We start from the raw sequence: 50,066 nt of genomic DNA on the forward strand, positions 1-50,066 counted from the left end.
GCCGCTCGCCCTGCTGGACCAGACGGTCAGCCTGCTCGATCGCGGGGCGACGCTGGTGGAGAACATGCGCCGCCGCAACCCGGACCTCACCGAAAACGCCGCCCGCGCCGCGCTCGCCCGCTTCGCCTTCCGCAACGTGGAGGGCGACCGGCCGGTGCGCGATCTCAGCGGCGGCGAATGCCTGCGCGCCGGCCTCGCCTGCGTGCTATCCGGCGCGCAAGTGCCGCAATTGCTGTTGCTCGACGAGCCGACCAACCATCTCGACATCGAATCCATCGAAGTGATCGAACAGGCCCTGCGCGGCTACGACGGCGCGCTGCTGCTGGTGAGCCATGATGCGGCGTTTCGGGACGCGGTTGGGGTTACGCGGGGGATTGGGTTGTGAGGGGTGTTGAGGCCGAAGCCGTTCGGGCTAGTCGAGGGATCGAGGTGTCGAGCGGAGGAGTTGGGTTAGTGGAGCTTCCGGGCGTATGCAGCCGGCGTAGCTGGCCTATATTTAAGAGCGTGCACATCCCAATCTTTCAATTACCGACCGGACTCCCGTCATGTGATCCACGGATCTAACCTATACGGATTGTCCCAAAAAATCGATCCCTGGCTGTCACGGACAACCGGGTGAAAGGGAGATCCGCCCAGTCGGTTGTCGACGAACGTTGTCTGCGCTTCGTCGTAGCTGATGACGAACTCCTCGGCTTGGAGACAGACGGCGTGATTAACGCCTGCAATGACAGCGTCCGGCTTCGAGAGCCGGAAAGCCTCAATCGTCTCCCTGCGTCTGGCTGCGATGAAGTATGACGCCGGTGAGATCGGCAGCACGAGAAAACTTTCGCGGTGGCCGAGGCCGTTGCTCGTCATCAATGGACGATCGCTCGTCAGGAATCGGAATCTGGTTCCCCGGGCGGCGCCCACGCCCCAGGTCATTTCGAGAAGCGCGTTGCCGACTTTTTGTGAGTCGACGATGCGGGGCAAGAGTAGCGCCAGTACATTCTCCTGAAGTCGCCCGCGCGAAGCCGAGATGTACTCATCGAAACTCTCCGGGTCGTTCTCTCCTTTGAGGGACGGATATTGTTGGCGGGCTCTTTCTAAGGTTTCCTCCATGTTGAGTTCGACGGCCCGGCGGAGTAGTGCCATCCTAGCCGGATGGCGGTGCAGCAGCGACATAAGGAACCTCGCCCATGCGTTCGCCCTTAGCTGGTCAATGGGAGGCGCTGCTGTGCTCAGCATCTCCGCGAGTGCCTCATAGGCGAGGCCATCGACCTGCTTGAAAAAGCCGCTTTCTACTCGTTGACGTAGTTCGGGGTCTGCTTCGCTGAGATCGGAGTAGAGTTCCCTCTCCCAACCAACTGACTTCCGGGCTTTGCGCTGGATGTCGAGCTTCCCTGCGTGGCGTCGCCGGTAGACAGTGACCTTGTTGTCATTACCCATCCAAGCCTTTTGGTAGAATTCGGGCAAGTAGTGATGACGTTTCGGGTCAGACATTCTCGGATGATAGTGACGGGCTTGTCCGAGGCCAAGACTATCAGGATGTCTGCGCCCTCGCGCTAAACCCTTTTCTAAATCGTTTGCTAACGTGCCCTTTGGATCGATTCGATTCGCTGCGAATGGCGGCGTTTCGGGCAAGATTGTCGCACGCAGAAATGCACCAAAACGGATATAGCGCGAGAATTCCTGTATTGTCAGGCGCGCGTCATCGCCAATAGGCATCCCGAGCCGTCGGCTCGCATCAATCCCCGCCCGCAACGGCAAGTTCCGGTTTTCGTTCGACGCTGACAGTTAATATCCGGTTGCCGGCTCTCTCCTGTCCGTCGGCGCCAGCCAACAGGCCCGGCCACCCGGCCCTAAACACGCCATCGCACCAAAACCGGCTGTTTTCCGGGCCGATTTGTGGTATGCTCCTAATTGGTGTTGTCCGGTCGACCTGTTCGGCACGGGGCATGTTCCGGGGCTGGCGGCGCGTCCGCCTTTCGCGGGCATGAGCCGGTCAGGAGCAACCGCAGGACTGAAAAGCTCCGGCCAGATGCCTTGGCGTCTGGCCGGGCGGTCCTTCCGCACCGCCCTTCCTTGCTGGCAGTTGTCCGGTTTTCCTGCTTCGTCATTGCGAGCGCAGCGAAGCAATCCAGAGCGTCACGCGGAACCCTGGATTGCTTCGCTGCGCTCGCAATGTCGCGGGTATGGGCTCAGTCCTCGGGCGCTTCGCTGTTGAGCTGGATGTAGTTTGGCAGGCCCATGCGCGCGATCATGTCGAACTGCTTTTCCAGCGTATCGACATGCTCCTCCTCGCTTTCGAGGATGTGCTGGAACAGATCGCGGCTGACATAATCGCGCACGCTTTCGCAATGGGCGATCGCGTCCTTGAGCAGCGGGATCGCCTCCATTTCCAGCGCGAGATCGGCCTTGAGGATTTCCTCCACGGATTCGCCCACGCGCAGCCGGCCCAGCGCCTGGAAATTGGGCAGGCCATCGAGGAACAGGATGCGGTCGGCCAGCTGGTCGGCGTGCTTCATCTCGTCGATGGATTCGTGCCGTTCGAACTGGGCGAGCTTCTTGATGCCCCAGTTGTCGAGCAGGCGGAAATGCAGCCAGTACTGGTTGATGGCGGTCAGTTCGTTGAACAGCGCCTTGTTGAGAAATTCGATGACCTTGGCGTCGCCCTTCATGGCGCGGCTCCTTCAAACGTCCGGGGTGGGCTGCAGCCTATGCGGCCCGCGCCCATCGGCCAAGCGCGAACGATTCGCGCGAAGGGCGGCGGTAAGGACAGGCGCTTGCGGTCAGGCGCCAGTGGTCAGGCAAGCGCGCAGGCGCGCTCGTCGGCCACCACATCCTCGGCATCGTCCAGGCACTGGCGGCACTGGGGCTGGCAGCCCAGCCGGGCGTAGAGCGCTTCGGCATCGCCCGAATGGCTCCGCGCGGCGCCCCGCAGGTCCTTCTCGCGAATGGCATTGCAGATGCAGACGTACATCAGGACACCCGATTCTCTCGATCGACGGAACATCTTTTAATGCGAGGCAGTCTCAATAGCAAGGGCTGCCCGTGAATATCCTCTTGGCATCGCCCTCCGGGACAGTCCCGATTGCCAAGCGTTGCGTTCCGCGATAGAGCGGCTCCCGCATCAAGAGTTGGGGTGGACGCCCCGACGCCAACCTGCCGATCCGGGCAAGGTGGCGCTCCGCAAGGAGGATGTGGCCGATCCGGCAACCAAACGGACACGGACACGCGCGGCGTCTTTCCCCACAGGACGAGAAGAAAGACGCCAGGACAGTGCCGATCCGGATTGCCGACAACCTGCCCGCCCGCCGCACGCTCGAATCCGAAGGCGTGATCGTGATGGGCGAAACCGAAGCCGCGCGGCAGGATATCCGCCCGCTGCGCATCGCGCTGCTGAACCTGATGCCCGACAAGATCACCACCGAAACCCAGATCGCGCGGGTGCTGGGCGCCACGCCGCTGCAGGTGGAACTGGAACTGCTGCGCATTTCCGACCACGTCAGCAAGAACACCTCGGCCGGGCACATCGCCGAATTCTACCGCCCCTGGGCGGACGTGCGCGGGGAACGCTTCGACGGGCTGATCGTGACCGGCGCGCCGGTGGAGCAGATCCCGTTTGAGGAAGTGACCTACTGGGACGAATTGCGGCGCATCTTCGACTGGTCGCAGGTCAACGTCCACCGCACGCTCAACGTCTGCTGGGGGGCGATGGCGGCGCTGCACCATTTCCATGGCGTGCCCAAGCACGGGCTGGCGGCCAAGGCCTCGGGCGTGTTCCGCCATGACAACCGCGCGCCGGCCAGCCCGTGGATGCGCGGGCTGCCCGATGTGTTCGACGTGCCCGTTTCGCGCTGGAGCGAAGTGCGCGCCACCGACCTGCCCGAAGGGCGCGGGCTGCGCGTGCTGGCCGATAGCGCCGAGACCGGGCTGTGCCTGATCGACGATCCCGCCCACCGCGCGCTGCACATGTTCAACCACCTGGAATACGATACGCTGACCCTGGCGGGCGAATATGCGCGCGATGAAGGGCACTACCTGCCGCGGCACTACTTCCCCGGCGACGATCCGCAGGCCGCGCCCGCCAACACCTGGCGCGGCCACGGGCACCTGCTCTACGGCAACTGGATCAACGAGACCTACCAGACCACGCCGTTCGATCTGGCCGACGTGGGCGGGCGCTGAGCAGGGGCGCCAGGAAGGGGCGCCAGGAAGGGGTAGGTGCGGCATCAAAGCCAGCGCCCGCTTGCCTTTCCGGGCGGACCTGACTATGGGCGCCTCCTTCAACCGACACACCATTCGGGATTCGCCTGGCTGAAAGGGCTGCCACGGCGAATCTGGCGCGTCGAATCTAGGAGACGAAAATGCCCAAGCTCAAGACCAAGAGCGGCGTGAAGAAGCGGTTCAAGATCACCGCTTCCGGCAAGGTGAAGCACGGCGTTGCCGGCAAGCGCCACCGCCTGATCAGCCACAACGCCAAGTACATCCGCCAGAACCGCGGCACGGAAGTGATTTCCGACGCCGACGCGAAGGTGATCAAGAAGTGGGCGCCCTACGGGCTGAACTGAGGAGCGCTGACTTATGAGCCGTATCAAGCGTGGTGTTACCACCCGTGCCAAGCACAAGCGGATTCTGGACCAGGCCAAGGGTTACCGCGGCCGTCGCAAGAACACGATCCGCGTCGCCCGTCAGGCCGTCGAAAAGGCCGGCCAGTACGCCTATCGCGACCGCAAGGTTAAGAAGCGCACCTTCCGCGCCCTGTGGATCCAGCGCATCAACGCCGCGGTCCGCGCCGAAGGCCTCACCTATTCGCAGTTCATCCACGGCGTGAAGCTCGCCGGGATCGAACTCGATCGCAAGGCGATGGCCGATCTGGCGATGAACGAAGGCGGCGTGTTCAACGCCGTGATCGCGCAGGCCAAGGCAGCGCTTCCCGCCGCCTGAGCCGTTCGCATCGCGAACCGCATCAAAGGGCATTGGTCCGTTCTGGACCAATGCCCTTTTTGCTGGAAAATCAGAAACTACCCCCGATTCTGCTAACCTGCGTGACAATATCGCCGATCTGGAGGCTTTTGCAGCGCGCAACAAACGATTATGGCGATTTGTAACGGATTGCTACCTAGCAACGATTCCGAAGGGTCGCGCGATTGCCAGCGGATTGCCGCGTAAAGGTTCGTTTCCATCAGCCGCCCCTGGCGCTGCGCCCCTATTTCACGACGTTTTACCTCACCGAGATCGACATTCCCGACGGGCAGCGGGTGCAGGATCACCTGCATCCCGAATGGGCCAACCTGCGGCTGTTCCAGGGTGTGACGCCCGAAGCGGAGATCGCGGGGATCAAGGGGCCGCCCGGCATTGCCGCGATCGGCACCGGGCCGACGAGCACGACCATCCGCTTCACCGCCGGCCGCTGCCGCATATGGGGCATCGGCCTGTTGCCGCTGGGCTGGGCCAAGTTCGCGCGGGCGCCGGCGCATCTCTGGGCCGATCGCATCTTCGATCCCTGCGCGGAGCCTGACTTCGCCCAGTTCGGTCCGCTGATCGACGGCGTATTCGGCGCGTGCGTGGACGAAGCGGCGGAACTGGAACGGATCACCGCCTTTTTCGCGGCGCGCGCGGACATGCCGGCGCCCGATGAAGACCGGATCGTGGCCATCCATGGCGCGATCGTCGATCCGGAAACGGGCTCCGTGGCGGACGTGGCCGAAGCGACGGGCCTGGCTTCGTACACCATCGAGCGCATCTGCCGCCGCTATTTCGGCTTCGCCCCGCGCCTGCTGCTGCGGCGGCAGCGCTTCATGCGCAGCCTGTCGCAGTACATGCTCGATCCCGAACTCAAGTGGATCGGCGCGATCGACGGGCACTATCACGATCAGGCGCAGTTCGTTCGCGATTTCCGGCGGTTCATGGGGATGACGCCGCGCGCCTATGTGGCGCATCCGCGTCCGGTGCTGTCGGCCGTGATGCGCGCGCGCTTCGAGGCGGCCGGCGCGGCCGTGCAGGCGCTGCACCTGCCGGCGCGGACCGGGGACTGATGCAACGGGGGCGCTGCGTTTCGCCCTTTGATTCCGCACCGTTTGGCGCTAGCGGCACCGGCGATGGAACAGCTTGAACAACAGCAGGCCGAAACGCTGGGCGCGATCGCGGATGCCGCGACGCCCGAAGCGGTCGAGGCGATCCGCGTAGCCGCGCTCGGCAAGCAGGGCTGGGTCAGCGCCCTGCTCAAGACGCTGGGCGGCATGTCCCCGGAACAGCGCCAGAGCGAAGGCCCGAAGATCCACGCCGCGCGCGAAGCGGTGACCGTCGCGCTGGCCGCGCGCAAGGGCGCGCTTGAGGCAGCGGCGCTCGATGCGCGGCTGGCGGCCGAGACGGTGGACCTTTCGCTTCCCGCGCCCGAAGCGCCCAGGGGATCGGTCCATCCGGTCAGCCAGGTGATGGACGAGCTGGCGGAAATCTTCGCCGACATGGGCTTCGCGGTGGCGTCCGGTCCAGAGATCGAGGACGACTGGCACAACTTCACCGCGCTCAACATGCCCGAAACGCACCCGGCGCGGGCGATGCACGATACCTTCTATTTCCCCGACAAGGATGCGGAAGGGCGCGCCATGCTGCTGCGCACGCATACCTCGCCGGTGCAGATCCGCGCGATGCTGAAACAGGGCGCGCCGCTGCGCGTGATCGCGCCCGGCCGCGTCTATCGCAGCGACAGCGATGCCACGCACACGCCGATGTTCCACCAGATCGAAGGCCTGGTGATCGACAAGGGCATCCACCTTGGTCACCTGAAGTGGACGCTGGAAACCTTTCTCAAGGCGTTCTTCGAGCGCGACGACATCGTGCTGCGCCTGCGCCCGAGCTATTTCCCGTTCACCGAACCGTCGGTGGAAGTCGACGTGGGCTATACCGTGGTCAACGGCAAGCGCGTGGTTGGCGGCGGCGGTGACGTCGCAAACGGCGGCTGGATGGAAGTGCTGGGCTCGGGCATGGTCAACCGCCGCGTCATCGAATTCGGCGGGCTCGATCCCGATCAATGGCAGGGCTTCGCCTTCGGCACCGGCGTCGACCGGCTGGCCATGCTGAAATACGGTATGGACGATCTGCGCGCGTTCTTCGATGGCGATGTGCGCTGGCTGCGGCACTACGGTTTCGGCGCGCTCGATGTGCCGACGCTTTCCGGCGGCGTGGGGGTGAAGGCATGAAGTTCTCGCTTTCGTGGCTGAAGGACCACCTCGATACTGGGTCCGACGCGGATGCCATCGCGCGCAAGCTGACTGCGCTGGGCCTTGAAATCGAAGGCGTGGAGGATGCCTCCGCTGCGCTGGGCGCGTTCCGCATCGCGCGCGTGCTGACGGCGGAAAAGCATCCGCAGGCGGACAAGCTGCAGGTGCTGTCGGTCGATCTGGGAGACGGCGCGCCGCTCCAGGTGGTCTGCGGTGCACCCAATGCGCGCGCGGGGCTGGTCGGTGTGCTGGGCCTGCCTGGCGCGGTCGTGCCCGCGAATGGCATGGAACTGCGCAAGTCGGCCATTCGCGGCGTCGAATCCAACGGCATGATGTGTTCCACGCGCGAGCTGGGCCTTGGCGAGGAACACGATGGCATCATCGAACTGCCGGCCGACGCGCCGGTGGGCGCGACCTTTGCCGACTACCTGGGGTCGGACCCGGTGTTTGACGTGGCGATCACGCCCAACCGGCCCGATTGCATGGGCGTGTACGGCATCGCGCGCGATCTGGCCGCCGCGGGGCTGGGCACGCTGAAGCCGGTGGATGCCACGCCTTTCGCGGGCGCGTTCGCGTGCCCGGTGGACATCCGCATCGAGGACGCCGAAGGCTGCCCCGCGTTCTATGGCCGCGTGATCCGGGGCGTGAAGAACGGCCCTTCGCCGCAGTGGCTGCAGGACCGGCTCAAGAGCGCCGGCCAGCGCCCGATCTCGGCGCTGGTGGACGTGACCAACTACGTCATGCTCGCCTATGGCCGCCCGGCGCACGCCTATGATCTGGCGAAGCTGAACGGTGCGGTCGTGGCGCGCCGGGCCACCGATGGCGAGAAGGTCGTCGCGCTCAACGGCAAGGAATACACGCTCGATTCGACGATGACCGTGATCGCCGATGCGGCGGGCGTGCACGACGTGGCCGGCATCATGGGCGGCGAACATTCGGGCTGCGCCGACGATACCACCGATGTCCTGCTCGAAGTCGCCTATTTCGATCCGGCGCGCATCGCCCGCACCGGGCAGGCGCTGGCGCTAACCAGCGATGCGCGCGGCCGGTTCGAACGCGGGGTGGACCCGGCGTTCCTCGATGCCGGGATCGAGCTGCTGACGCGGCTGATCCTCGACATCTGTGGTGGCGAAGCGTCCGAGGTGCTGCGCGTGGGCGCGCCGCCGCTGGCGCGCAAGACCGTGGCTTACGATCCGGCGCTGGCCGGCCGGCTGGGCGGCGTGGCGGTTGCCGAGGATGAACAGCGCCGCATTCTTGCCGCGCTGGGCTTCGAGGCGGCGGCGGGCGAAGGGTCCGGCTGGACCGTGACCGTGCCCACCTGGCGCCCGGACGTGGATGGCGCGGCCGACATCGTGGAGGAAGTGATCCGCGTGCACGGGCTGGATGCGGTGCCTTCCACCCCGCTGCCGCGCGCGGACGGGGTTGCGAAGCCCACCGCCACGCCGGCGCAGATCGTGGAACGGCGCGTGCGCCGCGCGGCCGCCGCGCGCGGGCTGAACGAGGCGGTCACCTGGTCGTTCCTGCCCGAAGGCGAGGCGGAGCATTTCGCCGAAGGCAATGGCGGGCTGTGGGTGCTGGCTAATCCGATTTCGGAAGACCTCAAGGCGATGCGCCCGTCGCTGCTGCCGGGCCTGCTTTCGGCGACCCGGCGCAACCTCGATCGCGGTGCGGCGTCCGTCGGCCTGTTCGAGATCGGCCGCCGCTATCTGCGCGGTGAGGCCGGGGCGAGCGACGAGAAGTTGAGCCTCGCGGTGGTGCTGGCAGGGGAAAAGACCCCGCGCGGCTGGAAGAGCGGCAAGGCGCAGGCCTTCGATGCCTTCGACGCCAAGGCCGAGGCGCTGGCCCTGCTGGCCGAAGCCGGCGCGCCGGTCGACAACCTGCAGGTGATGGGCGAGGCCGGGCCGCAGTTCCATCCGGGCCAGTCGGCCACGCTGCGATTGGGGCCGAAGACGGTGCTGGCACGCTTTGGCATGCTGCACCCGGCGACCGCCAAGGCGTTCGATCTCGACGGGCCGGTCGCCGCCGTGGAGCTGTTCCTCGATCGTATTCCCCCGAAGAAGGCCGCGCCCGGCTTCGCCCGGCCGCACTATGCGCCGCCCGCGCTGCAGGCGGTGACGCGCGATTTCGCCTTCCTGGTCGCTGCCGGCGTGCCGGCGGGCGACCTCGTCCGCGCGGTGAAGGGGGCCGACAAGGCCAACATCGTCGCGGCGCGGCTGTTCGACGATTTCCGCGGCCAGGGCGTGCCCGAGGGGCAGAAGTCGCTGGCGGTGGAAGTCACGCTCCAGCCGGGCGAGAAGAGCTACGACGATGCCGCGCTCAAGGCGATTGCCGACAAGGTGGTCGCGGCGGCGGGCAAACTGGGCGGCGTGCTGCGCGGATAGGTCGACAGATCACGCGCAAGCCGCCATGCTGCACCTGCGCAGGAGGACGGCTTGCCGTGAGGGACCATGCCTGAAAATCCCGTACCCGAAGACCTCGTCACCATCGCGTCCGGCGCGCTGACCGCGCGGGTCCATCCGCTGGGCGCGGAACTGTGGTCGCTGCGCGATGCCCAGGGCCGCGAGTTCATGACCGATGCCGATCCGGCGTTCTGGACCGGTCACGCGCCGCTGCTGTTCCCGATCGTGGGGGCGCTGGCGGGGGACCGCTATCGCATCGATGGGGATACCTTCACGCTGCCGCGCCACGGCTTCGCGCGGCGGATGCCGTTCGAGCTGGCGGCGCGGGACGACGATCGCGTCACCTTTCGCCTGACCGACAGCGCGGCGACTTGCGCGGTCTATCCCTTCGCCTTCGTGCTGGAGATGGCCTTCGTGGTGGACGGCGCGACGTTGCGCATGACCGCCACCGTGTCCAACCCCGGCGCAAGGCCGCTGCCGTTCGCGTTCGGGTATCACCCCGCGTTCGCCTGGCCGCTGCCCGGCGGCGCGGCGAAGGCGGCGCACCGCGTGGTGTTCGAACGGGACGAGCCGGCCGCCCTGCGCGTACTCGACGCGGCCAGCGGACTGGTAGCCCCCGAACCGCGCGCCACCCCGGTAAAGGGCCGGGAACTGGCGCTCTCGCCCGACCTGTTCGCCGCCGACGCGCTGATCTGGGACGACCTCGCCAGCCGGGCGCTGTGCTATGGCGCGGACGGCGGATCGTGGCTGGACATCGCGTTTCCGGACACGCCGATGCTGGGGCTGTGGCAGAAGCCGGGGGCGAACTACCTGTGCATCGAACCGTGGCAGGGCCATGCCGATGCGGTGGGCTTCGCCGGCGATTTCCGCGAGCGGCCGGGCATGGTGCTGCTGCCGCCGGGCGAGCGGCGCCATTTTCGCATGGACGTGACGGTGCGGGCGGCGTGAGCGAGGTCACCACCAAAACCGCGCCGCCGCGCTCGGCCAGACGGACGTGGATACTGCTGCTGGGCGTGCTGGCGGTGCTGCTGGTCTTCGCCGGCACCTACGGCCGGCATCGGCAGGAGACGGAGATCCGCAACGTCCTGTTCGCCAATTCGGCGCTGGCGGCGGCGCAGCTCGAAGGCTGCATGATGCAGCGCGTGCCGCTGGCCGGCGGCTGGAGCGCCGTACCGGAGACGAAGGGGCATCGGCGGGCGTGGAACGCGGCGCGGACCCTGCGCGTGGACGTGATCGATCAGGGTGCGCGGCGTCGCCTTGAAATCGCGGCGCAAGGCGGTCGCGCGCTCGATGCCGGGGAAGCGGCGGCGCTGAAAGCCTGTCTGGGTGGCCAGCGTTAGCGTCCTGGCCCGCTGGACGATGGACGCCGGGCGGCCCCTCGGCTAGGGGCGCATCCCATGTCCAATCGCCGCACCTTCGCCATCATTTCGCACCCTGACGCGGGCAAGACCACGCTGACTGAAAAGCTGCTGCTGCAAGGCGGCGCGATCCATCTCGCGGGCGAAGTCAAGGCGCGCGGGCAGGCGCGGCGCGCGCGGTCGGACTGGATGAAGATCGAGCAGCAGCGCGGCATCTCGGTCACGTCCTCGGTGATGACGTTCCAGAAGGACGGCATCGTCTTCAACCTGCTCGACACGCCGGGCCACGAGGACTTCTCCGAAGACACCTACCGCACGCTGACCGCGGTCGATTCGGCGATCATGGTGATCGACGCGGCCAAGGGCATCGAGCCGCAGACGCGCAAGCTGTTCGAAGTGTGCCGGATGCGTTCGGTGCCGATCATCACCTTCGTCAACAAGGTCGATCGCGAAGGCCGCTCGGTGTTCGAGACGCTGGATGAAGTGGCCGATGCGCTGGCGCTCGATGTGGTGCCGATGGCGTGGCCGATCGGCATGGGCGGCCTGTTCCAGGGCGTGCTGAACCTCGCCACCAACCAGATCAGCCGGCCCGAGGGCGACAGCCGCGAATTCCTGGGCAAGGTGGAGCCGGCGGCCGATATTCCCGATGACATCGCCGAGGAGATCGAGCTGGCGCAGGCGGGCTATCCCGAATTCGATCTCGAAGCCTATCGCCATGGCGACCTGACCCCGGTGTTTTTCGGATCGGCGCTCAAGAACTTCGGCGTGGCCGAATTGATCGACGCGATCGCGAAATACGCGCCGCCGCCGCGCCCGCAATCGTCGGAACAGGGCACGATCACGCCGGAGCGGCCCGACGTGACCGGCTTCGTGTTCAAGGTGCAGGCCAACATGGACCCGCAGCACCGCGATCGCATCGCGTTCATGCGCATGGTTTCGGGCACGTTCAAGCGTGGGATGAAGCTGACTCCGTCGGGGCTCGGCAAGCCGATCGCGGTCCATTCCCCGATCCTGTTCTTCGCGCAGGACCGCGAGATTGCCGATACGGCGGAAGCCGGCGACATCATCGGCATTCCCAACCACGGCACATTGCGCGTGGGCGATACCCTGTCCGAACGCAACGACGTGCGCTTTACCGGCCTGCCCAACTTCGCGCCCGAGATCCTGCGGCGCGTGGCGCTGAAGGACCCGACCAAGACCAAGCAGCTGCGCAAGGCGCTGGACGACCTTTCCGAAGAAGGCGTGATCCAGGTGTTCTACCCGGAAATCGGCGCGCAGTGGATCGTCGGCGTGGTCGGCCAGCTCCAGCTCGACGTGCTGATTTCGCGGCTGGAGGCGGAATACAAGGTGGAAGCGGTGCTGGAACCATCGCCGTTCGACACCGCGCGCTGGCTGAAAGGCTCGCCCGAGGCGCTGAAGGCCTTTGCCGATTTCAACCTGTCGAACCTTGCCAAGGACCGCGATGGCGATCCGGTGTTCCTGGCGCGCTCGGCCTGGGACGTGGGCTACCAGCAGGAGCGCAACCCCGAGCTGGCCTTTTCCGCGACCAAGGAAAGATAGCCGCCGGCCGCCGCCATAAGGGTGGACTTCCGGCGCGTCTCCTGTTGCACTGCACCCAACGAAAAGGCAGGAGGGAAGGATGGATTTGCTGGGACCCACTTCGCAGAGCTTCGTCTCGCAGCGGCTGCGGCTGCACTATGTCGACTGGGGCAACACGGAAAAGCCGCCGCTGCTGCTGATCCACGGCGGGCGCGACCATTGCCGCAGCTGGGACTGGACGGCCGAGGCCCTGCGCGAGGACTGGCACGTCATCGCCATGGACCACCGCGGCCATGGCGACAGCGAATGGGTTTCCGACGGCAATTACCGCACCATGGACATGGTCTATGACGTGGCGCAGCTCGTCCACCAGCTCAACCTGGCGCCGGTGACGATCGTCTCGCATTCGTGGGGCGCCAACGTCTCGCTGCGCTATGCCGGTCTTTTTCCCGAAGACGTGCGCAAGCTGGTGGCGATCGAGGGCATCTTCCCCACGCCCGAATGGGAAATGCGGATGAAGGACGTGCCCTTCGCGCGGCGCATCCGCGAATACATCGCCGAAAAGCGCAAGGCCGCCGGCCGCCTGCCGCGCCGCTATCCCACGCTGGAAGACGCCTATGCGCGCATGAAGGCGGAAAACCCCTATCTGACCGACGAGCAGGCGCGGCACCTGACCAAGCACGGGATCAACCGCAACGAGGACGGGACGTTCACCTGGAAGTTCGATCCCTACGTCCACCTCGACCATCCGTTCGACATCAGCAACGAGCGCAAGCACGAGCTGTGGGAAGCGATCACCTGTCCCACGCTGCTGCTGAATGGTGCGGATTCGTGGGCGGGCAACCCCGAGCGCGACGGGCGCATCCGGCATTTCCGCGACGCCACGGTGATCGAGTTCGAGAACGCCGGGCACTGGCTGCACCACGACCAGTTCGGCCGCTTCATGAAGACGCTGAAGGACTTCCTGTGATCGCCGGTCCGGTCGTGCCGGCGCTCAACGCCTTGCGCTGACTGCGGCCCCGGCGGTGCGGCTTACGTTCGCCAGCTACAACATCCACAAGGGCGTAGGGCTGGACCGGCGCCGCGATCCCGATCGCATCCTGGGCATCCTGCGCGAGATCGACGCGGACGTGATCGCGCTGCAGGAAGCCGATCGCCGGTTCGGCACGCGCGAGGCGGTGCTTTCGCGCCAGGCAATCCTCGAGCACAGCCCCTGGCGCCCGATCGCCCCGAACGGGGCGATGACCGGACGCGGCGGTGGCGCCCGCCCGGCGAGCATCGGCTGGCACGGCAACGTCCTGCTGGTGCGCCGCGAGATCGCGGTGGACGCGGTGGGCGCGGTGCCGCTGCCGACGCTGGAACCGCGCGGTGCGATCTGCGCGGACCTGCGCGTGGGGCAGGCCCGCCTGCGGGTGGTGGGGATGCATCTGGATCTGTCGGGCTTGCGCCGGCGGCACCAGTTGCAGGCGATTTGCGATCATGTGGAGCGCTGCGCCGGCGCGGCGCCCACCGTGCTGATGGGCGACATGAACGAATGGTCGGCGGCGCGCGGCGCCTTTCGCGGGCTGGAGGAAGGCTGGCGCCTGCTGGCACCGGGACGCAGCTTTCCGGCGCGGCGGCCGGTGGCCCAGCTCGACCGGATCGTGGTGAGCGGCGAATGGCAGGTGGAAGACCTGGGCGTGCACCACAGCGCGCTGTCGGCGGTCGGTTCCGATCATCTGCCCGTTTGGGCGCGCCTGGCGCTGCGGCCTGCCTAAAAATTAGGCAAAAGGTCCGTTTTGCACAAGATTCGGGCTGATCGTGGCCGGCGTGGGCGAATTTGCGTCCAAAAATCCTCGGATTCCTGAACTTTCGGTAAATGGCACGCCCTTTGCTTTGAGAAATCTCGCCGGCGGGTCGCCCGGCGTAGAGGCCTGGAAAGGGGGGCGTGAATGAAGTTCATCATCGCCATCATCAAGCCGTTCAAGCTGGACGAAGTGCGTGAAGCACTGTCGGCTCTGGGCGTGGCAGGGATGACGGTGTCGGAAGTGAAAGGTTTCGGTCGGCAGAAGGGGCAAACCGAAATCTATCGCGGCGCCGAGTACTCCACCAACATGCTGCCCAAGGTGAAGATCGAGATTGCGGCCAGCGATGACCTCGCTCCGCAGATCGTCGAGACGATCCAGCAGACCGCCAGCACCGAAGCGATTGGCGACGGCAAGATCTTCGTTCTGGATCTCGCTTCCGCCACGCGCATCCGCACCGGTGAATCCGGGGACACCGCGCTTTGATTTCCGACACGAGGGGAACCCATATGATCCGTAAGATGATCAGTGGCGTTGCGGGCGTGGGCGTATCGCTCTTCGCTTCTACCGCCGCTTTCGCACAGGCCGGCCCGATCAAGGCGCCGACCGCCGAGCAGATGGCCACGATGGTCAACAAGGGTGACACCACCTGGATGCTGCTTTCGGCCACGCTCGTCCTCCTGATGAGCATTCCCGCACTCGCGCTGTTCTATGGCGGTCTCGTCCGCACCAAGAACATGCTCAGCGTGCTGATGCAGGTTTTCATGATCGTGTCGGTCGCCGCCCTGTGCTGGGTGAGCTGGGGCTATTCGATGGCCTTCACCGGCGGTTCGCCGTACTTCGGCGGCCTTTCCAAGATGTTCCTGGCCGGCGTTTCGGCCTCGACCTACGCCGCGACGTTCTCGAACAACGTCTACATTCCCGAATATGCCTACGTCATCTTCCAGATGACCTTCGCCTGCATCACGCCGGCGCTGATCGTCGGCGCGTTCGCGGAACGCGTGAAGTTCACGCCGCTAATGATCTTCACGGTGCTGTGGCTGACGCTGGTCTATTTCCCGATGGCCCACATGGTGTGGTACTTCGCCGGTCCTGACTTCCTGGCCGATGCGCCGACCGATGCCGGTCTGCTCTATGGCTGGGGCGCGCTGGACTTCGCGGGCGGCACCGTCGTTCACATCAACGCGGGCATCGCCGGCCTCGTCGGCTGCCTCGTGATCGGCAAGCGCGTGGGTTATGGCAAGGAAGCAACCCCGCCGCACTCGCTGACCATGACCATGATCGGCGCCTCGCTGCTGTGGGTGGGCTGGTTCGGCTTCAACGCCGGTTCGAACCTCGAAGCCAACGGCCTGGCCGCGCTCGCCTTCATCAACACCTTCGTCGCCACGGCCGCCGCCGCCGTTTCCTGGGCGATCGTCGAGCAGATCAAGCACGGCAAGCCTTCGATGCTGGGTGCCGCCTCGGGTGCCGTCGCCGGCCTCGTCGCGATCACTCCGGCCGCCGGCTTCGCGGCGCCGATGACCTCGATCATTCTGGGTCTCGTCGTCTCGCCGATCTGCTTCCTGTTCGTCTCGACCGTGAAGAACGCGCTCAAGTACGACGATACGCTCGACGTCTTCGGCGTGCACTGCATCGGCGGGATCGTCGGCGCGATCGGCACCGGCATCGTCGCCAACCCGGCTTTCGGCGGCCAGGGCTGGGTGGACTACACCGTGTTCCCCGCCGTTGCCGGCAAGTACGACATGGCGGCCCAGGTCTTCACCCAGATCAAGGCCGTGCTGCTGACGCTGGTCCTCTCGGGCGGTGTCTCCGCGATCCTCTTCTTCGCCCTCGACAAGACCATCGGTCTGCGTCCCAGCGAAGAGGCTGAACGCGAAGGCCTCGACATCACCGAGCACGGCGAACGCGCCTACAACTACTGAGTTACCGAGCTTGGCGGGGCGGGGGGTGTGATCCTCTCCCTCTCTCCCCCGACCCCGCCAGACGATGTTCCTCCTGCGAACAGACTAAGGCCGGAGTGCTAGCCCACTCCGGCCTCTTTTATTGTCTGGCGCAAAAGGAGGGCGCGACAGGCGCCCGGAAAGGTCCACCGTCGGAAAAATGCGCGGCGCTTAAGAGCTTTGCAACCGCTGGTCGATACTGAGGTCACTTCGGCTCAACACCCAGAGCATACGAAAGACTACGTAGTGGGCAGCAACAAGCTAAGAAGTCTGTTGGGGCGTCGGTCCGGTGCGGGAGAAGGAAACTCCCGGGCGCGGCGCATGTCGCAAGGGGATGCGGCGGCTCTCTGTTTCGCTTACGAGGATCTGGGCCTCGGCAGTTTCTGGACGACCGATGGCGAGGGGCGGCTGACTTACATGTCGCCCGCCGCGCAGGCCTTGCTCGGCGGCGGCGAGGACGGCCTCATTGGCCGGCCTTTCCTGGAGCTGTTCCTGCCGCCCGATCGCGAAGCCGAAGGAGACAGCCAGCGGGCGCTGTCCTTCGCGCTGGCCCGCCGGGGCCGCTTCGAGCGCGTGATCGCCCGGAGCGAGGCCGGGGGACGGGGCTGCTGGTGGTCGATCTCGGGCGAACCGCAGAGCGATGGCAATACCTTCACGGGTTTTCGCGGGCACTGTGCCGACATTACCGGCGAGCGCGAATCCGCCGAGGAAAGCTCGCGGCTGGCCATGCACGATCCGCTGACCGGGCTGCTCAACCGCCGGCGCATGACGCAAGTGCTCGAACGCACGCTAACCGCCTACGCACTGCAGCGGCGCTCTTGCGCGATCATGCTGATCGACCTCGACCGCTTCAAGCAGGTCAACGATACGCTGGGCCACGCCGCCGGTGACGCGCTGCTCAAGCAGGTGGCCGATCGTCTGGTGAAGATCGTGGGCGACAAGGAAAAGGTCTGCCGCCTGGGCGGCGACGAGTTCCAGGTCATCCTGCCCGATCAGGAAGATCGCGGCGTGCTGGGCGACATGGCCACCTCGATCATCAGCAGCATCTCGCAGCCGTATTCGATCGAAGGCAGCCGTTGCACCATCGGCGCGTCGGTGGGCGTGGCGGTCGCGCCGTTCGACGGGCAGGCCAGCGAGGAACTGGTGCGCAACGCCGATCTCGCGCTCTATGCCGCCAAGGGCAGCGGACGCGGCCGGTTCCGCTTCTTTTCGAACGATCTGCTGAAGGCGGCCGAAGATCGCCGCGTGCTGGAGGAAGACCTCATCGACGCGCTGCCGAAAGGCCAGCTCGAACTGCACTACCAGCCGATCGTGAAAGCCACGTCGAACCAGATCGTCGGGATGGAGGCGCTGTTGCGCTGGAATCATCCTGAGCAGGGCTGGATTTCGCCCGCGCGGTTCATCCCGATCGCCGAAGAATCGCACCTGATCTGCCGCATCGGCGAATGGGTGCTGCGCAAGGCGTGTGAAGACGCGGCCTCATGGCCGGGCGACGCGCGCGTGGCGGTCAATGTCTCCCCCATCCAGTTCGCGGATTCGTCGCTGCCCGCGCTGGTGGCGAGTGCGCTGGCGTCGTCGGGGCTGGAGCCCGACCGGCTGGAACTGGAAATCACCGAAGGCGTGTTCCTGCAGGAAGGCGGGACCACCGACGCGATGTTCCGGGCGCTGAAGGATCTGGGCGTTCGCCTGGCGCTCGACGATTTCGGCACCGGCTATTCCTCGCTCGCCTATCTGAAGACCGCGCCGTTCGACAAGATCAAGATCGACCAGAGCTTCGTGCGCGGCGCGACGGGTTCGGGATCGCGCAACCGCGCGATCATCGCCGCGATCGTGGCGCTGGCCAAGGCGCTGGACATGGAAACGACGGCGGAAGGCGTCGAATCGTTCGACCAGTTCGATCTGATGAAAAGCCTGGAAGTCAGCCATGTGCAGGGCTTCATCTACAGCCCCGCGATCACCAACGACGATTTCCTGGCCCGGCTGGATGGCGATGGATGGATCATCGCCCCGTCCGGACCCGCGCGGCAGCGGCATGACCGGCAGGCGATGTTCCGCCGGATCGGCGCGATCCACGAAGATCACTATTATCCGATCGTGCTGCGCAACCTGTCGGTATCCGGCGCGCTGATCGAGGGCATGGTGGACGTGCCACTGGGCACGAAATTCGTGCTCGATCTGGGTGACGGCCAGCTGGTCATCGCCACGGTGCGCCGTTCGCGCAAGCACCAGCAAGGTGTTGAGTTCGAACAGGAAATGGTGGCGGATGGCAATGGCGGGCTGTGTACGCGCCATCGCGTTTCGCCCTATGCCCTGACGGCGGCGGGCCTGACCCAGACGCCGGGCCATGCCGGGCCGATGCTGATCACCCGCAGCGAGGACGGCCGCGTCATGCTGCCCGCGTTCAGCCTGGCGAGCGAATGGAACGGAGCCGCCCTGCGCACCGAGGCGGCCTGAACGGCAGGCGCGGGCTACCCGTTGCGGAATTTGTCCACGCCGCCTAATGCCCGGCGCATCATGGCAGACGCGCAGACATCCCCGGACCGGCCGCAACCCAAGGAATGGATCAAGGCGATCCACGCCTATGTTCCCGGCAAGTCCACCGGGGCCGACGGGCGTCCGCTGATCAAGCTTTCGGCGAACGAGAACCCGCTGGGCACCAGCGCGGCCGTGCTCGCGGCGCGTGGTGGTGCAGGGCACGGCGCGGGGGAACCTTCGCGCTATCCCGATCCCGACAGCAAGGATCTGCGCGCCGCGCTGGGCGCGTTGCACGGCATTTCCGCCGATCGCATCGTCATGGGCACCGGTTCGGACGAACTGCTGCACATCGCGGCGCAGGCCTACGCCGGGCCGGGGGACGAGATCGTCTACGTCCGCTATGGCTTCTCGGTCTATGACATCGCCGCGCGCCGGTGCGGCGCGGCGCCGGTGGTGGCGCCAGACGCGGACTATGGCACCGACGTCGACGCGCTACTGGCCTGCGTGACCGAGCGGACGCGGGTGGTGTTCCTCGCCAATCCCAACAATCCCACGGGCAGCTTCCTGCCCCGCGAAGGGATCGCCCGGCTCCACGCCGCGCTGCGCCCGGACGTGCTGCTGGTGATCGACCAGGCCTATGCCGAATATGTCGCGCCGGACGATGACGATGGCGCGCTTGCCCTGGCGGTCAGCGCGGCGAATGTGCTGGTGACGCGCACGTTCTCGAAGATCTATGGCCTGGCCGGCGAACGCATCGGCTGGGCGACGGGCGACGCCGCGATCGTCGACATGCTCAACCGCATTCGCGGCCCCTTCAACCTGTCGCTGACGGCGCAGGCAACCGGGCTGGCAGCGGTGGCGGACCAAAGCTTCGTGGAGGCATCGCGCCGGCACAATGCCGCGCAGCGCGCGAAGTTCGTGGCGGCGCTCAACGCGCTGGGCAACCACGGCATCCGTCCGTTGCCGAGCGAGGCGAACTTCGTGCTGATCCTGTTCGAAGGCGCGCTGAGCGCCGAGGCGGCCTATCTGGGGCTGATGGAGCACGGCTACATCACCCGCTGGCTGCCGGGGCAGGGGCTGCCGCAGGCGCTGCGCATCACCATCGGCACCGAAGCGCAGATGGACGAGATCGCGGCCGCGCTGCGGCAGATGTGCGAGACGGCGAAGTGACGACGTCCGCGCCCGCGCCGTTCCGCCACGTTGCGGTGATCGGGCTGGGCCTGCTGGGCGGATCGGTCGCCCGCGCGGTCAAGACCTACGCGCCCGATGCCACGGTAAGCGGCTTCGACGCCGATGCCGCCGTGCGCCGGCGCGCGCGGGAGATCGCGCTGTACGATACGATCGCCGAAAGCGCGGGCGAGGCGGTGCGCGAAGCGGACCTTGTCGTACTGTGCGTGCCGGTGGGCGCGATGGGTGCTGCCGCACGGGCACTCGCGACGGACCTGCCGCAGGGCGCGCTGGTGACCGACGTGGGATCGAGCAAGGCCAGCGTGGCGCGCGCGCTGGCGGACGCGCTGCCGGGCCATGCGGTGATCCCCGCGCACCCGGTTGCCGGGACCGAGCAGAGCGGGCCGGACGCGGGCTTCGCCACGCTGTTCCGCAACCGCTGGTGCATCCTGACGCCACCCGCCGATGCCGATCCGGCGCTGCTGGCGCGGCTGGCCGCATTCTGGGAAACGCTGGGCGCGCGCGTCGATATCATGGATGCCGAACACCACGATCTGGTGCTTGCCGTGACCAGCCACCTGCCGCACCTGATCGCCTATACGATCGTCGGCACCGCGTCGGATCTCGAGGCGGTGACGCAGAGCGAGGTCATCAAGTATTCGGCCGGCGGCTTCCGCGATTTCACCCGCATCGCCGCGTCGGACCCGACGATGTGGCGCGACGTGTTCCTGAACAACCGCGATGCCGTGCTCGACATGCTCCAGCGCTTCACCGAGGATCTGATGGGGCTGCAGAAAGCGATCCGGGTCGGCGATGGCGCGGCGCTGTTCGACCACTTCACCCACACCCGCGCGATCCGCCGCTCGATCATCGAGCAGGGCCAGGACGATGCGCGCCCCGATTTCGGCCGCGTTCACGACGAGGGCACGGACCGACGGTCAGGCCAGCAGGAATAGCAGGGCTACGGCCGCCATCACGGCGGTGGAAAGCCAGCCGCCGAGCGCCAGCGCCGGCGAGATGACGAAGGCGCCCATTACGCGCGGATTGCGGGCGATAAGCATGGTCACCACCATCAGCGGCGGCGCCAGCAGCCCGTTGACCACCGCGGCCCAGTACAGCGCGTGCATCGGATCGATCGCCAGAAGGTTGAGCGCGATGCCCGCCGCCGTGGCCAGCGCGATCACGGCATAGAACGCCTTGGCTTCGCGCAGGCGCCGATCCAGCCCCTCGCTCCAGTCGAAGGTTTCGGCGACGGCATAGGCGGCCGAGCCGGCCAGCACCGGAATGGCGAGCAGGCCGGTGCTGACAATGCCCAGCGCGAACAGCACGAAGGCGAAGTCTCCGGCCAGCGGACGTAGCGCGGAGGCGGCCTGCACCGCGCTGTCGATTTCGGTGATGCCTGCCCGGTGCAGCGTTGCCGCCGTGGCGATGACGATGAAGATCGCGGTCAGGTTGGAAAAGACCATGCCCACCAGCGTGTCGATGCGGATGCGGCGCAGCTCCGCGCCGGCGGTGCGCGGCGCCACGCAGAGCGGCTTGGTGTGGCGGCGGCGCTGTTCTTCCACTTCCTGCCCGGCCTGCCAGAAGAACAGGTAAGGGCTGATCGTGGTGCCCAGCACCGCCACCAATGCCATCACGCTGGCCTTGTCGAAGGCCAGGTGCGGGATCAGCACGCCCCGGGCCGCATCGTCCCAGGATACGTGCGCCACGGCCGCCACCGCGAAATACGACAGCAGCGACAGGGTGGTCCATTTGAGAATGCTGGCATAGCGCGCATAGCTGACGAACACTTCCAGCGCGATGCTGAGCAGCCCGAAGCCGATGATGAACGGCATGTCGGGGCCAGGCAGGATCAGGGTGAGCGCCGAGCCCATCGCGCCCAGGTCGGCACCCAGGTTGATGACGTTGGCGATCAGCAGGAGCATGACCACGCCGCGCAGCAGCGGCCGGGGGTAATGGTCGCGCAGGTTGTGGGCGATGCCCCGCCCCGATACTGCGCCGATCCTGCCGCAAATCTCCTGGATCGCGGTCATCAACGGCAGGCTGAACAGCAGCGTCCACGCCATGCCATAGCCGAACTGTGCGCCGACCTGGCTGTAAGTGCCGATGCCGCTGGGATCGTCGTCGGCCGCGCCGGTGACGAGACCCGGCCCCAGCACCGCGAGAGGGGAACGGCGGGGCGGCGCTTCTTCGCCGGCTTCTTCGGGCGGCTCGGGGGCGTCAGTCATGCAGCACGTTGAGCGCCGCCAGAACCCGCGCCTCCACCTCGTCGCGGGGAAGCCCGGCGGGAATCTCCTCGCCGAAGTGATAGCGGACGGTGCCCGATCGTTTCCACAGCCGATGGTAGAGCGGGCCGCTGTTCACCGCGACCGGAATCACCGGCAGGTTCAGCAGCTTGTACAGGCCGGCGAAGCCCGATTGCAGCGGCGCGGCCGAACCGTGCGGCACGCGCGTTCCTTCGGGAAAGATCACCAGCGGACGGCCGTTGGCGATCAGCCGGCGCGCCTCCGTCAGCATCGTGCGCAGGGCCTTTGCCCCGGCATCGCGCTCCACCCCGATCAGGCCATAGCGGACCCCCGCCTTGCCCCACAGCGGCAGGCGCATCAATTCCATCTTGGCGAAGACCACCGGCGTATCGAACGTGGCGGGCAGCTCGATCGCCTCGTAGAACGATTCGTGCCGGATCGCGTACAGCACGCCGCCGCGCGGGTGGGCGACGTTGCTTTCGCGCCGGATGCCCAGCAGATAGCGGCAGCAGGCGCGGTGATACTTGCCCCAGCTGCGGATGGCCGAGCGGAAACGATGTTCGGAGACGGACATCATCAGCGCCACCCAGATCACCAGGAACACCGTGCCCGTGTAGAACACCAGGTAGAACGCCAGGCTGCGCGGGATATCGAGGATGCTGCCGCGCGGCTGCGGCGGTGCCATCGGAGACGTCATGGTGGCGCTTGTCCTTGTTACCAGCCGGCGGCCCATGCGCCGATGCGGGCAAGCAGCTTGTTGTATTCTAGGAACAGGATGCGCAGCGAAGGGCGCGACGGCACGGCATCGCGCACGATCACGATATCGTCGGGCAATGCGGCGGCGAGGTCGAACGCGGCGCGGCGCATGTGCCAGTCGGTGGTGATGAGGCGGATCGAATGCAGGCGCTGCGCCGCCACCCAGCGCGCCGCTTCCAGCCCGTTGGAGCGGGTGTCGACCGAATCGTAGCCCAGCGTGATGCAGCATTGCAGCAGGCGCGGTTCCACCCCGTATTCGGCCGCGAATTCGCCCGGCTTCACTTCGCGGTCCACCCCGGCGATCAGCAGTTTGCGCGCGTGGCCGGCGCGCAGTTCCGTCAGCGCGCGCGGGATGCGACCGCCGCCGCCGGTCACCACGACGATGCCGTCGGTGGTGCGGTCGTCGGCCGGCTGGGGCAGCAGCAGCGCGAACCACAGGAAGCCCAGCACCCAGGCGAGCATCGTCAGCGACGCGATGCGCCGGAACAGGCCGGGAGGCTTGCGCAGCCGCCTCACAGCATGCGCCTCAGGTTGCGCAGCACCGAAACACGCGCCGTCACCACCGCCAGCGCCACGCCCGCCAGCGGGATCGCGGCGATCACGATCCAGTCGCTCCACAGCAGCCCGGCGGACGTCGTCATGCCCGAGCCGAGCGCCGCGAACTGGCGGCCCAGCAGCACCACCACGATCAGGCCCACCAGCAGGCCGACAATGCCGCCCGCCGCCGCGTCCATCGCCATGCTGCGCTGGAAGATCCGCGCGATCTGGTTGTCGGTGCCGCCCAGCATGTGCACGATCTCTATCGTATCGCGATGATTGCCAAGCGCATTGCGCGAGGCCAGCAGAACGGCGGCCACGGTGGCCAGCGCCAGCAGCGCGATCAAGCCGCCCGCCAGCCATTGCAGCGCGTGGATCGCGGAAAAGACCGGGGTCAGCCAGCCCGCCTGCGCATCGACGCGCGCGGCCGGGGCGTTGCGCGCCACCCGCGCGCGCAGCGCGGCGATCCGGTCCGGCGTGGCATGGCCGGAAAGGCGCACGTCGAGCAGCGCGGGGATGGGCAGGGCTTCCACATCGTCGCCGGGGCGGGTGCCCAGCCACGGTTCGACCAGCGCGTTCAGTTCCTCCTGCGGCACGACCCGCGCCGATACCACGCCCGGCGCGCCGCGCAGCGTGGCCAGCGCGGCCAGCGCCTGCCGGTTGCGCTCGGCCGGCGCGGCGGACACGACCTGGACCGTGACGCCGCCTTCGACGTCCGCGCTCGCGGTCTGCGCGGCGTTGCGCAGGGCCAGGCCGCTGGCCGCCGCCACCACCGTCAGCGCGATCATGATGGCGATCACCCAGGGCATCGGGCCGGACAGGCGTGCTTCGGGCAGCAGGCGCGCCTCGTTGTTGCCCCCACGATCGCGCCGGCCATCGGCCATCGCCGCGCCAAGCCAGGAAAAGACGTTCATGGTGCGACGCTTTCAGGCCCGGGCTGGCCCGCCGCCGCCGCCACCCCCGCTGCAGCCGCCGGCGCGGACCGTCGGGGGGGATAGCGCAGCGCGCCCGTCGGATCGAGGAGCTTGCCCTTGTCGAGCCGCATGATCAGCGAATCCGGCACCTGACGGATCAGTTGCGGATCGTGGGTGGCGACCACCACGGTCGTTCCCAGCCCGTTCAGCGACTGGAACAGGCCGATCAGCTTGAACGCCATGTCCGCATCGACGTTGCCGGTCGGTTCGTCGGCGATGAGCAGTTCGGGCCGACCGATCACCGCGCGGGCAATCGCCACGCGCTGCTGCTCCCCGCCGGAAAGCGCGGCGGGCTGGGCGTGGCGCCGGTCGGCCAGGCCCACCCAGTCCAGCATGTCGTTCACCGGGCGGACGATGTCCTTCTCCACCATGCCCGCCACGCGCAGCGGCAGCGCCACGTTGTCGAAGGCGGAAAGGTGCGGCACCAGCCGGAAATCCTGGAACACCACCCCCAGCCGGCGGCGGAAGCCGGGCAGCCGGTCACGCGGCAGGGTGATCGCATCGGTGCCGAACATGCGGATCAGCCCGCGCGAGGGGCGCTGGGCCAGATAGAGCAGGCGCAGCAGGCTGGTCTTGCCCGCGCCGCTGGCGCCGGTGAGGAAATAGAAATTGCCGGAAAAAAGCGTGAAGCTGACATCGGTCAGCACTTCCTTGCCGGTGCCGTAGCGCAGCCCGACATTGTCGAACTGAACGATCTCGGCGTCTGGCTGGGTCATGATGAAACAGGCGTCCCCGGATTGCTGTAATGCGCTCTTTTCGCAGCCTGAGCGGCTATACGCGTCAATCGATGTGGAAAAAAGGCTGTGGACGCCCTTCTCTAGGGTGCGCGCCTATTGTTTCAATCCGCTTCGCCATGCTTAACCGCAATTATGATCATCGCCTGTCCAGCCTGTTCGACGCGCTATGTCGTTCCCGACAGCGCGATCGGTGCGGAAGGTCGCACCGTGCGGTGCGCGCGCTGCCGCCATAGCTGGTTCCAGGAGGGGCCGGAGTTGCCCCCGCGCGGCGATGGAATGCTGCGACCCCCTGCTGCCCCAGTCGCGCCCGACGCTCAACCGGCCGCCCCTCAGCCAGCCGTCGCTCAGCCAGCCGCCCCTCAGGCAGCCGCTGCCCAGCCGCCCGTGGTGGAGGAGCCCCGGCCCGAACCGGCGGTGGCATCGCCCGCCAGCGATGGCGATCCGCAGGGCGACCAAAGCATCGCAGCGAAAGCGGAGGACGACGGGCTCGACGAAAGCGACGCGTCCGCGCCGCCGCCGGCCTTCGCCGCCCTGCGGGCCGAGCCGGAAGTCGAGGAATTCGTGTCGATGCTCTCGAGCTTCGAACACGAACCGCCGTTCCGCCCGCGCCGCAACCCCGCGCGGCTGTGGACGGCCGCTGCGGCCACGTTCGCGCTGGCGGTGGCCGCGCTGATCGGGGCGGTGAGCTATTTCGGCATGCCGGACTGGCTGCCCGTGGCGCACCCCACCTTCGGCGCCGCGCCATCGGACCTGGCGCTGTCGTTCCCGCCGGAACGGCAGGACCGGCGCACCCTGCCCAACGGCACCGAATATTTCGGCGCGAGCGGAACGGTGACGAACGTGGGCAAGGAAGTGCGCACGGTGCCGCCGATCCTGATCGTGCTGCGCGATGGCAAGGACCGCATCGTCTATACCTGGAACGTCACCCCGCCCAAGGAAACGCTCGCGCCCGGGGAGAGCGTGACGATCAACGAAGCGGTGACGGATGTGCCCAGGGACGCCAAGATCGCGGAAATCGGCTGGAAGCCCGATTGATTCCCCGCCCGGGAGCGGATGGGCGTGGATCGGAAGGCGATGGCCCGGAAGCTCCGGGAAAAAACCGCATCATGGCAGTTGCGCCCCGCAAACCCCTTTGCTAATGGCCCGCTCCTACCCCCCCACGGGACCCCCCTCGCAGAGGACCGGTTCCGTTGATTTTGCGGTCGTGGCGGAATTGGTAGACGCGCAACGTTGAGGTCGTTGTGGGTGAAAACCCGTGGAAGTTCGAGTCTTCTCGACCGCACCAATCATCCTGAAAATCGCGAGCGAATGCGGTTCCCCTTTGGGGAGGCTGTTGGCGTCTGTCTTGCCGGTCTGCGCAGCACCGCTTGTTACCTGCCTACGGCGTCGGCGCTCAAATACCCTGGCCGCTCCCTGTCAAAGCCCATGCCGCAACGCGTCGAAGGTGACGGCCTAGCCGCAGGGAATCGGAATTAGTGACGTATTTTCAATTAGATATTCTATCGCGTCGTTCACCGCAGCGATAGTGGAAAGGACCGGCACAGGACCGGAGCGAAATCCGCTTGTCGAATCGACATTTCGCCGATAGTCGAAATATCGAACGAAGCGGAGAAGCTGGCATGAAGCGTTTGCACATGCACGTTAGCGTGCCCAACATCGAGCAGGCCGTCGCATTCTATACGACGCTGTTCGACGCATCGCCGGTCGTCGTGAAGGACGACTATGCGAAATGGATGCTAGACGACCCGCGCGTCAATCTCGCCGTATCGTCGCGCGCCCGTGGAACCGGCATAGATCATGTGGGCATTCAGGTTGACGCCCCCGACGAATTGGCCGCGCTCGCTACGCGCTTGAAGGCGGCGGGCAATACGACATTCGATCAAGAGGCGACGACGTGTTGCTATGCCAATTCGGATAAGTCTTGGGTGACGGATACGGCGGGCGTTCGCTGGGAAACGTTCTTCACGCACGGCGAAGCTACATCCTACGGCGAAGACGAAGTGTTGCCCGATCCGGCGGATAGCGCCTGCTGCGCGCCCAGGGCGGCTTGCTGCTGATGCTGCTGCCCGAAGCCGTCGATGCCCTGTCCGCGCTCGCCCACGGGCACCGCTTGGGCGTTTTCCGGCTGTTGGTGCGGGTCGGGGCGGACGGCCTGCCAGCCGGCGAAATCGCGCGCGAAGTTGGCGTGTTGCCCAACACCCTGTCCACGCATTTGACCATCCTTGGTCACGCCGGATTGATCCAATCGCGCCGCGAAGGTCGTTCCGTCATCTACTCCGCCGATTACGACGGAATGCGTGGCCTGCTAGGCTTCCTTGTGTCCGACTGCTGCGCCGGGCGACCGGAGATATGCGCGCCCCTCGCTGAAGTGGCGCAAAGCTGCTGCGACAAGTGAACCACGCTCGACGCTTCGCCGCTGAATGCGTCGGCACGGCCCTGTTGCTGTCCGTCGTCGTCGGGTCCGGCATCATGGGCGAAAGCCTCGCTGGCGGAAATGTCGCCATTGCGCTGCTAGGCAACACCATTGCGACCGGCGCGGCCTTGGTCGTGTTGATCCACATATTCAGCCAAGTGTCCGGCGCGCACTTCAACCCCGCCGTCACGATGATGGCCGTTCTTCGCCGCGAACTGCCTTTGCCAACGGCGGCGGTCCACATTGCGGCGCAATTCGTCGGCGCGATCATCGGCGTTTGGGTTGCCCACATGATGTTTGCCGAACCGCTCTTGCAGATTTCGACCAAGCTTCGCGACGGACCTTCGCAGGGCTTTTCAGAGTTCATCGCGACCTTCGGCCTGATCGGGACCATACTTGGCATCGAACGTTCGCGGCCTGCCTTCACGCCGGTTGCGGTCGGCCTCTACATCACCGCCGCCTATTGGTTCACCGCGTCCACGGCGTTCGCCAACCCGGCGGTCACGGTCGCGCGCGCCCTATCCAACACCTTCGCCGGGATCGCGCCCGCATCGGCCCCGCTGTTCATCGTATCGCAGCTTGTGGGCACGGTCGCAGCGGTCGCGTTCTTCGGCTGGCTGTTCAAAGAGGAAACATCGAGATGACCGACGCTTTCCCCGTCACGATCTACCACAACCCCGATTGCGGCACGTCGCGTAATGCGCTGGCGATGATCGAAGCCGCCGGATACGCCCCGACGGTCGTCGAATATCGCGTCGTCGGCTGGACTCATTCGCAGCTTCAAGGGCTGTTCGCAGCGATGGACGCAACGCCCCGCGACGTCATGCGCGAGAAGGGAACGCCAGCCGCCGAACTGGGCTTGCTGGACGGCGCATCCGACGAATCAATCATCGAAGCGATGGTCGCGCATCCCATCCTTGTGAACCGGCCAATTGTCGTCACGCCGAAAGGCACGAAGTTATGCCGCCCGTCCGAAGTCGTGTTGGAATTGCTGGAAAGCAGACCCGCCAGCTTCACCAAGGAAGACGGGGAAGTCGTCCGCTGAACGTCCTTTGCCGGTCCTTGCTTTGGAACCGGGTCGCACGACAACGATGCCGCATAATGCGGTTAAGATATCGATTTTGTGTCGGAAAACTGGAGCGGGCGAAGGGATTCGAACCCTCGACCCCAACCTTGGCAAGATTCGACCCGATGAAATTCGAATATAATTTCAGATGTTTATAAAGTTTATCAGAAATCCGAGCATGATCCGAATATCATCGCACGCCTATCAATTTGTTTTCAAAACATTTTCGTAGGCGACTCTTGTCCTTCCCAGTCGGGTTTGGCGGAATGCCTGCCTATGCAGTGCGACCGCCCCTGTCACCTTTGCCACTGGGCCACTATGCCCTTAAGGACTAGGTGAGGGGGAAATATGTATCCAGTCAGCATTGGCTACGCAGGAGCAGTCCAGCGGATCAACGACCTGATGAGCAACGGCCATCACGCGGAGGCGCTCGTTACGACCGCCTTCACGGTCGAGAAGACGCTTCGGCGGACGCTGCGGCAGCTAGTGGTCTCGGCCGGGTTCAGGTCCACTGACGCGGAGAAGATCGTCAAAGGTCTGGGCGGGCTCGAAAGGCTCAAGGATACTTGGGAGATATATGACCCCAAACACCGCAAGCTGCCGTCCCTGATCGGTGCCGATTGGGCAACATTCGATGCAACCGCCAAGATGCGCAACAAGCTGGTCCACGGTGAGCGTGTTTACAAGCTCGCAGAGTGCCAGGCGCAAGCGACCGACACACTCGCCGCACTGAACAGGCTCAAGGCAGCGTTTGATGCGGAATACGGTTACAGCGGCTGGGATCGCCTCAAGGTCCGCCGGGTGGGTCACCTGCACAAGGACCCTAAGGTCAAATGGACGAGGTGACCGCCCGAGATTGTCCGTCCCCATCAGACTTTGATGCCCGCTCTGTCACTCTCGGAGTCCGTGATGCAGTGAGGGTCGGAGGCCGCTGCATCTGGACTACGGCGAACGCAACCGTCTCAGCGCGCATGCTAAAGGTGGCGGACGCCAAAGCACGCCGTTCAGTTCACGGCGCAAGATTCATGAACTGTTTCCGTCCTTGCCAAAGCCTCTTTTCGAGGCGATTTTTCATCGGTTTTGCGATACTTTTGGCGCTCATCAACCCAAAACTCCCGGAAACTGATTCTAGATTAGAATTGTGATAGGGTTCATTTTTTGCCGATCGTCGATTTTTGGAGTTTGATCGTGCCCGCCCTGTCTCAAGTCCTCTCGCTGATCCCCAGCATCCCCCTCCCTCACCTCCTTGTCGTTCTGGCTCTTTCTGTCGTGGGACTGGCCGGCTTCACGGTGCATGAAGTCGTCAACCTCGCCAAGCGGCGCGACAAGTAATGGCTGGCGCTTGGTCCAGCGCGAAGCTGCAGCAGTGGGTCCGGCTGCCGACAGCCTGGATTGAGGCTGGCGAACTACGTGCGTTCAGGTGGAAGGCGGAGTGTGGGGGCCAAGAGACCGCCGCACTGCTGGTGCTGACGGTCATAGCTCACCACAGCGACGGTTCGACCGGGGTAGCGAAGCTTACCTATGACGAGCTGAGCAGCAAGGCGGGTATCAGTCGCGCAATGGTTTCAGCTGCGCTGGATATCCTCGATGACCGCAATCTGATTGATCGCACCGTGGCAGGGCGCGGGACGTATGGCCTCGCGAACTTCAACCCTGCGGCGGGGTGGGCAAAGCTGCCTGCCAAAGGCCTCTATACCGGCAACGTGGTAGCAGCGTTCCAGCACCTCACGCTACGTAACAAGAATGAGCTAGCGGCGCTCAAAATGTACCTGCTCTTTGCTGCATTCCGCGACAACGACAGCAACTATGCCCAGATCAGCTATGACAAGATCACCCAACGCACTGGCATAAGCCGGGAGACCATCCGCCCCGGGCTCTCCATCTTGGCGGCCTTGGGTCTGGTGCACGTTGAAAACACGCCGTCCAGCGCCATTGTCGCTGCGGGTTCTATGGCGACGTTCAACCGCTATCGTCTAGCCCACCTCGATAGCTACCGCCATGCGGGCACAACCGGTCGCGCTGGCATTGAAGCTTTCGACCTCACCTAAGTTCGACCCAGCGAATTCCGCGCGCCTGCTTAAGGGACCCTGCCCGCCGAACTCAGAACGGCGATATCCCGCCGCACTTTCCTCCTGACCTTCGGATGCTGCAAGCGGCCCAGCAGCGCGCTGAACCAGCACGTTCAGTATGTGCATTGCGATCTCCGCCGACCATACGTCGGCGATGACCACATCGGGCGATGGCGGCGTATTCAAGCGATGTCCCAGCGGGGCCACCCTTGCAAAGTCTGCTTTTGTTCTACACCATGGGAGACACGCCACGGGGTCCCGATGCTAACGGTTTTCTTTTCTTACTCCCACGAGGATGAGCAGCTTCGCAACCAGCTGGAGCAGCAACTCGCCATGCTCAAGCGCCAAAACGTCATATCGACATGGCATGATCGGCGCATCACTGTAGGCGAGGACATTGATCACGCGATCTCCAACGAGCTGGAGTCGGCTGACATCATCCTGCTCCTCGTCAGTCCGGCTTTCATCGCATCAGACTACTGCTACGACATTGAGATGCAACGTGCCATGGCGCGCCACGCCGCCCGCGATGCTGTTGTCATACCCGTCATCCTTCGCCCATGCGACTGGCACGGATCGCCATTTGGTAAGCTCCTTGCCACTCCAACGGACGGTAAGCCTGTTACGCAGTGGGCGGATCGGGATCAGGCCTTTCTGGACGTGGCGCAGGCGATTCGCGCAGCCGCCAAGAAGCTGCGCTCTGACGACGGTGCCCGGCCGGACGTTGCTCCGGCGTTTGAGGTGAAGTCGATGTCTCGACAGGTTTCCATCACCGCCCCGCGCTCCAGCAACCTCCGCCTCGCGCAAGCTTTCACCGAGAGCGACAAAGATAGGTTCAAGGTTGAGACGTTCGATTTCATCGCACGTTTCTTCGAGGGGTCATTGCAGGAACTTCAGGCCCGCAATCCCGGCATTGAGGGCACATTCCGACGCATTGACGCCAATCGCTTCAGCGCAGTGATCTACCGAAATGGAAAATCAGTCGCCCGCTGTACGGTATTCATGGGTGGCGGGCATTTCGGCGGGGGAATTGCGTATTCAGCTACCGACACCGACGCGAGCAATTCATGGAACGAAAGCCTGAGCGTTGGGGCAGACGATCAAATGCTCTACCTGAAGGCGATGGGAATGAGCTTCCATGGCAACGCCGACGACAAGCTATCTCAGGAAGGGGCAGCCGAGCACTACTGGGCCATGCTCATAGCCCCCCTCCAGCAACGCTAGGAATCCCGGGCGATGATTGATCCCTCCGAATGCTTTGCTGGCCCTATTTTAGCCGCACATGGGCTGACGCTGGTTCTGCCGCGCAGCCAATATGAGCGCGCGTGCCTGATCGTGCCGAAAGAGGAAAAGCTGGTCTGCGTCTGTCTGGAGGAATTTAACAGTGTCGGGCGCTTTTTTGCGTTCGAGTGCGATGATAATGACAATTGGCAAGGCCTCCTCATTCCAGCCGTCCGCATTGAACTGGATGAGACTAGTCTGCATTCCTCAGATGGCTGGCGTGCGCCTAGGGGCTCAATGGCGCGAACGCAGGGCGAATTGACCCTTGCCGTTGAATTCAAAGGTCAATTTCATACCAGAAATGCTGGCGTTACCATACTCGACGGCTTGCCCCTGTGCTCACCCCATCAGACTGCATGCTTTCTGAAATGGCAGGTGGTGCTCGGGAACGGCGATGGCAAGCGGGTACTCTGGAAGGTGGACGTCACCCCAGCCGAGTCCTGAGACATTCTTAGGCGCGCACAAGATAAAGGCTGCGCCGGAAGGCGCAGCCTCATCCCCCATCGAGGGCCGGAAAGGTGACGGCCATCGACAGTGCGGTGAACGATTACCTCGCCGCGTAGGCCGGAATCCCAAGCTTGGCTGCGATTGCAGGATGCAGGTGTGGATCGGCGTGCAAAAAGGACCCCGTTAGCGGGGTGATCGGCGTCTAAAAGGGACCCCTCATTTCGATAGCTTACACAGCCGCGTGGAAGTTCATGCGGCGAGATCGGGATGTTGGTTTTGGAGACAGTGGTTCGTATCCGGCGTGAGTATGCCGGCGGGAAGGCGATCAAGGCGATCGCGCGTGATCTGCATGTGTCGCGGAAGGTAATCCGCAAGGCGATCCGGGCGCCGGAAGGCGCATTTGATTATCGGCGCAAGGTTCAGCCGCTGCCGCGGATCGGTCCGTTTCAGGATCGGCTGGATGTGCTGCTGGAAGAGAACGAGTTACGGGGCCGACGTGACCGGCTTCGGATGACCCGTATCCACGACCTTCTGGTGCGTGAGGGTTTCGAGGGCTCTTACGATGCCGTGCGCCGCTATGCGGCACGGTGGAAGATCGAGCGGCGCAGGGATGTCGGAGACGGGACGACTGCCTTTATTCCGATGCTGTTCCAGCCCGGCGAGGCCTACCAGTTCGACTGGAGCCACGAGGATGTCGAGATCGCCGGCAAGCCGATGCGGGTAAAGGTCGCGCACATGCGGCTGTGCGCATCGCGGGCTGTGTATGTCCGGGCCTATCCACGCGAGACCCAGGAGATGCTGTTCGACGCGCATGCGCGCGGCTTTGCCTTCTTCGGCGGCGTGCCCCGGCGCGGCATCTACGATAATATGAAGACGGCGGTGACGAGCGTGTTCACCGGCAAGGACCGGGTGTTCAACCGGCGGTTCCTGATCATGGCCAACCATTATATGGTCGAGCCCACGGCCTGCTCGCCGGCGGCGGGATGGGAGAAGGGTCAGGTCGAGAACCAGGTGCAGACGATCCGAGGGCGCTTCTTCCAGCCCCGTCTGCGGTTCGCCAGCCTCGAGGAGCTCAATGGCTGGCTGGAAGCTGAGTGCCGACGCTGGGCCGAACGGCAGGCCCATCCTGAGCAGGGCGACCAGACCGTGGCGCAGATGCTGGAGATCGAACGTCCTGCATTACAGTCGATGCTGGGGCCGTTCGACGGCTTCAACGAGAGCGAGCACGGCGTGTCGGGCACCTGCCTGATCAGCTACGATCGCAACCGTTACTCGGTCCTCTCGACAGTGGCGCGGCGCACTGTGCAGGTTCGGGCCTATGCCGACCGTATTGTCGTGCGATGCGGCGATGAGGTCGTCGCTGAGCATCCCCGCTTCTTCGGGCGGAACCGCACCATCTATGATCCCTGGCACTATCTGCCGGTGCTGGCCCGCAAGCCCGGCGCTTTACGCAACGGAGCACCCTTCCAGGACTGGGAACTGCCGCCGGCGCTCGCCCGATTGCGACGCAAGCTGGGTAACGGCGATGATGCCGATCGGCGGTTCGTGCGCGTGCTGGCGGCCGTGCTGACCGATGGCCTGGAACTCGTCGAAGCCGCCGTGCGGGAGGCACTGGCAACCGGCACGGCGAGCGACGACTTGATCCTCAATATCCTGGCACGGCGCCGCGAACCGCCGCGACCGCTGACGATCGTCACGTCGGAGGACAATGCCCTGCGGCATCCGCCGATCGCCGACTGTGCCCGTTACGACCAACTGAGGAACTTTCATGCAGCGGCATGACATGATCGACGCGATGCGCGGGCTCGGACTCAAAGGGATGGCCGGCGCGTTCGATGAGACCGTCACCACAGGGCTTCAGCGCCAGCGCACGACGATGGAGATACTGACCGATCTGCTGCGTGCGGAGGCAACGCACCGCCACGCCGCCTCGATCCGATACCGGATGGCGGCCGCCAAGCTGCCGGTGGTGAAGGACATTGATGCTTTCCACTTCGAGGGGACGCCGATCAACGAGGGGCTGGTCCGTTCGCTGCACGGCGGGGCGTTCCTCCCCGCACGGCGCAATGTCGTCCTGGTCGGTGGCACCGGCACCGGCAAGACCCATCTGGCCATCGCCATCACCGCCAATGTCGTCCGCGCTGGAGCGCGGGGGCGTTACTTCAACACCGTTGATCTGGTGACCCGCCTCGAAGAGGAAGCCCGGATCGGCAAAAGCGGCGCGCTTGCCGCCCAGCTCTCTCGCCTCGACCTCGTCGTGCTCGATGAGCTTGGCTATCTTCCCTTCGCCCGTTCAGGCGGGCAGTTGCTGTTCCATCTGGTCAGCAAACTTTACGAGCAAACCAGCGTCATCATCACGACCAACCTGGCGTTCGGAGAATGGCCGACGGTGTTCGGCGACCCCAAGATGACCACCGCTCTCCTCGATCGCGTCACCCATCATTGCGACATCATCGAGACCGGCAATGACAGCTGGCGCTTCAAGAACCGAAACTGATCCCTGCCGCACGCAGGATTAAGGTGCCTTGCGCTGCGCGCGCCTCCGGTCGGGCTCCGCCCTCCCTACGCCGCGCGCAGCGCAAGGCGCGTTCCTCGACCGTCCTGCCATCGTTGAGAGGGGGTCCCTTTTGCGCGCCGATCGGGGGTCCCTTTTGGACGCCGATTGACATCCAGACCCACGCCGCGCGGGGCTGCTGGCCTTCGATCATCTGCCGGACGTAGCCAATTTGCTGGTCGATCCGGCGAACCAGCTTCTGCCGACGCTGGACGGTCGGGCTGAGCTTTTCCGGTCGAGTGGTAGCGACGAACTTGAGTTCCATGGGGCATATCTCCATTGTTGATATGCCCCGGCTCCCGTCAGCCGGACTGAAGGTCCACGGGCTATCTCGACCTACGACAGAAAGACGTCATCAGCCCCCACTTGCGCCTTGTCGGGCGTTGCGCTGAAGTGCAGAAAATCGCTAAGTGTCAATGCGATTTGAATGCGAGGACATGTAATGGCAGCAGAGGCAACTTACATTGAGAAAGCGGACGTTTCGATCCGCGAAACGCTTCTGCGCTTTGAATGCCAGCCAATTCTTTTCGTTGGGAGCGGTTTGGCGCAGCGATATTTCGGCGCCCCCACTTGGCACGCATTGCTCAAAGCGATGTTCGAGAAGTTGCCGGATGGAGCGGATGGCTACGAGTATAATCGCCAGAAGCACAGCGATGATCCGGTGGCGATCGGCACCGTCCTGTCAGACCTCGTTTTTGAATGGGCATGGAAGGAGGGGAAAGGTAACTTCCCGACCGAGATGTTCCAAAGCGGGGTCCGCAAAGACACCTTCTTAAAGTACCTCGTGTGCAAGCACTTGGAAGAGATGCTGGCCAACGCAGCACCGTTGCAATCCCCTCTCAAGGAAGAGGTCGCAGCCCTCTCGGAGATTAAGCCTCATGCAGTCATCACGACCAACTACGATCCGTTCCTCGAGCAAGTTCTCGAAGGCTATGAACCCATCACCGGCCAGACGATTATTCGTTACAACACCAACAGCTTCGGTGAAATCTTCCATATTCATGGTGACGTATCCGATCCAAGCTCGCTGGTGCTGACCTCACCTGACTATGCGGATTGGGCGGAGAAGAAAAAATACGTTTCGGCTAAACTGCTGACGTATTTCGCCGAGCATCCCGTGTTTATCCTTGGATACGGTCTGGGCGATCATAACGTGAAAGCGATACTGCGCGACATCGGTGAGCTAGTCGCGGACGAAAACGGCCTGATTGAGAACGTTTATCAGGTCATCTGGCATCCAGAGCCGGTTGGGCCTAAGCCGCCCGAGCAAGCCGTCTTCGCCGTCGATGGACAAGAATATCGGACTCAGGCGATCCACACGAACGACCTATTGTGGGTATTCAAAGCGCTCCGCAGCCAGTCCGCTCTAACGTCGATTAATCCGAAGCTAGTTCGTGCGCTCGCTGCGCGGACCATGAGGCTAATCCGTCACGATATTCCGTCTGGCAGCGTCGCGGTGGATTATGATGTTCTAGAACGAGTAGCAGGCGACGGGAATGAACTGCCGAAGCTTCTCGGCATCACGCCCGTCGAGAACGCAAACCAGTCACACCCCTTCACGCTGACCCAAGTGGCAAAGCGGTTGAAACTGCCGAACTGGCAAGCTGCCAATAAGATAATCAACGAAATCAAGGATGCTACAGGGACTGACCTTCGCTCCACTGACAACCGCTACCACTGTAAGATCAAGACGGGGACGAAGGACACCAGCATGACACGCAAGTGGTCCCACGAGGCTGTCGCACTTCTGGAGCGTCACTTGAAGGGCGAAGCGTTAGACCTCAACCTCTGACCGCTGTGCGATTCATGCCGGCCGTAGCTTTTCAGCTTCGCCGTCATTGAAATGCAGCAGGAGATCAAAATGCTCCTGCTGATCCGGCCATGTCCCATGCTTCCATGATCACGTCGTGGCGATTTCCGTCACGCCTGATCCTCAGCCCGAACTTTGCTGACGTGATCAGCTCTCAATTTGCTGCTCATTGCACCACGGAAAGCGAAAGATCGCCTTGATCATCGGCTTTGCTAACGGGCGGATGCCCCCAAAGCGCCGTAACCACCTCATCTCCCAGAAACTCACCAATTTGACCGACAGGCCGCGCCTTTCCGATAACCGAGGCAACGCGGACGGTCCAATGGATACGCTTAGGATCGAGGATTAGAGAAAGTTGCTCAATGACTTGTTTGAGATCATGCGTCCGCCGGTCGCAACCGATGATAGCCTGTAGAAGTTCGGCCTTGCCCCCAAAGCCCTCGGCTTGCTCCTGGATCTTCATCTGAGCAGATGGCCAATCGTGATTCATCGTGGCGAGAACCTCATCAGTCAAAAAGAGATTTTCGCTTTCGTAGCAATTGAGCTGAATGAAGCCGATGTGCTCTTGTGGGGTCTCAGCATTTTCCTTTGGCTTGCCCTTGTCGCCGTCAACCAAGGCGAATCCGGATTTCGGACCTCCTTGCTCCCGCAATGCATTGAGTACGCGTTCTAGTGCGCGCTGGTGGTTTAGGATTTTCTGTCCGCCTGACGGCAATACAGAGAAACTGACAACGTGATGCCGGGGTACTTGGCTCCAAATGCGGTAGTCGTCATCCCCCTCAACGAGCAGCAAGGGAACTCCAAAGAGTGGCCCCATCAAGGCGTGACCGCCTAAGCATGATGCCAATTCTTTAAGTACATCGTTGAATGGAAGCGCGGTAAAGTGGACCCCGACTCTGTCGAGATAAAGCACGCTGGCATCGCTCCCGCCGAACTGACCTAAAGCAGCGAGAAGTGAAGGGCTATGAGTCGCTACAATCGTTTGAAACTTATACCGATTTGCAGCCTCCGTTAGAAAGTCCGCAAATCTTACAAGAAGGTCTGGATGAACGTGGGCATCGGGTTCATCGATCAGCATCAGTCGCTGCTGCGTTCCTTCGATTTCCCACATGCTGGCCACGGTCAAAATATCGAGGCCGAGAAGAAGAAGCTGTGCCTCTCCGCTGCTTAACTGATCGACCTGCGTGATAGTTTGATCTTTGCCGGCGCGTTTCAGCTCATACGGAGGAGTGGCGGATGGTTTCAGAGTGAGTTCAAAATCTGGGAGGAGCCTTCCGATGGCCTTGTGCAACTCAGGTGGAGCACACGGTGCTGGGCCTTCGCCTGAGAAACCACCGCGCGACATAAGGTAAGCTTGAATACGGCCAACGATCTGGCGACGGTAATTCTCGTGAAAGTTCCGCTGACTTTCATTCCGCCTTGATTGTGCAGACACCTGCTGTTGGATGAAGTTCGCGTTGTAGTCGAACTCTCCGGTGCGCTCCGGAATGATATAATGAGTGCTGTCCGGCGCGCTGTCTCGCCAAGCTCGAAGCAGCCGACTCTTTCCTGAGCCATTTTTTCCGAAAACAGCCACTAGGCTGGTTAGGCTATTCAAGCGCCATTCCCCGCCGCCTAAGTCACCGGGGCGCGGAATCACTACATCTTTGATCTGAGGAATTGCCATGGCCTCTGCATAAAGGGGGAATCGCAATCCACCTAGTGCCGTACAGTCACTTCCTGCTCCCCAGCCACCCCAACGCCGATCCGCCTTCCTCGCTGGCCTTGGCAACGCGCTTGGTCTTGGGCTTGGTCAGTTCCTCGACCATGCCGACGTTCGTCGTGTGGCCGTAGTACTGCTCCAGCATCGCCACTGACGTTCCCATGTTCTGGGCCAAGGCGTAGTGGTTCACGCCCGCCTCGATCCGTGTGGTGGCGTAGGTATGGCGGAGGGAATAGATCGTCCGCCGCTGGCCGAAGGTGTCGAACGTGAGGCCCGCGTGTTCGATGAATGCCGCGAACGACTTCTTGAAGGACTCGATGGCGTTGCCGTGCTTGTCGCAAAACACGAAGCTGTCGGGTGGAACGTCGTCCTTCTCGAAGATGTCGGACGTTTCGTCCTTGAGGTCCTTCCGGCGCATTTCGAGGATTCGATAGAGCGCCTGCCGAACCAGAGGACCGGAAGCGACCACCTCGCGTATGCCGGTCTTGCCCTTCACGGTGAGCGCGACGTTCGGGACGTTGGGGTCTTTGCTGTTGTTGATGGGGCGGATGTCACGCCATCGCAGGTTCCGTGCCTCGCCAACGCGAATCCCGGTTTCGGCAAGGACCAGGACGTAATGCAACATCAACCTGCGATCCCGCTGGACCGAACCGGGACTTTCCTTGAGGTAGTCCGGCACCGCCCGCAGTAGCTGGTTCCATTCCTCGCGGTTGAAATGCGGCCTGCGCTTCTGGTCGCCGTTGATCTTGGGGAATTTGGGCATTGCCGCAAGGTGCCCTTCCTCGACGCACCAGTTGAAGAAGTGCTTGAGGTCCGAGAACATCCGTTTGACGGAGTTGGGCGATAGCGCGCCCTTCTTGGTCTTGCTGGCCTGATCGTCCACCAGCTTGGAAAGCGTGGCCGTGGTCAGCTCCTCGAACGTTTTGCGGTCGAGGAACGGCTTGACCCGCTTCATCAGCAGAATCTTGTAGTGGATCGACAGCCGGTCCTTCTGGGGTTCCAGCCGCTTCACGTAGGCATCGATCACCGGCCCCATCCGCTTGCCGACAGGAGCCTCGCCGGTCAGCGATTTGACCAGAAGCTGGTTGTAGAGGTCATCGGCGAACTTGAACGCCTTGTGCTCATCTCCGGTGCCGGTGCTGCGGTTGACGTAGCCCTTGCCGCCCGGAACCTTCACCCGGCACATCCATGTCGGCTTTTTGAAGTCCGAGCGCTGGTAGAGGTAGATCACGCCGTCACGGAACGTCTTGCTCTGCGTGACCGTGGCCTTGGAGGATTCGCGAGGTTTCGCCACCTCTGCATCTGACGCGGAATCTTTGAGACCCATCTTCCCCGAAATCCGAACACGGCCCGGAATATCCGAACACGATCCGAAGATGCTATTTTTTCGGATTTTTGGGAACAGGGTTTCTGATAAACCCTTGGTTTTCCGAGGAAAACTGGAGCGGGCGAAGGGATTCGAACCCTCGACCCCAACCTTGGCAAGGTTGTGCTCTACCCCTGAGCTACGCCCGCTCGTGCGTTTCGGACCGGAGGAAAAATCCCCTTCCGGCCGGGGTGAGGCGCGCCGTTAGCATCGACTCGGGAGAGCCGCAACACCAAAAATGCACTTTCTCGCCGCGCGCCCGCCGATGGCCTGTGGAAAGGGGACAAACCCCTTGCCGAACGGCGCCGCATTCCCACATGGTGGTCGGACGTATCGCATTGTTCGCGCGCATCGGAGATCGACATTGGCAAGCCTTGGCCTGAACCTGGAAGAACAGAAGGCGGTGGACCGGTTCCGCAAGGACGTGGTCGAACCGTCGATGACCAAGCTGGTCATCCTCGATTTCTGGGCGGAATGGTGCGGCCCGTGCAAGCAGCTGACGCCGGTGCTGGAAAAGGTCGCCGCCGAATACGCGGACAAGGGCGTGGTGCTCGCCAAGGTCAACGTGGACGAGGAACAGTTCATCGCCGCGCAGTTCCAGGTGCGCTCGATCCCCACCGTCTATGCCATGTTCCAGGGCCAGCCCGTGGCCGACCTGACCGGCGCGCGCACCGAATCGCAGCTCAAGCAGTACCTCGACCAGATTCTCGCCAAGGTGCCGGTGCAGGCCGGTGACGAGCCGGCGCAGGACATCACCCCGCTGCTCGACATGGGCGAAGAAGTGCTGGCCGGCGGTGACGGCGATCGCGCGGCGGACATCTTCGCCCAGATCATCGAGATCGCGCCCGACAGCGCGCCCGCGCACGCGGGGCTGATCCGCGCGCTGCTGCTGGCCGGCCGCAAGGAGGAAGCCGCCGAGGTGCTGGCCGCGCTCGATCCCGGGCTGGCGGACGATCCGGCGCTGGCGCAGGCCCGCTCGGCGCTGGCGCTGGCGGAGGACGCGCCCGAGGCCGGCGAGCTGGCCGGGCTGCGCGCCGCGGCGGAGGCCGATCCGGCGGACATGGCCGCGCAGCTCGCCTATGCCAACGCGCTCTATGCCGGTGGCGATCGCGATGCTGCCGCCGCGACGCTGCTGCGCATGATCGCCGCCGATCGTGAGTGGAGCGAAGGCGCGGCGCGTGCCCGCCTGCTCCAGATCTTCGAGGCGATCGGGCTGGAAGACCCGTGGGTCGCGGCGACGCGGCGCAAGCTGTCGACCGTGCTGTTCGGCTGACCATGGGCGGAACGATCGACACCACGCGGCTTTCGATCTTCCCGCTCCCCGGCGCCACGCTGTTTCCGGGGCTGCAGCTGCCGTTGCACATCTTCGAGCCGCGCTATCGCGCGCTGGTCTCCGATGCGCTGGCGCGCGACCGGCGCATCGCGATGATCCAGCCGCAGGCCCCGGCCGAAGGCGCGCCGCTGTTCAGCGTGGGCTGCGTCGGCAAGATCGGCGAGGTCGAAGCGCTGGAGGACGGACGCTACAACATCGTGCTGCAGGGTCTTTCGCGCTTCCGCGTGCTGCGCGAACTGGATGTGACCACGCCGTTCCGGCAGGTCGAGGCCGAACTGATCGAGGACGATCCCGATGCGGTGCTGAGCGCGGTGGAGCGCGCCTCGTTCGAGCGCGAGGCGCGTATCTTCGCCGATGCGCAGGGCTATGCCGTGGACTGGGAATCGGTGACGCGGCTGGACGACATGGCGCTGATCAACGGCGTGTCGCAGATCGTGCCGTTCGATATCGCCGCCAAGCAGGCGCTGCTGGAAGCGCCTGATCTCGCCACGCGCTGCGAACTGCTGGTGCAGTTGCTGCAATTCTTTGGCCGGCGCGACAGCGACGACAACCAGGTGACGCTGCAGTAAACGCGCTCAGAACTGCGCCTTGATCCCGTCGATCACGTATTGCGCGGCCAGCGCCGCGAGCAGCACGCCCAGCAGGCGCGTAACCACCGCTTCGGCCTGCTGGCCCACCAACCGCATCAGCGGGCCGGCGGCCAGCAGCGCGGCGAGGATCAGCACCATCACGCAGGCCAGCGCGCCCAGCACGACCATGGTCTGTTCGTTGCCTTGCGCGCGGCTGGTCAGCAGCATGACCGTGGCGATCGAGCCCGGCCCGGCGATCATCGGCATGGCCATGGGGAACACGGACACGTCGTCCACCTCGGTATGGCGGACCTTTTCCGCGCGCTGTTCGCGCCGTTCGGTGCGCTTTTCGAACACCATGTCGAGCGCGATCACGAACAGCATGATGCCGCCGGCGATGCGGAAGCTGGCCAGCTCGATGTGCAGGCCCGACAGCAGCTTTTCCCCGAACAGCGCGAAGACCAGCAGGATGCCCGTGGCGATCAGCGTGGCGCGGATCGCCATGTTGCGCGCCTGCGCGGGGCTGGCCCCGGCGGTAAGCCCGGCATAGATCGGCGCGCAGCCGGGCGGATCGATCACCACGAACAGCGTGACGAAGGCGGAGACGAACAGTTCCCACATCGCGCGCTTATCCTTGTCCCGGAGCGGTGGCGGGTGTCGTGGTGGGTGTCGTGGCAGGGGCCGCGGGAGCGGCTGCGGTTTCGTGCAGCACCTGGGCCATGTTGCCGTCCTTCCACATCCACACCGTGAATTCGCGCGCGCCATCGGGCAGCACGGTGCTGCGCCAGGCCAGCGTGCCATCGTCGGACTGGCCGTCCTTGCTGTCCGATCCGGCGGGGGCGGCCAGCGGCGGGACCGGCCCGGCGAGCGGGCGCTGGGCGGGCAGGTCCTTCGTCGCGGGCCGGTCGGCCGCACCAGGTGGCAGTGGCCCCCCTGGCGCCACGAAATGCGTCCGGCGCGCGGGGCAATCGGCGACCTTGCCCTCGATCCAGTCGGGCGCGGCGAGCGGCCGGGCCAGCGACTCGCCCTGATCGAGCACCCACTTCAACGCGCCCTTCTTCTTCTGCCGCTGCCAGACCGTGCTGAACCAGCCGGCGTCCGTGCCGCCGGTCCAGCCGCCATAGGTCACGCCGAAGCTGCCGTCGCAACTGGCGTAGGCGCGGTGCGTTTCCCACTGCACCGCCTGCGCCGGGTCCTTGCGACCCTTGAGCCAGTCCTTCGCCACCACGCGCCGGGGCGTGAACATTTCCGCATCGTCGGCGGCGGTATCGCGAAACGCGGTCCACTGGCCCTTTTCGCGCGCCAGCCGGGCAAAGGCGATTTCGGCGGCGATCAGCGCGCTGGGGTTCCCCGCCGGCGTCAGCCCGCCGCCCGGCATGCTACCACGCCCCGGGCGCTGGGCAAGCGCCGGCGTGGACAGCAGCGAGAACGACAGGGCAAGGGCCAGGGCGGCACGAACGGGACGCGACATGCCCTTGAACCTAAAGCAAAGCCGCGCCCGGTCAAACCCGTGGTGGAGAAATCAGATCGTGCCGTCCGCCAGCGGAATGCCGGCGTTGCGATAGGCGGCGACCAGCGCGTTGCGCAGCAGCACCGCGATCGTCATCGGGCCGACGCCGCCCGGAACCGGGGTGATCGCGCCGGCCACGGCGGCCGCGCCGGCATAGTCCACGTCGCCCACCAGCCGGGTCTTGCCCTCGGCTCCGGCCACGCGGTTGATGCCCACGTCGATCACGGTCGCGCCGGGCTTGATCCATTCGCCCTTGACCATTTCCGGGCGGCCGACGGCGGCGACGACGATGTCCGCCCGCTTCACCACGTCCGGCAGGTTGCGCGTGCGGCTGTGCGCGACGGTGACGGTGCAGCTTTCGGCGATCAGCAGTTGCGCCATCGGCTTGCCGACGATGTTCGAACGGCCGATGACCACGGCGTCCAGCCCGGAAAGATCGCCGAGCCGGTCCTTGAGCAGCATCAGGCAGCCCAGCGGGGTGCAGGGCACGAAGCCCGGCTGCCCCACCGCGAGGCGCCCGGCGTTGGTGACGTGGAAGCCGTCCACGTCCTTGTCCGGGTTGATCGTGGCGATCACCTTCTGCTCGTCGATATGGCCGGGCAGGGGAAGCTGGACGAGAATGCCGTCGACGGCGGGATCGGCGTTGAGCCGTTCCACCACCGCCAGCAGGTCCGCCTCGGCGGTATCGGCGGGCAGCTTGTGCTCGAAGCTCGCCATGCCGGCCTCGAGCGTCGATTTGCCCTTGGAGCGGACATAGACCTGGCTCGCCGGGTCTTCGCCCACCAGCACCACGGCAAGGCCCGCCTTGCGGCCGGCCTGTTGCTCGAACGCGGCGGCCAGCTTGCCCACTTCGCCGCGCAGGTTCGCGGCAAAGGCCTTTCCGTCGATCACGGCAGCAGTCATCTCTGCAATTCCTTCAAGCCATTCCGTCTGGTGGCGGGAGGTCAATATCCCGATGCGGCAAGGCCGCTCAGCAGGATCATCAGCAGGTTGAGGCCGATGATCAGCGCCATCGGCGACAGGTCGATCGATCCGGTTTCGGGCATGATCCGGCGGATGGGGTTGAGCAGCGGATCGAGAATAGCGTTCAGCGCCCGCCAGATCGCGGCAACGCCATTGTTGTGCATGTTGACGACGTTGAACGAAATCAACAGGCCCAGCACGAACTGTACGATCACCACCACGGTGATGATCTGCACGAGGTAGCTGATCATGGCGACGAGCGTGTACAGGAACATGGGCGCTTTCTTCTTCCGACGGTCGATACGGCTGTTAGCCGAGAGACGGGCGGAAAGGCAACCGGAGCCTGTGGCGGATCCCTACGGAGTCAGCGTGGTGCTCTCGATATGCCAGCGCAGCTGCTCTTCTGTCGCGCCCGGCACGTCGTTCACGCGGCGCAGCACGACATCGCCTTTCAGCACTCGCGTGCCGTCGGTCACGGTGACAGGGGCGGTGTAGTAGAGAGAGCCTGCCGCGCCCTCGCTTTCGCCTTTGCCCACGGTCACGCGCGGGTCGAGCAGGGTGCTCCACTTCGCGGCGAAGGCGCGTTCGTCCAAGCCGCTGCGGGCACCCTTGTCGCCCCAATAGGCGCGGACGGTCTCCCAGTCGCGCATTTCCACGGCCTTGCCCCAGGCCGTCATCACCTCGGCGGGATCACGCGAGGCCGATGGTACGCCGCGTTCGGTGATCTCGGCGGTGGGGGTCGGCGAGGGGGCCGGCACCGCTTCCGATGCCAGCTCGGCGATGGCATCGCTGTCCGTGTCGCTCGGTTCGGGCGCGGGCGGCGTGCCACCACAGGCGGCCAGCAGCAGGGCGAGCGAGGGGACTATGCGAGAGCGCACCATGGAAAAGGGACGCACGACCGCCGGTTCCGTTCCCGGCTTTCGCCCGGTCACGCCCGGATCAGCGTGCCGGCGCCGCGCGAGGTGAAGATTTCCAGCAGCATCGCGTGCGGCACGCGCCCGTCGAGCACGACCACCGCCTCGCATCCGGCCTCCACCGCGTGGACGCAGGTTTCCAGCTTGGGGATCATGCCGCCGCTGATCGTGCCGTCCTGCGCCAGTTCCGCGATGTCGGCGGGCGTCAGGTCGGTCAGCAGGTTCTTCTGCTTGTCCAGCACGCCGGGCACGTCGGTCAGCAGGAACAGGCGCGATGCGCCCAGCGCCGCGGCGATGCAGCCGGCCATGGTGTCGGCGTTGATGTTGTAGGTCGCGCCGTCCTCGCCCACGCCGATGGGCGCGATCACCGGGATCATGCCGGCGGCGCAGATGGTGTCGATCACCGTGGTGTCGATCCGGTCCGGCTCGCCCACGAAGCCCAGGTCGACCACCAGCGGCTCGCCGTCGTCCTCGATCGCCTTGGGCGCCTTGGACTGGACCTTGCGGGCCACGACCATGCCGCCATCCTTGCCCGAAATGCCGATGGCCTTGCCGCCCGCGCGGGCGATCCAGCCGACCAGTTCCTTGTTGATCGCGCCGGCCAGGACCATTTCGGCCACTTCGGCGGTCTGCTTGTCGGTGACGCGCAGGCCGTTGACGAACTGCGATTCGATGCCCAGCGCCTTCAGCATCCGGCCGATCTGCGGCCCGCCTCCGTGGACCACCACGGGATTGATGCCCACCGCCTTCAGCAGCACGATGTCCTCGGCGAAATCGTGGGCCAGTTCGGGATCGCCCATGGCGTGCCCGCCGTACTTCACCACGAAGGTCTTGCCGGCATAGCGCTGGAGATAGGGCAGCGCCTCGGTCAGCGTTTCCGCCTTGGCGAGCATCGCAGCGCGATAGGAATCGGAGATTTCGTGGTTCGTGGCCATAATGGCCGCGCCCTTACGCCCCTTGGCGCGAAATTAAAGCGTTTTCGTGCGCGCGGGTCAGCGCGGCGCGTCCAGCCAGCGCCCCAGCCGTACGAACAGCCAGATGCCCGGCGGCACCATGATCGTCGACAGCACCAGCTTGGAGATGATCTGCCCTTCCATGATCGCGCCGATCGGCAGGTCCTGCCCGTAGAACGAGATCGTGATGAACAGCACCGTATCGACGATCTGCGACAGCATGCTGGCGATCCACGCGCGCAGCATCAGCAGCCGCCCCTGACCGCCGGCAATGCGCGAGAACAGATAGACGTTGAGCGTCTGCGAGGTGCCGTAGGAAATCAGCCCGGCGAACTGCATCCGCGCGCCCTGCCCTAGCAGGCGGGCGAAGGCCTCCTGATCCGACCAGAACGGCGCGGGCGGCACCACATGGATGACCAGCGAAAGCAGCACCATCGACACGATCAACGGCACGAAGCCGAAGCGCACCAGCCGGTTCGCCATGTCCTGCCCGAACAGCTCGGCCACGGCGCTGGCCAGGATCACCAGCAGCAGGAACGCGAAGATCCCGGATTCGACCGCCAGATCGCCCAGCAGCGGCCAGTGGCCCAGCGAGGCGAGCTTGGTGCCCAGCACGCCCGCCAGCACGGCCAGCCCGCCATAGAGCAGCGCGAACGCGAACAGGGAGCGGGGGATCGAAGAGGGGATCGGGGGATGTGACGCCGGTGCGGCCCGGTGCGGGGCGGTTTCTTGCATGGACGGGCGATAGCGGGATTTTGACCGGCCGCCAAATCCCGTTTAGGAGCGGGAGAAACCAGTTCGTCTTTCCCTCCTTCATCGTCCGGAGCCGATAGCCCCCGATGCGCGTTGTCTTGAGCCTCGTCGGGATGGGGATCATCCTGCTGGTCGCCTTCCTGCTTTCCACCAACCGCCGCGCGATCCGCCCGCGCGTGGTGGGCGCAGCCTTCGCCCTGCAGGCCGGTTTCGCCGCGCTGGTGCTCTATCTGCCGTGGGGCAACGCCGCGCTGCAGGCCGCCGCGCACGGCGTGGAGCGCCTGCTCGGCTTTGCCAAGGCGGGCGTGACGTTCCTGTTCGGCCCGCTCGCCAAGCCCGAGATCGGCGGCACCAGCTTCGCCATTTCGGCGCTGCCGGTGATCATCTTCTTCGCCGCGCTGATCTCGATCCTCTACTACCTTGGCGTGATGCAGCTGGTGATCCGCTGGATCGGTGGCGGGCTGGAAAAGATCACGGGCATCAGCAAGGTCGAATCACTATGCGCCGCGTCCAACATCTTCGTCGGGCAAAGCGAGGCGCCGCTGGTGATCCGCCCCTATCTCGCCGCGCTCAATCCGTCGCAGCTGTTCTGCGTGATGACCGTGGGCATGGCCGGCGTGGCGGGCACGATCCTGGCCGCCTATGCCAGCATGGGTATCCGCATCGACTATCTGGTCGCCGCCGCCTTCATGTCGGCGCCCGGCGGCATCCTCATGGCCAAGACGATGATGCCCGACGAGCCGCCGACGCCAGCCGACGTCGCGGCCGATCCGCTGCCCAACCCGCACGATCCGCCCACGCTGGTGCCGCCCGCCGGCATGGCCGCGGCCGCGCTGAACCGCGATGACGTGACCAGCCAGCCCGGCGTCGCCGCCAGCGGCGAACCGGTGGCGGAAGAACACGAGGAACGCCCCGCCAACCTCATCATGGCGGCCAGCCAGGGCGCGCAGACCGGGGTCAAGCTGGCCGTGGCGGTGGGCGCGATGGTGCTGGCCTTCGTTGCGCTGGTGGCGCTCGCCAACGGCATCCTCGGCTGGCTGGGCGGGCTGGCTGGCTATCCCGACCTCTCGTTCCAGCAGATCCTCGGCACGATCTTCGCGCCGATGTTCTACCTGCTTGGCTCTCCCACCTGGGCGGAAGCGATGCAGGCGGGCGGCCTGTTCGGCACCAAGATCGTGCTCAACGAATTCGTCGCCTTCATCGAACTGGGGCAGGACACCGGCTTGTCCAAGGTCAGCGTCGCGCTGGTCACGTTCGCGCTGTGCGGCTTCGCCAATTTCAGCTCGATCGCGATCCAGATGGCGGTGACCGGCGGCCTTGCCCCCAACCAGCGCCCGATGATCGCCAAACTCGGCATCCGCGCGCTGCTGGCCGGCGCGCTGAGCAACCTGATGAGCGCAGCGCTGGCGGGATTGTTCCTGTCGTTGTGAGGTTTCGCGCGGGGGCCTGGGATGCCCCCGGTGGTTTGAGATGAGGCCCGAGATGCCAGCGTGCGCTGGCATGACGCTTTCGATCTCATTCGCGTCGTCCCGGCGAAGGCCGGGACCTCGGGCGGCTACAGAAGGGCCGCGAAAAGATCGGCCCATGCCGGGTTGGCTGTCTCGATGAGATCGATCTTCCAGTCCCGCTTCCACGCCTTGAGCGCCTTTTCGCGCCGGATCGCTTCCTCGATCGTCGCGTGTTCCTCGGCCAGCACGAGGCGCTGAAGGTTGTAACGGCGGCAGAAGGATGACCCGCGCCCCTCGCGGTGCTGGACGATGCGGGTCGCCAGATCGGCGGTGACGCCGATGTAGAGCACCCCGCGCGGCTTGTTGGTCATGATGTAGGTCCAGCCGCCCTTGCGCATGAGTCGAGGGTACAGAGGACGGCCCGGGATGCCAGCGTGCGCTGGCATGACGTTTCTATTTTATCCTCGTCGTCCCAGCGAAGGCCGGGACCTCGGGCGGCTACGCGCCCTGCAGTTCGTGCAGCAGATCCACCGCCTTGGCCAGCTCGCCGTCGAGGTAGCCGAGCAGCTTGTGCCAGTCGTGTGCGCCGGCCAGTTCGCCGGGGCCGTCGCTGACGCCGCGCAGGCCGATCAGCGGCACGTCGAAGGTGCGCGCGGCGCGGGCGACGGCGTAGGTTTCCATGTCGACCATGTCGGCCGAGACGCGGTCCCAGTGGTCGCCGCTGACCACGTCGCCCCCGCTAGACAGCGTGGCGACAGGCAGGTCCAGCGGGGTTTCCAGTGGAAGCTCTTTCGGCTCGTCGAGATAGGGCACCACGCCGGGCTCGATGCCGAGCGGCGAGGCATCCATGTCGCGCCACGAGACGCTGGCGATCTGGTGGACAGAGCCCAGCGCGCAGCGGCGCGATCCGGCCGAGCCGAGGCAGACGATCAGGTCCGGCAACTGCCCCGCCGCTTCCAGCCGGGCCAGCGCCACGCCGGTGTGCAGCGCGGCCTCGACCGGGCCGATGCCGGTGATCAGCGGCGTGAACCGGGCGCGCAAGTGCGGGCCGTATTCCGGTTCCGCCGCCATCACGAACAGCACGCGCCGGGAGCCGACCGTGGTAAGCTCAACCATTCGCCTGTGCCTTCAGTTCGTAGAGCAGGTCCAGCGCCTCGCGCGGGGACAGCGCGTCGATGTCCAGCCCGTTGAGCCGGGCGCGCAAGGCATCGACCTTTTCCTCCACCGCCTCGATCGCGGCGGCGAACAGCGGCAGGTCGCCCAGCCCGGCGGCGAGGCCCCCGGTGGAGGCGCGGCCTTTCTCCAGCTTGTCGAGCACCGCCTTGGCGCGCTTGACCACCGGCGCGGGCACGCCGGCCAGCCGGGCGACGGCGAGGCCATAGCTCTTGTCCGCCGGCCCGTCGGCCAGTTCGTGCAGCAGCACCAAGTCGCCTTTCCATTCGCGCGCGCGGACATGGTGGAGCGACAGTGCATCGCAGCTTTCGGCCAGCCGCGCGAGTTCGTGGTAATGCGTGGCGAACAGGCAGCGGCAGCGGTTCACTTCATGCACCGCCTCCACCACCGCCCAGGCGAGTGCCAGGCCGTCGTAAGTCGAGGTGCCGCGCCCCACTTCGTCGAGGATGACGAAGCTGCGCTCGCTGGCCTGCGCGAGAATGGCGGCGGTCTCGACCATCTCGACCATGAAGGTCGATCGTCCGCGCGCAAGGTTGTCCGACGCGCCGACGCGGCTGAACAGCCGGTCGACCATGCCGATCGTCGCGGCCTCGGCGGGCACGAACCCGCCCGCCTGCGCCAGCAGCAC

General features: G+C 65.1%; 53 protein-coding genes, 2 tRNA genes, 2 pseudogenes and 1 riboswitch. Of the genes and pseudogenes, 35 read left to right on the forward strand and 22 right to left on the reverse strand.

Going from position 1 to position 50,066, the window contains the following annotated elements; all coding sequences use genetic code 11:
- On the forward strand, positions 1–385 hold a 385-nt coding region (locus NMD1_RS08220), incomplete at its 5' end, for an ATP-binding cassette domain-containing protein (protein WP_147457739.1).
- Positions 386–543: 158 nt separating this feature from the next.
- On the opposite strand, the gene NMD1_RS08225 is transcribed toward NMD1_RS08220, so the two are convergent.
- From NMD1_RS08225 to NMD1_RS08235, 3 genes are all read right to left on the reverse strand, one after another.
- Complete coding sequence (locus NMD1_RS08225; RefSeq protein WP_233497443.1) at positions 544–1,746, reverse strand: DUF4238 domain-containing protein; 1,203 nt, start codon at positions 1,744–1,746, stop codon at positions 544–546.
- A 431-nt stretch (positions 1,747–2,177) separates the two neighbouring features.
- Positions 2,178–2,657, reverse strand: coding sequence for a bacterioferritin (gene bfr / locus NMD1_RS08230; protein ID WP_124810524.1), 480 nt, complete (start codon positions 2,655–2,657; stop codon positions 2,178–2,180).
- Positions 2,658–2,782: 125 nt separating this feature from the next.
- On the reverse strand, positions 2,783–2,959 hold the full coding sequence (locus NMD1_RS08235) for a bacterioferritin-associated ferredoxin (RefSeq protein ID WP_124810523.1): 177 nt from the start codon (positions 2,957–2,959) through the stop codon (positions 2,783–2,785).
- A gap of 142 nt (positions 2,960–3,101) precedes the next feature.
- Positions 3,102–3,209: riboswitch (SAM-I-IV-variant riboswitch) on the forward strand.
- A gap of 49 nt (positions 3,210–3,258) precedes the next feature.
- On the opposite strand from NMD1_RS08235, the gene metA reads away from it, so the two are divergent.
- The 16 genes from metA (at position 3,259) to NMD1_RS08315 (ending at position 20,820) form a co-directional block, all read left to right on the forward strand.
- Positions 3,259–4,167, forward strand: a complete 909-nt coding sequence (gene metA, locus NMD1_RS08240) for a homoserine O-succinyltransferase (RefSeq protein ID WP_199558090.1) — start codon at positions 3,259–3,261, stop codon at positions 4,165–4,167.
- 179 nt (positions 4,168–4,346) lie between these two features.
- Positions 4,347–4,550 (forward strand): 50S ribosomal protein L35, encoded by a 204-nt coding sequence (gene rpmI / locus NMD1_RS08245; RefSeq protein WP_124810521.1) that lies wholly within the window; start codon positions 4,347–4,349, stop codon positions 4,548–4,550.
- A 13-nt stretch (positions 4,551–4,563) separates the two neighbouring features.
- Positions 4,564–4,926: a 50S ribosomal protein L20 gene (rplT, locus tag NMD1_RS08250; protein WP_124810520.1), complete on the forward strand. Its 363-nt coding sequence runs from the start codon at positions 4,564–4,566 to the stop codon at positions 4,924–4,926.
- A gap of 203 nt (positions 4,927–5,129) precedes the next feature.
- A complete protein-coding gene (locus NMD1_RS08255) occupies positions 5,130–6,017 on the forward strand; it encodes an AraC family transcriptional regulator (RefSeq protein WP_125954377.1) in 888 nt (295 codons plus the stop codon).
- 63 nt (positions 6,018–6,080) lie between these two features.
- Positions 6,081–7,181 (forward strand): phenylalanine--tRNA ligase subunit alpha, encoded by a 1,101-nt coding sequence (gene pheS / locus NMD1_RS08260; RefSeq protein ID WP_125954378.1) that lies wholly within the window; start codon positions 6,081–6,083, stop codon positions 7,179–7,181.
- Complete coding sequence (pheT, locus tag NMD1_RS08265; RefSeq protein WP_125954379.1) at positions 7,178–9,583, forward strand: phenylalanine--tRNA ligase subunit beta; 2,406 nt, start codon at positions 7,178–7,180, stop codon at positions 9,581–9,583. Before pheS ends, pheT begins: the two co-directional genes overlap by 4 nt.
- Before the next feature lie 66 nt (positions 9,584–9,649).
- Positions 9,650–10,549, forward strand: a complete 900-nt coding sequence (locus NMD1_RS08270) for an aldose 1-epimerase family protein (RefSeq protein WP_125954380.1) — start codon at positions 9,650–9,652, stop codon at positions 10,547–10,549.
- Entirely contained in the window at positions 10,546–10,941 is a 396-nt protein-coding gene (locus NMD1_RS08275) for a hypothetical protein (protein ID WP_125954381.1), read from the forward strand. The genes NMD1_RS08270 and NMD1_RS08275 overlap by 4 nt, the downstream gene beginning before the upstream one ends.
- 57 nt (positions 10,942–10,998) lie before the next feature.
- Entirely contained in the window at positions 10,999–12,519 is a 1,521-nt protein-coding gene (locus tag NMD1_RS08280) for a peptide chain release factor 3 (RefSeq protein WP_125954382.1), read from the forward strand.
- Positions 12,520–12,598: 79 nt separating this feature from the next.
- Positions 12,599–13,468: an alpha/beta fold hydrolase gene (locus NMD1_RS08285; RefSeq protein WP_124810514.1), complete on the forward strand. Its 870-nt coding sequence runs from the start codon at positions 12,599–12,601 to the stop codon at positions 13,466–13,468.
- A gap of 55 nt (positions 13,469–13,523) precedes the next feature.
- Positions 13,524–14,255 carry an endonuclease/exonuclease/phosphatase family protein gene (locus NMD1_RS08290; protein WP_125954383.1) on the forward strand — a complete coding sequence of 244 codons (732 nt, stop codon included), beginning with the start codon at positions 13,524–13,526 and terminating at the stop codon, positions 14,253–14,255.
- Positions 14,256–14,429: 174 nt separating this feature from the next.
- Positions 14,430–14,768: a P-II family nitrogen regulator gene (locus NMD1_RS08295; RefSeq protein WP_124810512.1), complete on the forward strand. Its 339-nt coding sequence runs from the start codon at positions 14,430–14,432 to the stop codon at positions 14,766–14,768.
- A 23-nt stretch (positions 14,769–14,791) separates the two neighbouring features.
- On the forward strand, positions 14,792–16,204 hold the full coding sequence (locus NMD1_RS08300; protein WP_125954384.1) for an ammonium transporter: 1,413 nt from the start codon (positions 14,792–14,794) through the stop codon (positions 16,202–16,204).
- 339 nt (positions 16,205–16,543) lie between these two features.
- A complete protein-coding gene (locus NMD1_RS08305; RefSeq protein ID WP_125954385.1) occupies positions 16,544–18,676 on the forward strand; it encodes a bifunctional diguanylate cyclase/phosphodiesterase in 2,133 nt (710 codons plus the stop codon).
- A gap of 60 nt (positions 18,677–18,736) precedes the next feature.
- Positions 18,737–19,867: a histidinol-phosphate transaminase gene (locus NMD1_RS08310; protein WP_125954386.1), complete on the forward strand. Its 1,131-nt coding sequence runs from the start codon at positions 18,737–18,739 to the stop codon at positions 19,865–19,867.
- Positions 19,864–20,820: a prephenate/arogenate dehydrogenase family protein gene (locus tag NMD1_RS08315; RefSeq protein WP_125954387.1), complete on the forward strand. Its 957-nt coding sequence runs from the start codon at positions 19,864–19,866 to the stop codon at positions 20,818–20,820. Before NMD1_RS08310 ends, NMD1_RS08315 begins: the two co-directional genes overlap by 4 nt.
- Here NMD1_RS08315 and NMD1_RS08320 read toward each other — a convergent pair.
- Genes NMD1_RS08320 through ftsE form a run of 5 tightly spaced genes read right to left on the reverse strand, consistent with a single transcriptional unit; the run spans position 20,803 to position 25,093 of the window.
- Positions 20,803–22,092, reverse strand: a complete 1,290-nt coding sequence (locus NMD1_RS08320; RefSeq protein WP_125954388.1) for an NRAMP family divalent metal transporter — start codon at positions 22,090–22,092, stop codon at positions 20,803–20,805. The genes NMD1_RS08315 and NMD1_RS08320 overlap by 18 nt on opposite strands.
- Positions 22,085–22,807, reverse strand: coding sequence for a 1-acyl-sn-glycerol-3-phosphate acyltransferase (locus NMD1_RS08325; RefSeq protein ID WP_233497444.1), 723 nt, complete (start codon positions 22,805–22,807; stop codon positions 22,085–22,087). The genes NMD1_RS08320 and NMD1_RS08325 overlap by 8 nt, the downstream gene beginning before the upstream one ends.
- A 17-nt stretch (positions 22,808–22,824) precedes the next feature.
- A complete protein-coding gene (locus NMD1_RS08330) occupies positions 22,825–23,328 on the reverse strand; it encodes a YdcF family protein (RefSeq protein WP_124810529.1) in 504 nt (167 codons plus the stop codon).
- Positions 23,329–23,378: 50 nt separating this feature from the next.
- Positions 23,379–24,317: an ABC transporter permease gene (locus tag NMD1_RS08335; RefSeq protein ID WP_233497445.1), complete on the reverse strand. Its 939-nt coding sequence runs from the start codon at positions 24,315–24,317 to the stop codon at positions 23,379–23,381.
- Positions 24,314–25,093, reverse strand: a complete 780-nt coding sequence (gene ftsE, locus NMD1_RS08340; protein WP_125954389.1) for a cell division ATP-binding protein FtsE — start codon at positions 25,091–25,093, stop codon at positions 24,314–24,316. Before ftsE ends, NMD1_RS08335 begins: the two co-directional genes overlap by 4 nt.
- 153 nt (positions 25,094–25,246) lie before the next feature.
- On the opposite strand from ftsE, the pseudogene NMD1_RS21760 reads away from it, so the two are divergent.
- The 14 genes and pseudogenes from NMD1_RS21760 to istB form a co-directional block, all read left to right on the forward strand.
- Positions 25,247–25,342: pseudogene (locus NMD1_RS21760) on the forward strand (MJ0042-type zinc finger domain-containing protein); the annotation flags it as partial.
- 159 nt (positions 25,343–25,501) lie between these two features.
- Positions 25,502–26,149 carry a thioredoxin gene (locus NMD1_RS08345; RefSeq protein ID WP_375600794.1) on the forward strand — a complete coding sequence of 216 codons (648 nt, stop codon included), beginning with the start codon at positions 25,502–25,504 and terminating at the stop codon, positions 26,147–26,149.
- Between the two features lie 163 nt (positions 26,150–26,312).
- Positions 26,313–26,399, forward strand: a tRNA-Leu gene (locus NMD1_RS08350).
- A 334-nt stretch (positions 26,400–26,733) separates the two neighbouring features.
- Entirely contained in the window at positions 26,734–27,171 is a 438-nt protein-coding gene (locus tag NMD1_RS08355) for an ArsI/CadI family heavy metal resistance metalloenzyme (protein WP_125954391.1), read from the forward strand.
- Positions 27,171–27,509 carry a helix-turn-helix transcriptional regulator gene (locus NMD1_RS08360; RefSeq protein ID WP_125954409.1) on the forward strand — a complete coding sequence of 113 codons (339 nt, stop codon included), beginning with the start codon at positions 27,171–27,173 and terminating at the stop codon, positions 27,507–27,509. The genes NMD1_RS08355 and NMD1_RS08360 overlap by 1 nt, the downstream gene beginning before the upstream one ends.
- 44 nt (positions 27,510–27,553) lie before the next feature.
- Positions 27,554–28,171 (forward strand): MIP/aquaporin family protein, encoded by a 618-nt coding sequence (locus NMD1_RS08365; protein ID WP_233497447.1) that lies wholly within the window; start codon positions 27,554–27,556, stop codon positions 28,169–28,171.
- On the forward strand, positions 28,168–28,572 hold the full coding sequence (gene arsC / locus NMD1_RS08370; RefSeq protein WP_125954393.1) for an arsenate reductase (glutaredoxin): 405 nt from the start codon (positions 28,168–28,170) through the stop codon (positions 28,570–28,572). Before NMD1_RS08365 ends, arsC begins: the two co-directional genes overlap by 4 nt.
- A gap of 369 nt (positions 28,573–28,941) precedes the next feature.
- On the forward strand, positions 28,942–29,439 hold the full coding sequence (locus tag NMD1_RS08375; RefSeq protein ID WP_125954394.1) for a hypothetical protein: 498 nt from the start codon (positions 28,942–28,944) through the stop codon (positions 29,437–29,439).
- A 312-nt stretch (positions 29,440–29,751) separates the two neighbouring features.
- A complete protein-coding gene (locus NMD1_RS21230) occupies positions 29,752–29,925 on the forward strand; it encodes a hypothetical protein (RefSeq protein ID WP_158453927.1) in 174 nt (57 codons plus the stop codon).
- Positions 29,925–30,641 carry a hypothetical protein gene (locus NMD1_RS08380; protein WP_125954395.1) on the forward strand — a complete coding sequence of 239 codons (717 nt, stop codon included), beginning with the start codon at positions 29,925–29,927 and terminating at the stop codon, positions 30,639–30,641. The genes NMD1_RS21230 and NMD1_RS08380 overlap by 1 nt, the downstream gene beginning before the upstream one ends.
- 282 nt (positions 30,642–30,923) lie before the next feature.
- A complete protein-coding gene (locus NMD1_RS08385) occupies positions 30,924–31,886 on the forward strand; it encodes a toll/interleukin-1 receptor domain-containing protein (RefSeq protein ID WP_125954396.1) in 963 nt (320 codons plus the stop codon).
- Between the two features lie 12 nt (positions 31,887–31,898).
- Complete coding sequence (locus NMD1_RS08390; protein WP_125954397.1) at positions 31,899–32,387, forward strand: hypothetical protein; 489 nt, start codon at positions 31,899–31,901, stop codon at positions 32,385–32,387.
- Positions 32,388–32,657: 270 nt separating this feature from the next.
- The gene (gene istA / locus NMD1_RS08395) at positions 32,658–34,172 is read left to right on the forward strand and encodes an IS21 family transposase (RefSeq protein WP_125953070.1); all 1,515 of its coding nucleotides are present in this window, start codon (positions 32,658–32,660) and stop codon (positions 34,170–34,172) included.
- On the forward strand, positions 34,159–34,887 hold the full coding sequence (istB, locus tag NMD1_RS08400; protein WP_125953069.1) for an IS21-like element helper ATPase IstB: 729 nt from the start codon (positions 34,159–34,161) through the stop codon (positions 34,885–34,887). The genes istA and istB overlap by 14 nt, the downstream gene beginning before the upstream one ends.
- Here the strand turns inward: istB and NMD1_RS08405 are convergent.
- Positions 34,871–35,209 (reverse strand): hypothetical protein, encoded by a 339-nt coding sequence (locus NMD1_RS08405; RefSeq protein WP_125954398.1) that lies wholly within the window; start codon positions 35,207–35,209, stop codon positions 34,871–34,873. The two genes, istB and NMD1_RS08405, sit on opposite strands and share 17 nt — an antisense overlap.
- A 177-nt stretch (positions 35,210–35,386) precedes the next feature.
- Here NMD1_RS08405 and NMD1_RS08410 point away from each other — a divergent pair, with 177 nt between their 5' ends.
- Positions 35,387–36,736 (forward strand): SIR2 family protein, encoded by a 1,350-nt coding sequence (locus NMD1_RS08410; protein ID WP_233497448.1) that lies wholly within the window; start codon positions 35,387–35,389, stop codon positions 36,734–36,736.
- A gap of 184 nt (positions 36,737–36,920) precedes the next feature.
- Here NMD1_RS08410 and NMD1_RS08415 read toward each other — a convergent pair whose 3' ends face one another.
- The 3 genes from NMD1_RS08415 to NMD1_RS08425 form a co-directional block, all read right to left on the reverse strand.
- Positions 36,921–38,420: an AAA family ATPase gene (locus tag NMD1_RS08415; protein ID WP_125954400.1), complete on the reverse strand. Its 1,500-nt coding sequence runs from the start codon at positions 38,418–38,420 to the stop codon at positions 36,921–36,923.
- Between the two features lie 46 nt (positions 38,421–38,466).
- Positions 38,467–39,750 carry a tyrosine-type recombinase/integrase gene (locus NMD1_RS08420; RefSeq protein WP_158453928.1) on the reverse strand — a complete coding sequence of 428 codons (1,284 nt, stop codon included), beginning with the start codon at positions 39,748–39,750 and terminating at the stop codon, positions 38,467–38,469.
- 146 nt (positions 39,751–39,896) lie between these two features.
- A tRNA-Gly gene (locus NMD1_RS08425) sits at positions 39,897–39,971 on the reverse strand.
- Between the two features lie 215 nt (positions 39,972–40,186).
- Between NMD1_RS08425 and trxA the strand changes: the two genes are divergently transcribed.
- Both trxA and NMD1_RS08435 read left to right on the forward strand, forming a co-directional pair.
- Positions 40,187–41,095, forward strand: a complete 909-nt coding sequence (gene trxA / locus NMD1_RS08430) for a thioredoxin (protein WP_125954402.1) — start codon at positions 40,187–40,189, stop codon at positions 41,093–41,095.
- Positions 41,096–41,097: 2 nt separating this feature from the next.
- Positions 41,098–41,724 carry an LON peptidase substrate-binding domain-containing protein gene (locus NMD1_RS08435; RefSeq protein ID WP_124810489.1) on the forward strand — a complete coding sequence of 209 codons (627 nt, stop codon included), beginning with the start codon at positions 41,098–41,100 and terminating at the stop codon, positions 41,722–41,724.
- 6 nt (positions 41,725–41,730) lie between these two features.
- Here the strand turns inward: NMD1_RS08435 and NMD1_RS08440 are convergent, their stop codons facing one another.
- The 7 genes from NMD1_RS08440 to NMD1_RS08470 all read right to left on the reverse strand — a co-directional run bounded on the left by NMD1_RS08440 (position 41,731) and on the right by NMD1_RS08470 (position 46,799).
- Positions 41,731–42,345 (reverse strand): MarC family protein, encoded by a 615-nt coding sequence (locus NMD1_RS08440; protein ID WP_124810473.1) that lies wholly within the window; start codon positions 42,343–42,345, stop codon positions 41,731–41,733.
- Between the two features lie 7 nt (positions 42,346–42,352).
- Entirely contained in the window at positions 42,353–43,195 is an 843-nt protein-coding gene (locus NMD1_RS08445; RefSeq protein ID WP_199558092.1) for a hypothetical protein, read from the reverse strand.
- A 51-nt stretch (positions 43,196–43,246) separates the two neighbouring features.
- Positions 43,247–44,137: a bifunctional methylenetetrahydrofolate dehydrogenase/methenyltetrahydrofolate cyclohydrolase FolD gene (gene folD, locus NMD1_RS08450; protein WP_125954403.1), complete on the reverse strand. Its 891-nt coding sequence runs from the start codon at positions 44,135–44,137 to the stop codon at positions 43,247–43,249.
- 41 nt (positions 44,138–44,178) lie between these two features.
- Positions 44,179–44,472: a YggT family protein gene (locus NMD1_RS08455; RefSeq protein WP_124810471.1), complete on the reverse strand. Its 294-nt coding sequence runs from the start codon at positions 44,470–44,472 to the stop codon at positions 44,179–44,181.
- An 81-nt stretch (positions 44,473–44,553) separates the two neighbouring features.
- Positions 44,554–45,093, reverse strand: coding sequence for a hypothetical protein (locus tag NMD1_RS08460; protein WP_125954404.1), 540 nt, complete (start codon positions 45,091–45,093; stop codon positions 44,554–44,556).
- A 32-nt stretch (positions 45,094–45,125) separates the two neighbouring features.
- Positions 45,126–46,046: an acetylglutamate kinase gene (gene argB / locus NMD1_RS08465; RefSeq protein ID WP_124810469.1), complete on the reverse strand. Its 921-nt coding sequence runs from the start codon at positions 46,044–46,046 to the stop codon at positions 45,126–45,128.
- 57 nt (positions 46,047–46,103) lie between these two features.
- On the reverse strand, positions 46,104–46,799 hold the full coding sequence (locus tag NMD1_RS08470) for a queuosine precursor transporter (RefSeq protein ID WP_125954405.1): 696 nt from the start codon (positions 46,797–46,799) through the stop codon (positions 46,104–46,106).
- 104 nt (positions 46,800–46,903) lie between these two features.
- Between NMD1_RS08470 and NMD1_RS08475 the strand changes: the two genes are divergently transcribed.
- Positions 46,904–48,247 (forward strand): NupC/NupG family nucleoside CNT transporter, encoded by a 1,344-nt coding sequence (locus NMD1_RS08475; protein WP_124810467.1) that lies wholly within the window; start codon positions 46,904–46,906, stop codon positions 48,245–48,247.
- A gap of 125 nt (positions 48,248–48,372) precedes the next feature.
- Here NMD1_RS08475 and NMD1_RS08480 read toward each other — a convergent pair whose 3' ends face one another.
- The 3 genes and pseudogenes from NMD1_RS08480 to NMD1_RS08490 all read right to left on the reverse strand — a co-directional run.
- The gene (locus NMD1_RS08480) at positions 48,373–48,663 is read right to left on the reverse strand and encodes a GIY-YIG nuclease family protein (RefSeq protein ID WP_125954410.1); all 291 of its coding nucleotides are present in this window, start codon (positions 48,661–48,663) and stop codon (positions 48,373–48,375) included.
- Positions 48,664–48,763: 100 nt separating this feature from the next.
- A complete protein-coding gene (locus NMD1_RS08485) occupies positions 48,764–49,381 on the reverse strand; it encodes a 5'-methylthioadenosine/S-adenosylhomocysteine nucleosidase (RefSeq protein ID WP_125954406.1) in 618 nt (205 codons plus the stop codon).
- Positions 49,374–50,066, reverse strand: a pseudogene (locus NMD1_RS08490) (DNA mismatch repair protein MutS); the annotation flags it as partial. The gene NMD1_RS08485 and the pseudogene NMD1_RS08490, both read right to left, overlap by 8 nt.

Origin of the sequence: Novosphingobium sp. MD-1, assembly GCF_001014975.1 — a bacterium.
In the GTDB taxonomy this organism is placed as follows: Bacteria; Pseudomonadota; Alphaproteobacteria; order Sphingomonadales; family Sphingomonadaceae; genus Novosphingobium.

What these genes read in the sequence shown, in the direction of transcription:
- bfr (WP_124810524.1), bottom strand. Translation starts at nt 2,657, where the DNA reads ATGAAGGGCGACGCCAAGGTCATCGAATTTCTCAACAAGGCGCTGTTC.
- NMD1_RS08235 (WP_124810523.1), bottom strand. Translation starts at nt 2,959, where the DNA reads ATGTACGTCTGCATCTGCAATGCCATTCGCGAGAAGGACCTGCGGGGC.
- rpmI (WP_124810521.1), top strand. Translation starts at nt 4,347, where the DNA reads ATGCCCAAGCTCAAGACCAAGAGCGGCGTGAAGAAGCGGTTCAAGATC.
- rplT (WP_124810520.1), top strand. Translation starts at nt 4,564, where the DNA reads ATGAGCCGTATCAAGCGTGGTGTTACCACCCGTGCCAAGCACAAGCGG.
- pheS (WP_125954378.1), top strand. Translation starts at nt 6,081, where the DNA reads ATGGAACAGCTTGAACAACAGCAGGCCGAAACGCTGGGCGCGATCGCG.
- pheT (WP_125954379.1), top strand. Translation starts at nt 7,178, where the DNA reads ATGAAGTTCTCGCTTTCGTGGCTGAAGGACCACCTCGATACTGGGTCC.
- NMD1_RS08270 (WP_125954380.1), top strand. Translation starts at nt 9,650, where the DNA reads ATGCCTGAAAATCCCGTACCCGAAGACCTCGTCACCATCGCGTCCGGC.
- NMD1_RS08280 (WP_125954382.1), top strand. Translation starts at nt 10,999, where the DNA reads ATGTCCAATCGCCGCACCTTCGCCATCATTTCGCACCCTGACGCGGGC.
- NMD1_RS08285 (WP_124810514.1), top strand. Translation starts at nt 12,599, where the DNA reads ATGGATTTGCTGGGACCCACTTCGCAGAGCTTCGTCTCGCAGCGGCTG.
- NMD1_RS08295 (WP_124810512.1), top strand. Translation starts at nt 14,430, where the DNA reads ATGAAGTTCATCATCGCCATCATCAAGCCGTTCAAGCTGGACGAAGTG.
- NMD1_RS08300 (WP_125954384.1), top strand. Translation starts at nt 14,792, where the DNA reads ATGATCCGTAAGATGATCAGTGGCGTTGCGGGCGTGGGCGTATCGCTC.
- NMD1_RS08305 (WP_125954385.1), top strand. Translation starts at nt 16,544, where the DNA reads ATGTCGCAAGGGGATGCGGCGGCTCTCTGTTTCGCTTACGAGGATCTG.
- NMD1_RS08310 (WP_125954386.1), top strand. Translation starts at nt 18,737, where the DNA reads ATGGCAGACGCGCAGACATCCCCGGACCGGCCGCAACCCAAGGAATGG.
- NMD1_RS08320 (WP_125954388.1), bottom strand. Translation starts at nt 22,092, where the DNA reads ATGACTGACGCCCCCGAGCCGCCCGAAGAAGCCGGCGAAGAAGCGCCG.
- NMD1_RS08325 (WP_233497444.1), bottom strand. Translation starts at nt 22,807, where the DNA reads ATGACGTCTCCGATGGCACCGCCGCAGCCGCGCGGCAGCATCCTCGAT.
- NMD1_RS08330 (WP_124810529.1), bottom strand. Translation starts at nt 23,328, where the DNA reads ATGCTCGCCTGGGTGCTGGGCTTCCTGTGGTTCGCGCTGCTGCTGCCC.
- NMD1_RS08335 (WP_233497445.1), bottom strand. Translation starts at nt 24,317, where the DNA reads ATGAACGTCTTTTCCTGGCTTGGCGCGGCGATGGCCGATGGCCGGCGC.
- ftsE (WP_125954389.1), bottom strand. Translation starts at nt 25,093, where the DNA reads ATGACCCAGCCAGACGCCGAGATCGTTCAGTTCGACAATGTCGGGCTG.
- NMD1_RS08355 (WP_125954391.1), top strand. Translation starts at nt 26,734, where the DNA reads ATGAAGCGTTTGCACATGCACGTTAGCGTGCCCAACATCGAGCAGGCC.
- NMD1_RS08360 (WP_125954409.1), top strand. Translation starts at nt 27,171, where the DNA reads ATGCTGCTGCCCGAAGCCGTCGATGCCCTGTCCGCGCTCGCCCACGGG.
- arsC (WP_125954393.1), top strand. Translation starts at nt 28,168, where the DNA reads ATGACCGACGCTTTCCCCGTCACGATCTACCACAACCCCGATTGCGGC.
- NMD1_RS08375 (WP_125954394.1), top strand. Translation starts at nt 28,942, where the DNA reads ATGTATCCAGTCAGCATTGGCTACGCAGGAGCAGTCCAGCGGATCAAC.
- NMD1_RS08380 (WP_125954395.1), top strand. Translation starts at nt 29,925, where the DNA reads ATGGCTGGCGCTTGGTCCAGCGCGAAGCTGCAGCAGTGGGTCCGGCTG.
- NMD1_RS08385 (WP_125954396.1), top strand. Translation starts at nt 30,924, where the DNA reads ATGCTAACGGTTTTCTTTTCTTACTCCCACGAGGATGAGCAGCTTCGC.
- NMD1_RS08390 (WP_125954397.1), top strand. Translation starts at nt 31,899, where the DNA reads ATGATTGATCCCTCCGAATGCTTTGCTGGCCCTATTTTAGCCGCACAT.
- istA (WP_125953070.1), top strand. Translation starts at nt 32,658, where the DNA reads ATGTTGGTTTTGGAGACAGTGGTTCGTATCCGGCGTGAGTATGCCGGC.
- istB (WP_125953069.1), top strand. Translation starts at nt 34,159, where the DNA reads ATGCAGCGGCATGACATGATCGACGCGATGCGCGGGCTCGGACTCAAA.
- NMD1_RS08405 (WP_125954398.1), bottom strand. Translation starts at nt 35,209, where the DNA reads ATGGAACTCAAGTTCGTCGCTACCACTCGACCGGAAAAGCTCAGCCCG.
- NMD1_RS08410 (WP_233497448.1), top strand. Translation starts at nt 35,387, where the DNA reads ATGGCAGCAGAGGCAACTTACATTGAGAAAGCGGACGTTTCGATCCGC.
- NMD1_RS08415 (WP_125954400.1), bottom strand. Translation starts at nt 38,420, where the DNA reads ATGGCAATTCCTCAGATCAAAGATGTAGTGATTCCGCGCCCCGGTGAC.
- NMD1_RS08435 (WP_124810489.1), top strand. Translation starts at nt 41,098, where the DNA reads ATGGGCGGAACGATCGACACCACGCGGCTTTCGATCTTCCCGCTCCCC.
- NMD1_RS08440 (WP_124810473.1), bottom strand. Translation starts at nt 42,345, where the DNA reads ATGTGGGAACTGTTCGTCTCCGCCTTCGTCACGCTGTTCGTGGTGATC.
- NMD1_RS08445 (WP_199558092.1), bottom strand. Translation starts at nt 43,195, where the DNA reads ATGTCGCGTCCCGTTCGTGCCGCCCTGGCCCTTGCCCTGTCGTTCTCG.
- folD (WP_125954403.1), bottom strand. Translation starts at nt 44,137, where the DNA reads ATGACTGCTGCCGTGATCGACGGAAAGGCCTTTGCCGCGAACCTGCGC.
- NMD1_RS08455 (WP_124810471.1), bottom strand. Translation starts at nt 44,472, where the DNA reads ATGTTCCTGTACACGCTCGTCGCCATGATCAGCTACCTCGTGCAGATC.
- argB (WP_124810469.1), bottom strand. Translation starts at nt 46,046, where the DNA reads ATGGCCACGAACCACGAAATCTCCGATTCCTATCGCGCTGCGATGCTC.
- NMD1_RS08470 (WP_125954405.1), bottom strand. Translation starts at nt 46,799, where the DNA reads ATGCAAGAAACCGCCCCGCACCGGGCCGCACCGGCGTCACATCCCCCG.
- NMD1_RS08475 (WP_124810467.1), top strand. Translation starts at nt 46,904, where the DNA reads ATGCGCGTTGTCTTGAGCCTCGTCGGGATGGGGATCATCCTGCTGGTC.
- NMD1_RS08480 (WP_125954410.1), bottom strand. Translation starts at nt 48,663, where the DNA reads ATGCGCAAGGGCGGCTGGACCTACATCATGACCAACAAGCCGCGCGGG.
- NMD1_RS08485 (WP_125954406.1), bottom strand. Translation starts at nt 49,381, where the DNA reads ATGGTTGAGCTTACCACGGTCGGCTCCCGGCGCGTGCTGTTCGTGATG.